Source organism: Kordiimonas sp. SCSIO 12603 (assembly GCF_024398035.1).
In the GTDB taxonomy this organism is placed as follows: domain Bacteria; phylum Pseudomonadota; class Alphaproteobacteria; order Sphingomonadales; family Kordiimonadaceae; genus Kordiimonas.
Genome location: NZ_CP073748.1, coordinates 910,001 through 967,671 on the forward strand (window position 1 = coordinate 910,001; position 57,671 = coordinate 967,671).

General features: G+C 43.0%; 31 protein-coding genes, 1 tRNA gene, 2 rRNA genes and 1 pseudogene (2 of these 35 running past the window's edge). 22 read left to right on the forward strand and 13 right to left on the reverse strand.

Features of this window, described 5'->3' with window-relative positions; genetic code table 11:
- From KFE96_RS04140 to KFE96_RS04170, 7 genes are all read left to right on the forward strand, one after another.
- Positions 1 to 2,352 (forward strand): 23S ribosomal RNA (locus tag KFE96_RS04140) (it extends 395 nt beyond the left edge of the window).
- An 88-nt stretch (positions 2,353 to 2,440) separates the two neighbouring features.
- Positions 2,441 to 2,555 (forward strand): 5S ribosomal RNA (rrf, locus tag KFE96_RS04145).
- A gap of 173 nt (positions 2,556 to 2,728) precedes the next feature.
- Positions 2,729 to 2,805, forward strand: a tRNA-Met gene (locus tag KFE96_RS04150).
- 148 nt (positions 2,806 to 2,953) lie between these two features.
- Entirely contained in the window at positions 2,954 to 4,147 is a 1,194-nt protein-coding gene (locus KFE96_RS04155; protein WP_255834739.1) for a hypothetical protein, read from the forward strand.
- A 124-nt stretch (positions 4,148 to 4,271) separates the two neighbouring features.
- The gene (locus KFE96_RS04160) at positions 4,272 to 5,372 is read left to right on the forward strand and encodes an ABC-three component system protein (RefSeq protein WP_255834740.1); all 1,101 of its coding nucleotides are present in this window, start codon (positions 4,272 to 4,274) and stop codon (positions 5,370 to 5,372) included.
- On the forward strand, positions 5,365 to 5,856 hold the full coding sequence (locus KFE96_RS04165; RefSeq protein ID WP_255834741.1) for an ABC-three component system middle component 2: 492 nt from the start codon (positions 5,365 to 5,367) through the stop codon (positions 5,854 to 5,856). Before KFE96_RS04160 ends, KFE96_RS04165 begins: the two co-directional genes overlap by 8 nt.
- Positions 5,857 to 5,860: 4 nt before the next feature.
- Positions 5,861 to 7,723, forward strand: coding sequence for an AAA family ATPase (locus KFE96_RS04170; protein WP_255834742.1), 1,863 nt, complete (start codon positions 5,861 to 5,863; stop codon positions 7,721 to 7,723).
- 64 nt (positions 7,724 to 7,787) lie between these two features.
- Here KFE96_RS04170 and KFE96_RS04175 read toward each other — a convergent pair whose 3' ends face one another.
- Positions 7,788 to 8,366 carry a tyrosine-type recombinase/integrase gene (locus tag KFE96_RS04175; RefSeq protein WP_255834743.1) on the reverse strand — a complete coding sequence of 193 codons (579 nt, stop codon included), beginning with the start codon at positions 8,364 to 8,366 and terminating at the stop codon, positions 7,788 to 7,790.
- Between the two features lie 370 nt (positions 8,367 to 8,736).
- Between KFE96_RS04175 and KFE96_RS04180 the strand changes: the two genes are divergently transcribed.
- From KFE96_RS04180 to KFE96_RS04205, 6 genes are all read left to right on the forward strand, one after another.
- Positions 8,737 to 9,021: a hypothetical protein gene (locus tag KFE96_RS04180; RefSeq protein WP_255834744.1), complete on the forward strand. Its 285-nt coding sequence runs from the start codon at positions 8,737 to 8,739 to the stop codon at positions 9,019 to 9,021.
- Between the two features lie 187 nt (positions 9,022 to 9,208).
- A complete protein-coding gene (locus KFE96_RS04185; RefSeq protein ID WP_255834745.1) occupies positions 9,209 to 10,555 on the forward strand; it encodes a sugar ABC transporter substrate-binding protein in 1,347 nt (448 codons plus the stop codon).
- A 9-nt stretch (positions 10,556 to 10,564) separates the two neighbouring features.
- Positions 10,565 to 11,458, forward strand: coding sequence for a carbohydrate ABC transporter permease (locus tag KFE96_RS04190; RefSeq protein WP_255834746.1), 894 nt, complete (start codon positions 10,565 to 10,567; stop codon positions 11,456 to 11,458).
- Entirely contained in the window at positions 11,455 to 12,267 is an 813-nt protein-coding gene (locus KFE96_RS04195) for a carbohydrate ABC transporter permease (protein ID WP_255834747.1), read from the forward strand. The genes KFE96_RS04190 and KFE96_RS04195 overlap by 4 nt, the downstream gene beginning before the upstream one ends.
- 11 nt (positions 12,268 to 12,278) lie before the next feature.
- Positions 12,279 to 13,328: an ABC transporter ATP-binding protein gene (locus KFE96_RS04200; RefSeq protein ID WP_255834748.1), complete on the forward strand. Its 1,050-nt coding sequence runs from the start codon at positions 12,279 to 12,281 to the stop codon at positions 13,326 to 13,328.
- Positions 13,328 to 14,404 carry a methyltransferase domain-containing protein gene (locus KFE96_RS04205; RefSeq protein ID WP_255834749.1) on the forward strand — a complete coding sequence of 359 codons (1,077 nt, stop codon included), beginning with the start codon at positions 13,328 to 13,330 and terminating at the stop codon, positions 14,402 to 14,404. Before KFE96_RS04200 ends, KFE96_RS04205 begins: the two co-directional genes overlap by 1 nt.
- Here KFE96_RS04205 and KFE96_RS04210 read toward each other — a convergent pair.
- The 6 genes from KFE96_RS04210 to KFE96_RS04235 all read right to left on the reverse strand — a co-directional run bounded on the left by KFE96_RS04210 (position 14,391) and on the right by KFE96_RS04235 (position 23,071).
- Positions 14,391 to 17,678, reverse strand: a complete 3,288-nt coding sequence (locus KFE96_RS04210) for a hypothetical protein (RefSeq protein WP_255834750.1) — start codon at positions 17,676 to 17,678, stop codon at positions 14,391 to 14,393. The two genes, KFE96_RS04205 and KFE96_RS04210, sit on opposite strands and share 14 nt — an antisense overlap.
- Entirely contained in the window at positions 17,679 to 18,317 is a 639-nt protein-coding gene (locus tag KFE96_RS04215) for a hypothetical protein (protein ID WP_255834752.1), read from the reverse strand.
- Positions 18,318 to 18,403: 86 nt separating this feature from the next.
- Positions 18,404 to 19,438 (reverse strand): ComEC/Rec2 family competence protein, encoded by a 1,035-nt coding sequence (locus KFE96_RS04220; RefSeq protein WP_255834753.1) that lies wholly within the window; start codon positions 19,436 to 19,438, stop codon positions 18,404 to 18,406.
- Positions 19,439 to 19,500: 62 nt separating this feature from the next.
- Positions 19,501 to 21,135 carry a relaxase/mobilization nuclease domain-containing protein gene (locus KFE96_RS04225; protein WP_255834754.1) on the reverse strand — a complete coding sequence of 545 codons (1,635 nt, stop codon included), beginning with the start codon at positions 21,133 to 21,135 and terminating at the stop codon, positions 19,501 to 19,503.
- A 51-nt stretch (positions 21,136 to 21,186) separates the two neighbouring features.
- Positions 21,187 to 21,552 carry a plasmid mobilization relaxosome protein MobC gene (gene mobC / locus KFE96_RS04230; RefSeq protein WP_255834755.1) on the reverse strand — a complete coding sequence of 122 codons (366 nt, stop codon included), beginning with the start codon at positions 21,550 to 21,552 and terminating at the stop codon, positions 21,187 to 21,189.
- Complete coding sequence (locus tag KFE96_RS04235; RefSeq protein WP_255834756.1) at positions 21,536 to 23,071, reverse strand: type IV secretory system conjugative DNA transfer family protein; 1,536 nt, start codon at positions 23,069 to 23,071, stop codon at positions 21,536 to 21,538. The genes mobC and KFE96_RS04235 overlap by 17 nt, the downstream gene beginning before the upstream one ends.
- Before the next feature lie 552 nt (positions 23,072 to 23,623).
- On the opposite strand from KFE96_RS04235, the gene KFE96_RS04240 reads away from it, so the two are divergent.
- Positions 23,624 to 24,907 (forward strand): site-specific integrase, encoded by a 1,284-nt coding sequence (locus tag KFE96_RS04240; protein WP_255834757.1) that lies wholly within the window; start codon positions 23,624 to 23,626, stop codon positions 24,905 to 24,907.
- 77 nt (positions 24,908 to 24,984) lie between these two features.
- Positions 24,985 to 25,395, forward strand: a complete 411-nt coding sequence (locus KFE96_RS04245; RefSeq protein ID WP_255834758.1) for a hypothetical protein — start codon at positions 24,985 to 24,987, stop codon at positions 25,393 to 25,395.
- A gap of 10 nt (positions 25,396 to 25,405) precedes the next feature.
- Here the strand turns inward: KFE96_RS04245 and KFE96_RS04250 are convergent, their stop codons facing one another.
- From KFE96_RS04250 to KFE96_RS04265, 4 genes are all read right to left on the reverse strand, one after another.
- Entirely contained in the window at positions 25,406 to 26,599 is a 1,194-nt protein-coding gene (locus KFE96_RS04250) for a competence protein CoiA family protein (protein WP_255834759.1), read from the reverse strand.
- A gap of 66 nt (positions 26,600 to 26,665) precedes the next feature.
- Positions 26,666 to 27,619 (reverse strand): hypothetical protein, encoded by a 954-nt coding sequence (locus tag KFE96_RS04255; protein WP_255834760.1) that lies wholly within the window; start codon positions 27,617 to 27,619, stop codon positions 26,666 to 26,668.
- A gap of 11 nt (positions 27,620 to 27,630) precedes the next feature.
- Positions 27,631 to 28,917 carry a type IV secretory system conjugative DNA transfer family protein gene (locus KFE96_RS04260; RefSeq protein ID WP_255834761.1) on the reverse strand — a complete coding sequence of 429 codons (1,287 nt, stop codon included), beginning with the start codon at positions 28,915 to 28,917 and terminating at the stop codon, positions 27,631 to 27,633.
- 315 nt (positions 28,918 to 29,232) lie between these two features.
- Complete coding sequence (locus KFE96_RS04265) at positions 29,233 to 30,501, reverse strand: hypothetical protein (protein WP_255834762.1); 1,269 nt, start codon at positions 30,499 to 30,501, stop codon at positions 29,233 to 29,235.
- 270 nt (positions 30,502 to 30,771) lie between these two features.
- Between KFE96_RS04265 and KFE96_RS04270 the strand changes: the two are divergent.
- The 3 genes and pseudogenes from KFE96_RS04270 to KFE96_RS04280 all read left to right on the forward strand — a co-directional run.
- Positions 30,772 to 32,529, forward strand: a pseudogene (locus KFE96_RS04270) (ATP-dependent endonuclease); the annotation flags it as partial.
- A 363-nt stretch (positions 32,530 to 32,892) separates the two neighbouring features.
- A complete protein-coding gene (locus KFE96_RS04275) occupies positions 32,893 to 34,707 on the forward strand; it encodes a UvrD-helicase domain-containing protein (protein ID WP_255834764.1) in 1,815 nt (604 codons plus the stop codon).
- 104 nt (positions 34,708 to 34,811) lie between these two features.
- Positions 34,812 to 36,134 (forward strand): DUF6035 family protein, encoded by a 1,323-nt coding sequence (locus KFE96_RS04280; RefSeq protein WP_255834765.1) that lies wholly within the window; start codon positions 34,812 to 34,814, stop codon positions 36,132 to 36,134.
- 729 nt (positions 36,135 to 36,863) lie between these two features.
- Here KFE96_RS04280 and KFE96_RS04285 read toward each other — a convergent pair.
- Positions 36,864 to 38,453, reverse strand: a complete 1,590-nt coding sequence (locus KFE96_RS04285; protein WP_255834766.1) for a serine hydrolase — start codon at positions 38,451 to 38,453, stop codon at positions 36,864 to 36,866.
- Between the two features lie 114 nt (positions 38,454 to 38,567).
- Positions 38,568 to 39,554 carry a helix-turn-helix domain-containing protein gene (locus KFE96_RS04290; protein ID WP_255834767.1) on the reverse strand — a complete coding sequence of 329 codons (987 nt, stop codon included), beginning with the start codon at positions 39,552 to 39,554 and terminating at the stop codon, positions 38,568 to 38,570.
- Between the two features lie 681 nt (positions 39,555 to 40,235).
- On the opposite strand from KFE96_RS04290, the gene KFE96_RS04295 reads away from it, so the two are divergent.
- From KFE96_RS04295 to KFE96_RS04310, 4 genes are all read left to right on the forward strand, one after another.
- Entirely contained in the window at positions 40,236 to 42,317 is a 2,082-nt protein-coding gene (locus tag KFE96_RS04295; RefSeq protein ID WP_255834768.1) for a TonB-dependent siderophore receptor, read from the forward strand.
- 485 nt (positions 42,318 to 42,802) lie between these two features.
- The gene (locus tag KFE96_RS04300; RefSeq protein ID WP_255834769.1) at positions 42,803 to 43,855 is read left to right on the forward strand and encodes an MBL fold metallo-hydrolase; all 1,053 of its coding nucleotides are present in this window, start codon (positions 42,803 to 42,805) and stop codon (positions 43,853 to 43,855) included.
- Positions 43,856 to 44,335: 480 nt separating this feature from the next.
- Positions 44,336 to 56,869, forward strand: a complete 12,534-nt coding sequence (locus KFE96_RS04305) for a cadherin-like domain-containing protein (protein ID WP_255834770.1) — start codon at positions 44,336 to 44,338, stop codon at positions 56,867 to 56,869.
- Between the two features lie 386 nt (positions 56,870 to 57,255).
- Positions 57,256 to 57,671 carry the 5' portion of a winged helix-turn-helix domain-containing protein gene (locus KFE96_RS04310; RefSeq protein ID WP_255834771.1) on the forward strand. It continues 1,111 nt past the right edge of the window, so only the first 416 of its 1,527 coding nucleotides appear in the window; it begins with the start codon at positions 57,256 to 57,258; its stop codon lies beyond the right edge, outside the window.

A 57,671-nucleotide genomic window follows, 5' to 3' on the forward strand; every position in this document is an offset into this window, starting at 1 on the left:
GACCACCTTCCAAGCCTAAATACTACTATACGACCGATAGTGAACCAGTACCGTGAGGGAAAGGTGAAAAGTACCCCGATAAGGGGAGTGAAATAGTACCTGAAACCGAATGCCTACAAGCAGTCGGAGCACCCATGTGGTGTGACGGCGTACCTTTTGTATAATGGGTCAGTGAGTTAGTGTATTTAGCAAGCTTAAGCCGTTAGGTGTAGGCGTAGCGAAAGCGAGTCTGAATAGGGCGACCGAGTTAAATGCATTAGACCCGAAACCCGGCGATCTAGTTATGAGCAGGTTGAAGGTGCAGTAACATGCACTGGAGGACCGAACCCACGTCTGTTGAAAAAGACGGGGATGACTTGTGACTAGGGGTGAAAGGCCAATCAAGCCGGGAGATAGCTGGTTCTCCGCGAAAACTATTTAGGTAGTGCCTCGGATGAATACCAACGGGGGTAGAGCACTGGATGGATGCGGGGGGCGCGAGCCTTACCAATTCTAACCAAACTCCGAATACCGTTGAGTACTATCCGGGAGACAGACTGCGGGTGCTAAGGTCCGTAGTCGAGAGGGAAACAGCCCTGACCACCAGCTAAGGTCCCTAAATTATGTCTAAGTGGGAAAGCATGTGAGACGGCCAAAACAACCAGGATGTTGGCTTAGAAGCAGCCATCATTTAAAGAAAGCGTAACAGCTCACTGGTCTAAATAAGCTGTCTTGCGGCGAAGATGTACCGGGGCTAAAGACATATACCGAAGCTGTGGATTTGATCTTATGATCAAGTGGTAGCGGAGCGTTCTGTAAGTCTGCGAAGGTGTGGCGTGAGCCATGCTGGAGATATCAGAAGTGAGAATGCTGACATGAGTAGCGATAAAGAGTGTGAGAGACACTCTCGCCGAAATCCCAAGGGTTCCTGCGCAAGGCTAATCCGCGCAGGGTGAGTCGGCCCCTAAGGCGAGGCTGAAAAGCGTAGTCGATGGGAAACAGGTTAATATTCCTGTACCTGATGGAATGTGACGGATGACGTAAGTTGTAGATCCTTATTGGATTGGATCTGCCGCGAAGTTGTCCCAGGAAATAGCACCATCATATAGACCGTACCCGAAACCGACACAGGTGGGATGGTAGAGCATACCAAGGCGCTTGAGAGAACTGTGCTGAAGGAACTCGGCAAATTGCCTCCGTAACTTCGGGAGAAGGAGGCCCACCATTAAGGCAACTTTTTGGTGGGGGCACAAAAGAGGGGGTGGCGACTGTTTACTAAAAACACAGGGCTCTGCGAAGTCGCAAGACGACGTATAGGGTCTGACGCCTGCCCGGTGCCGGAAGGTTAAGAGGAGTAGTGAGAGCTGCGAATTGAAGCCCCGGTAAACGGCGGCCGTAACTATAACGGTCCTAAGGTAGCGAAATTCCTTGTCGGGTAAGTTCCGACCTGCACGAATGGCGTAACGACTTCCCCACTGTCTCCAGCACAGACTCAGCGAAATTGAATTCTCCGTGAAGATGCGGAGTACCCGCGGTTAGACGGAAAGACCCCGTGCACCTTTACTACAGCTTCAGTGTGGTATTAGGGATAACATGTGTAGCATAGGTGGGAGGCTTTGAAGCAGGGACGCCAGTTCTTGTGGAGCCACCCTTGAAATACCACCCTTGTTGTCTCTGATATCTAACTACGATCCATGAACCTGGATCTAGGACCCACTGTGGCGGGTAGTTTGACTGGGGCGGTCGCCTCCCAAATGGTAACGGAGGCGCGCGAAGGTAGGCTCAGATCGGTTGGAAATCGATCGTTGAGTGCAATGGCATAAGCCTGCCTGACTGTGAGACTGACAGGTCGAACAGATACGAAAGTAGGTCATAGTGATCCGGTGGTTCTGTGTGGAAGGGCCATCGCTCAACGGATAAAAGGTACGCCGGGGATAACAGGCTGATACTGCCCAAGAGCTCATATCGACGGCAGTGTTTGGCACCTCGATGTCGGCTCATCTCATCCTGGGGCTGGAGCAGGTCCCAAGGGTTTGGCTGTTCGCCAATTAAAGAGGTACGTGAGCTGGGTTTAGAACGTCGTGAGACAGTTCGGTCCCTATCTGCCGTGGGCGCAAGAGACTTGAGAAGAGCTGCCCCTAGTACGAGAGGACCGGGGTGGACGAACCTCTGGTGGACCTGTTGTAGCGCCAGCTGCATTGCAGGGTAGCTATGTTCGGACGGGATAACCGCTGAAAGCATCTAAGCGGGAAGCCCCCTTCAAGATAAGGTCTCTCTGAGAGCCGTGGAAGACCACCACGTTGATAGGTCAGGTGTGGAAGCGCAGTAATGTGTGAAGCTAACTGATACTAATTGCTCGATAGGCTTCAGAGCCTCTCCATAGACAGAGAACAAAACTTTTAAATACAATTGATCATTCTCAAGCATGCATAAAACGCAAAAATCTTTACTCTTTCGTTGATCTGGTGGTTATAGCAAGCCTGTCCCACCCGATCCCATCTCGAACTCGGAAGTGAAAGGGCTTCGCGCCGATGGTACTTCGGCTTAAGCCGCGGAAGAGTAGGTCGCCGCCAGATCTACTAAAGAGTAAAGACATAAACATCTTCATCAATATCAAAAAACAGCAAACCGGCCATGTGCCGGTTTTGTTGTATTAAGTGGTTCAGCTGAAAATAACAGCCTTGAGCCGCGTCACATCGGAGAATGACATCGCTAAGCGATACTTCGGACGGGTGACAAACATAATTGACGCGGGATGGAGCAGCCCGGTAGCTCGTCAGGCTCATAACCTGAAGGTCGTAGGTTCAAATCCTACTCCCGCAACCATTAAAACCCTTATAGAACTCTGTTCTGTAAGGGTTTTTTATTATCTTCAGCCTGAAATTTGACAGTAAGAATCTCCTGCTGTTAGGCTCGCACAAGTATCACACAAAAGCACACACTCGTCTTTCATAAGCATTTTGGGGAATGCATCATGGAAATACACCGGATTCTAGGTGACAAAGTCAGATTATACCGCCGTATTGAAGGCGGTGCCTGGCACGCGTCTACATATCTTGCAGGAAAAGAGCGCCGTAAGTCTACTAAACAGAAAAGTCTATCTGCTGCTAAAGAGGTTGCAGAAGACTGGTATCTGGAACTTCGTAATAAGAAACGTCATGGAGAGCTTGCTTCAGGTAAGACCTTCCGTGACGCATCCAAGAAGTTCGAGGTAGAATATGAGGTCATTACTAATGGCCGTAGAAGCCCTAAGTGGGTTCAAGGACATAAAGACAGGCTTCGCCTGCATCTGCTGCCTTTCTTAGGCCGTAAACCTCTCAAGGAGATTACATCGGGTGTCGGACAAGAGTATCGTGTTCACCGTATGACCAAACCCAAGAATTGGGATGACGATCACTTTGATTATGACAAGCTTGAGCCCAAGCCTTGGAAGCCACCAGCCCGTAATACCATTCATAATGAGATGGTAACCATGAGCATGGTGCTGAAGACCGCACAGCGTCATGGTTGGATAGACTTTATTCCAGACTTGTCTGACCCTTACAGACGCCAGAGCAAGGTGGAACACCGTCCCTGGTTCACACAAAAAGAATATAAGCAGTTTTATGAAGCCACACGGCGTAATGCTGCTAATCCTAAGAACCCTCGTTACAAATGGTATGCGGAGCAATTGCATGATTATGTGCTGATCATGGCTAATACTGGCCTTCGCCCTGATGAGGCTAAACGTCTTGAATATAGAGACATAGAGATTGTAGACGACGAAGCCACAGGCGAGACCATTCTTGAGATTGAAGTACGCGGGAAGCGCGGTATTGGGTTTTGTAAAAGCATGCCGGGGGCGGTGCGCCCATATGAGCGTATGCTGGACCGTAATGATCCTGAACAGACGGATCGTTTGTTCCCCTCAGACTTTAAGAAGATGCTGAACGGCATCCTACACGCAGAAAAGCTGAAGTTTGACCGTAGCGGGAAAGCCCGGACGGCCTACAGCTTGCGTCATAGTTATATATGCTTCCGGCTACTCGAGGGAGCCGACATTTACCAAGTGGCTAAGAACTGCCGCACCAGCGTTGAGATGATCGAAAAACACTATGCTGCGCACCTCAAAGATATGATCGATGCAAGTCTGGTGAATGTGCGTAAGAAAAAGGTAAAAACCATTTAATAAAACAACTATTAAGTGTTAGTATTTAATTCATACTATTATTAGGTGTGAAAACAAGTGGTTTTGTATTGAATTAAATCATATCTCGACCTTACAGTAAAAAGACGGATACAGAAATAATAATATGAATGAAGACAGTTTCAAGGAACTTACACCAAATCCTCAAAAGGGATTGTATAATTCAGAGCATGTTATTTCTGGTATTCCTATCCCAAAAACAAAAAGAATTCAGCTTTTTAATTCGGACGAATGGGAAGAGTTTACAGAAGAGTGGGCCTCATCTCTTCAAGGTTCATATCATCGTTTACGTCGTTATGCTGGTGCTGGTGATCAGGGGCTTGATGTCGTTGGTTTTATTGAGTCTACCCAGTTCAGCGATGGGTGGGATAACTATCAATGCAAATTCTATGATCACCCATTAACACCTTCTGATGTTTGGGTGGAATTCGGAAAAATTATTTATTTTTCCTATCAAGGGAGCTATCCACCTCCTAGAAAGTATTATTTTGTAGCACCAAAACAAGTTGGTACAAAACTGGGTAGGCTGCTAGCAAACTCTCAAAAATTAAAGGATAGTTTGCAAGAAAACTGGAAAAAGTATTGCGAAAGTGACATCACATCTACAATGAAAGTAAAACTTGAAGGTGATCTTTTAGCTTATTTTGATAATTTTGATTTCACAATATTTGATACGGTTTCACTCGTTGAAATGATTGAGCAACATGTTTCAACTCCGTTTCATGTCACAAGGTTTGGAGGTGGACTCGGTCCTCGTCCAGCACCTGAAATTCCTCCTAAAGATACAATATCTCTTGATCACCGTTATGTACGTCAGCTTCTTAGTGTATATGCACAATCTATAGGAGAGCCTCAGAGGTCAGTTGATTTGTCTTTGTTGGATAAAGACCCTGGCATAAAAAAGAAATTCCAAAGACAACGTGAACGTTTTTATCACGCAGAATCTTTACGAAATTTTTCACGTGATACCGTTCCTCCTGGAGTTTTTGAAGAACTCCAAAATGATATTTTTGATGGAGTTGTTGATGTATGCGAATCTCAGTATGAGACTGACATAGATCGATTAGCTACCACATTAACTCAGGCCGCAAAAGTCTCGGTTGAGGCTAGTCCGCTTGCTAGCGTAACACGTGTTCGCGACAAACAGGGCATGTGCCATCAGTTAGTAAATGATGAGAAATTAGACTGGAGTAACGAAGATGACTGAACTTAAAAAATTAGACGTTACTCTTTTCAATAGCGCTTTGGAGACCGGCGTTCGCTCATTGGCCATACTTACTGCTAACTATCCTAATACTTTAGATTTACAACGGTTAGTGGACTTCGATTATATGGTTGTTCACTCAGGTGATGTCGATGGCCCGGAAAGCCTTCACCCTCCATTGCCTATGAGAGAGGGCGAACTCCTTGTGAGGCGTAAAATTATTGAATCTGGACTCTCATTAATGATGAGTCGAGGTTTGGTTACGAGAGTAACCTCTTCAAAAGGAATTTTGTATCAAGCCAGCGATTACGCTAAGCCATTTGTTGATTCATTTTGCACATCTTATATGCGTTCGTTATTGGAAAGGGCCAATTGGGTGGCTGAGACATTTGGTAATGCAGATACAATAGAACTCCACACATTAATAAACAGCTTTTTTGATAAGTGGACTACTCAATTTCACTCACCTCAAAAGGTAGGCAGTTAATTAGATGCAAGAAACTATTAAAATAAGACAGATTTGTTTCTTAGGTCCCCATGTTGAACCTGCTTCGCTTTCCTTCGCTCAAGGTTTGAGTGTTATATGTGGTGCTTCTGATACTGGTAAATCATTTCTCATTGAGGCTATTGATTTCCTTTTGGGTGGAAAAGATTTGCGAAAGATTCCTGAACTTGATGGATATGAGCGCGCACGTATTTCTATCGAGTCTTCCAAAAAAGAAATATGGACTTTTGAACGAAGTATTGAAGGTGGTAACTATCTAGAATTCAAAGGCATTATTGGTTCGGCAACGGATGTACAACATACGAGTACAATTAATGTAAAACATGCGGCTGGCAAAGAAAATAACATTTCGGGCTGGATGCTAGGTGCAATAGATTTGCTTGATAAGTCATTACGCAAAAATGCACGTGGAGAATGTCGTTCGTTAAGTTTCCGTGATATAGCTAGGTTAATCATTGTTAATGAGCAAGAAATTATTCGTCAAGAATCTCCATTCTTAACCGGACAGTTTATAACTAAGACCGCTGAAAAATCCGTCCTAAAATTACTACTTACAGGCATAGATGATAGCGCAATAGTTCTTGCAGATGCCCGTAAAAAATCTGAAATGAGCGACTTTGCAAAAGCTGAACTTCTTGAACAATGGATAAGCGACCTAGAGGATGAAATTACTCAGCAAGGGTTTAGTCGTGAAGAACTTAAAGGTAAACTTAGCAGGTTGGAAGAGTCAATTGCAATAAGCAAAGAACAACTACAATTAACTCAGTCACAGCTTAAAGAAATGACTACCTACAGGCGGATCATTATAAAAGATCGTGAAAAGGTTGCAGACCGAATAGATGATATTGCGAATATGCTTGAAAGGTTTTTGCTTTTAAAGGCTCAATACATGACCGACCTAGATCGCCTCATGGCAATCGAGGAAACGGGCTCGCTTTTTATTCATCATGAACGGGTATCTTGCCCACTTTGCGGGGCTTTACCTGATGCGCAACATAGCAGTACAGAGTGCGATGGTGATGTGGAAGCTATTGTCACTGCCGCATCTGCGGAAATGGAAAAAATAAAAAAACTTGCTAGTGATCTTGAGGCAACAATATCTGCCTTGCATATAGAGTCATCGCGACTTTCGGAGGAGCTTGTTAGTATAGAGGATCACTTTAATGGAATTGATGGTAAAATTAAGCGCGCGATCGCCCCAGAACTAACAGATGCTCAATCAAATTATTCTAGGTATGTAGACGAAAGAAGTACAGTTATCTCAAATCTTTCTCTATTTAATAGGTTAGACAAAATCCACAAACAAAGAGAAGAGCTTTTTGGTGATGAAGATGGGCAGGATAACGGGGATCAAAAAATTCCAGCAAAGTTATCCTCACAAAGTTTGTATGACTTTTCTCAAACTGTTCAAAAAATATTAGAGGCTTGGGATTTCCCTGATATAGGCAGTGTTCATTTTGATGAAAAAACGATGGATTTTGTTATTGATGGTAAGCTTCGCGGAAACAGGGGTAAAGGCTTGAGGGCCATTACACATGCAGCTGCTACGTTAGGTTTATTAGAATTTTGCAAAGAGCACTCATTGCCACACCCTGGATTTGTCGTACTCGATTCTCCGTTGCTCGCGTATTATAAACCAGAAGGTGAAGATGATAGCCTGCAAGGGTCAACTCTTAAGAAAAAGTTTTATAAGTACTTGATTGAAGAGCACTCAGACAGTCAAGTTATCATTGTTGAAAACGAACACCCTCCAGAAAGCTTTGAAAAACAGCTTGATTTAACTGTATTTACAAAAAACCCTAACCATGGGCGTTTTGGTCTTTTACCTCCACTTCAAAACAAGGTCTAAAGCTTATTATAAGATAAAGCGTTTTCATAAGGCTGACGTCTGCTTTTGACCGCGGGTAAACACATTACACCCACATCCGACTAACCAACTCGCGCCTTTCATCCCCTACAGCATCAACATAGATGGCCGTAGTGGACATGTTCGCATGGCCTAACATTGATTGTACGATGTTGAGCGGTACGTTGTGGGTAACAGCATGTATTCCAAATGAGTGCCTTAATCCTTTGCAGGTTCCATATGGCATTTGGGTATTGATGTTAGCTTGATCCATCGTAGCTTTTATTAGTCGCCAGGTGTGAGAGCGCGACCAAGCCCATAGTATGTCTTGAGTATGGTTTTTTAAGCTGTGAACAGCGGCCAACTCTTCTAAAAACGCCATAGGTACAGGGATAGGTCTGTAATGCGGTGTGGCGCGGCGTTTCTTGAGGGAGCGGATAACAATCTCACCTCCAGCCATATCTACTCGGTCAGCAGTTAAATTCAGCGCCTCGCTAACACGGCATCCGGTATAATATAAAAGTTGGCAGAGGGTTCTAACCTTTTCAGGTTGCTTTTGAGCTGCTTCAAAGAAGGCTTGACGCTCATCTTGCGTTAAATAAAGCCGTTTTCCTTGTGCGTTATAAAGTGAGTAAGTCAGCGCCATAATTCATTCTCGCGTGTACCCCCTTTATTTGTACAGAAACGCGCGGTTTTACCCTACGCGTTCCCCCTTCTTTTCCCTCTATGCCGCGGCAGTCATGCAACAGAATTGTACATAGTGTTGCATGGACGGTGTTCTGTTTCCGTCTAAATCTCTGTTTTTCTAGAGGTATGTCTAGGTTGGGTAGGTGCACATTAGTTCATGATCTTGAAGCAGGGAAAATACAGTTCAGATGGTTCACTTGATTGGAAGAAATATGAAAGCTCAGTTCTTGGTTCTCATAAGCTCATTGGCGTTATTAACGGCATGTTCTGAGCAACGAGATGATCAGCATTTATTAGTGGGAGAATGGAAAAAAGCTCACAGTCCCAAAATGGATATTTTTGACGATGGTGTTGGTGTTCACTTGCTTGAGGAGTACGTAATTTATGAACGTGTTGAGAGCGGCGACCAACTTGTTTTCAAAATGCTTGAGGTAAACTTCGGGGGCGAACTTAGCTATGAGATAGAGATTTCTTGCGACTATGAAGTTTCATCTGATCGGTTGGTTACTAAAGACTGTGAAGTAGATACAAGCCCGGCTATTACAAATGGCCAAGATTTCTTTGATCAAATTGTGGAAGATGCACTGCAAGGCGTTTGGGCGAGGAAATATTAATAAAATCAATGTCTTGCAGCTATGCAACACTATGTACAATAGTGTTGCACATTGGGTCAATCTTCAATTTAGGTAATGTCATTTAATCTTAATAAGAGTGATTGAATAAGGATTTTGCCTTTAAAGCTGTAATGAGTATAATTATTCTGAACATATAAAATATAATTTTATAAGGAAATTTTTGATCGTGAAGAAAATAGCTATAGGTGGTTTTTTAGTGATTTTAGTTGCGGTCGCAGCTTTCTATTATTTGTCTCCTCAAAATATTTCGAATACAAAAAAGATACGTATTATTGGAGAAGCATACGCTCCGCTTACTGCCTTGGCTGGTATGAAGAGTCAATTTGAGCAAGAAACTGGTATTGAAGTAGAGATCGTAGAAAAAGATCATATGGCGGTCGTTACTGAGTTATCTCAGGAGCTAAGCTCTAGAAATGTCACGTACGATTTAATTCTCATGCCCCACCGTTTATTAGGGCGATTAGTTGAAAACCAACAGGTACAGCCGTTGACGCCCTTTTTAAAAAAGGATGCTCAAGCCTCATTTAAACCTGAGCAGGACCTTTTTGAAAATTGGTGGAAAGAAACTGGGTGGTACAAAGGGGAACTGTATGGTTTTCCGTTCACTAATTTAACCATGTATGTTGCCTATCAGAAAGATTTAATAAACGATCCAGAGGAACAAAAAAGATTTCAGACAAGGTTTGGTCGTGACTTAACAGTTCCAAAAAATTGGTCCGAATATATAGAAGTAGCAGAGTTTTTTAATCGACCAGAGGAGGGCCTTTTTGGCACATATATTCAAGGACAACAACATGTAGCTTTATGGTATGAGTGGCTTAATTTTGCCTATTCATTTGGTGGAAGAATTTTAGAAACGGAAGCGGGAAGCTCCTATGGCGATATCGTGGTGAACTCGCCACAAAACCTTGAAGCAACCAGAGTGTACATGGATTTAGTAAAGTATAGCCCGCCGGAAACACTAAATTACAACTGGGATGATGCTTTAGCATCATTGCAGCAAGGCAGAGTCTTCATGGGAATCATTTGGCATGATCAAACCCCTTTTCTTGAAGATATAGAGCAATCGAAAATGGCAGGCAAGATTGGCTACACGACAATCCCTACCAATAGTGGGGCTCCTAAAAGCCAGTTGGAGGGATGGTCATATTTGATTCCTAAAGAGTCTAAAAACCCATCAGAGGCATTTGAATTTATTCGATGGGCAATGTCTCAATCTGTTCAAGTAGCACAAACCTTGGCCGGAGGAGCGTCTGCGTTAAAATCGACCTACCAAGACGAAAACGTCAAATCTATTCCATACGTACCTGTTTTTCTAGAGAGTGTACCGGTTGCTATACCTAAACCAACGGTCCCTGAATCTGCACAAATTACAGAGGTTATGCAAAAAGGACTTTCTGAGATATTAGTTGGTAAAGTTACGCCAAAAGATGGATTAGATAATATCGCTATTCAATTAAAAGAAATCTTAGGTGATAAAGCTCAAATGAGATATTTACCGAATAAAAATTAGGGTATTTACTTGAGTAAGTTGTCATCTTTGTTCGAAAGGAATTTCTTGGGCCTTACCTTAGGCCCAATAATGCTTCTATTGATATGTTTGGTTGTCGTCCCCTTCTTAGTTCTTATTGGGATTAGCCTTACCGATTTAAATTTCAATATTCCAGACAGGGATGGGAGTTTTGTCGGATTACAACATTTCCACACTGCTTTATTCAAAGACGATCGCTTCTTAAATAGCTTATATGTTCAAGCAATATTTTTAATAACAACTATACCTTTTGAGCTCCTTTTTGGCTTGTTGGGAGCATTTGTATTAATACACTGCGGTAAATATAGTAAGGCTCTCTTACCTGTTGTCGCCATCCCTATTGTGCTTGCGCCCGTTACTGTTGGAATGTTGTGGCGCCTACTTTTACATGGGGATTATGGGCCGATCGGTTTCTATTTGAGAGAGTTAGGTATCGTAAATGGAACTATATTAGGGGACCCTTCATTTGCTTTTGTTGGGATTGTGCTTGCTGATATTTGGCAATGGACACCTCTTTTTATTATTATTTTGTTTACTGCGTTAAAGAGTATTCCTGAACGGCCTATTAGAGCAGCAAAGCTAGATGGCGCGAACGGAATTCAGCTATTTTGGTCTATTCAAATGCCATTAATTAAGCCAGCCGTACTATTAGCTGTTTTAATAAGGGTAATGGACTCATTTAAGGAATTTGATAAGGCTTTTCAGATGACGCACGGTGGCCCTGCATCATCAACAGAGCTAATTAATATCTATACATGGATTGTTAGTTTCCAGCATGGGGATATTGGCTATGGTTCAGCCATTACTGTAATTATTTATATTCTAATTTATTGTATTTGCTTGGCGTTATTTAAGACCTTCAGAAAAGATTGGCGTACACAATGAAAAAAATTAGCGCTTTATCTTTTGGCCTCTTATTCGCCTTGCTGTCATTTCTGCCATATGCATGGCTAATATATAATTCCTTTAGAGATAGGAAAGCGCTTACAGCTAGCCCACCTGAATGGGGATTGAACTTTACCCTTGATAACTTTTCCTGGGTATATAATGGTCAAAATATTGTAGGATTGCTTGGAAATAGCTTCCTTATTAGCACTGTAACGGCCCTTGTTTGCCTATGTGTGGCATTGCCTGCAGCATATTATTTTGCTCGACATAGAAACAATTGGTCAAAACATCTATTTTTATTGGTTTTATCTACTCGAATGGCTCCACCAGTAGCTATCAGTTTGCCGTTATTCGTAATATTTTCAGAAGTGGGAATTAGAGGAACCTATGGAGCTATAATTTTGGCTGAGGTGGTTTTTAATTTGGCGTTTGTAGTTTGGTTTTTAGAAGCAGCTATATCCGCTTTTCCTCAGTCGATTGAAAAGGCTTCTTTAATTGATGGTAATGGTCGTTTACAGACATTATTAGCTGTGGTTGTTCCCAATATATGGCCTTCCGTTTTGGTATGTTTTGGATTTGTATTTTTATTTACTTGGAATGAGTATTTAATCGCATCATTGATTTCCTCATCAACAACTAGCCCAGTTACACCGGCCCTGCCTAGTTTTGTAGCTCAGGCTACGTCCCAATGGGGTAGGTTTTCAGCTGTGGCATTTATGGCTAGTTTGCCAGCGCTAGCGTTAGCTGTAGGTGCTAGGAAATACTTGGCGAATGTATTTACCAGTGGTTTGATAACAAAAACTTAGAGAAAGTATTGATGGGTTTAACCGTAAAAAATATTGTCAAAAATTACCCTAAAGTAGTCGCTTTGCAGCCAACTAGCTTTGAGGTGAAAACTGGTGAATTAATAACCATAGTCGGACCATCTGGGTGTGGAAAAACGACATTGTTAGACATTATAGCTGGTTTTACACAACAGGATTCGGGGACAGTCCAGTTGAATAGTAGAGACATAACTAATCTTCCTATAAATAAACGTAAAATTGCTTACGTAATGGATGGATTGGGGTTGTATCCACATCTCAGTGTACAAGAAAACATCGCATACCCTTTAAAATTACAAAAATTAGATACTGAGCAGATTATCGAAAAGTGTCAGGAAGTTACTCAGTTGTTGCAAATTGATGATCTCAATGAACGTATGCCTGAACAACTAAGTGCAGGGCAAAAACAGCGTGTTGCTCTAGCTAGGGCATTGGTCAGAGATGATATTGAATTGTTACTAGCTGATGAGTGTTTCTCTGACCTAGATGCCAGGCTGAAACTGCAGGTGCGTAAAGTGTTTAAGCATTGGCAAAGAAAGCACAACATTACATGCCTTTTTGTAACGCATGACCAGCAGGAAGCACTATCTCTTGGAGACCGGACTGCAATTCTTAACGCCGGAAAAGTGGAACAGTTAACAAGGCCACAGGAAGTTTATAGCGATCCTCAAAGGCTATTCTTAGCCCAGTTTATTGGAAATCCCGCAGCTAATATTATAAGCGTTGTTGATGGATCAGGTAAGTTGAAAGATATACCCAGAGATATTTTAGGGCATCGTGAAAGTGAATTTAGAGAGTGTTATATTGCGGTGCGGCCTGAGAATTTAACCATTTCATTTGATAATACAAAGTTAGCCGGAGTAGTGGAGCATATTGAATACTCTGGTTCACTTACACTTTATCATATTAGCATTGATGGCGATTTACTTGTAATTAAAGATAAATTTTATGATTCAATTTCCGTTAAGGATGAAATTGGTATCGTGATCAGCTCAAATGACTTTTTTTGCTATAATAAGAAAACAGAAAATAGGGTGTACTAGTGTTTAAACGGCAAGAAATATCGAGCTTGGACGAGATAAAATTACCTACTTTACAAAAGCATGGTTATGCAGGCTGGTATCGTAAAGTATCTAGTGAGTCCTACGCGGTGGATCCATGGGAAGCATATAAACTAGTGCTAGCTACTAGTAGCTCTGGTTGTTTAGGCACTTTGCAAAACCTGTTTATTAAACACTGCTCTATATCAGAAAGCGAATTTTTTGATGTTTTTTCTGAACAGGAGCGAGAGTGGCTAATTCAGAATGAAATTGTACAGGAAACCGAAAAAAGGTGGTCTTCAAAATATTGTCTATTGGTATGCTTCGGATTTTATTTGTTTGTTGATTGGCCTGAAAAAAGTAGCAATGAGAAGTTGGTTTCTAGCCAGACATATTTAAGCAGCAGTTCATTTGACTGTATTCATTCGATTAAAAAGTATAGTGCATCAAATGATTTATTTAATACTTTAGATGTTGGCTGTGGCTCGGGCTTAATTTTACTACAGTTATCAAAAATCTCGGAAAAAGTGTTTGGGATTGACATAGATACTGAAGCAGTGAAATTGAGCCGAATTAATTTAGAATTAAACGGAGCAAAAGCGTCGTTGGTTAATAGCGATGTCGCAGATTATCTCTTTAAAAAAGCTGGTTTTGATCTAATCAATGTAAATCCAACTTGGCGTATTGTTCCTGAAGGAGTTAATTACCCTAATCCAATAGCGAGAGTGGGAGTTGGGAATGATGGATTGGACTACGTAAGGTATCTGTTAAAGGCATTACCTTCTTTATTATCAAACGCAGGTAAAATGTTATTACGCGTTGATATTCCGTTGTCTGAGGGAGCAAAAGAAGAACGATACTTTGATTTAAAACGGTATCTACCTCCTCAATATAGATTTAAGATGTACCCTCTTAAAAAGGTATCTGCTTCACAACAATGTCGAGTAAGCGCAGATACGTGTTCTTACCTAAATCCTGAAATTGATCTGAGTGATTTGGTGCGTGTTTTTGAAACGAAATATCGACAGTTAAATATTTCAGGCCTTCAAGAAATAGAGTGTGTGATTACCTTAAAGTAAGTGATTTATTTTCTAAAACAACGGTACTGATAAACTTGTTTAACATAATCATCTCTTCCTGAATTTTACATTCAGGTGTACTGATTATTTTATGAAGAACGATTGTAATTGCTTTCCAAATTATATCTGATTCAATTATTTGATTTCGAGGTTGGCGTACCCACATAGCTTGATACGAAACCTTATGTGCCTCTTTGGCGAATGATGGGTTGACGCTACCTTTTATAGGGGTTGTGCAGCCACGTTCTAGGAAATACTTTTGAAAGTCACTAGTTAAGGTTTGTAGTGCGATTGCATAGGCGCTATCGAAGTGTGCAGAACCATTGGGGAAAACAAAAGACCAAACATCTGCTTGAGCTGTTTTCCTTCCTGACACAGTAGGTATAAAATGTAAGCCGAATTCCTGTGTCTCAAGCGTTTTGTTAACATTGATATCGTCCCACATAAAGCAACTGAATACCCTATGATTGTCCATTACCTCAGTCTTTAATTCATCCCAATCCCAGTTAAGCCCATTATATTTATCTGTTCCAAAACTTTGATAAAAACTTCTAAATGATTTTGTTGCCTTCAATATGGTAGGGGTGGTGAGTTCTAGAGCGCCATATTCGTAGCCGTGGTCTTTTCCAATTATTCTACCATTATATGCATACAAGAAATTTAGCCACTCATGATATAAACATGGGTGAATGTTAAGACTTTCTAGTTCATTTTTTGAAAGCTTGTTTTCTTTGATTTGCATGTACAATACATCAGGGTTTGGAGCGGATTTGTGTGCAAATGCCCCTCCCTGGTGACCGAAACCTAAGACGTTTTCCCGTTCTTCGGTTACTTGCAGCGCTTTTTGATACATTTCTTGAATCGTTTGTGGAAGTTTACGAGGTTTTTCCATCATATCCAGAGAATATAGCGCTCTCATAGTTAGAGATGTAAATGGAATACCGTATGGAATACCTGTAAACCATGAGCTTTCTTTCCACCAATCCTGATAGAAACATTCAGCGGGTGTTGCAAAGCTTTGAATAGGCCTATTTTCAAATAAGCACGTTAAAGGTCTTAAGATTCCAGATGCTGCAAATTTTGGTATCAATCTTTGAGGCATCAAAACAATGTCGTAGTCATTGATGTTGTTTAATTTTTCTTCATATTGAAGTATTGAACAACCATCATACGCTAGAGAGAGACCTTTGCCTTCCAGGTACTCTTGCAACATTAAAAATGGAAGTTGTTCCTCGCCAAGAATGTTTAGTGCCCGTCTTTGGTTGTGATTGTATGCAGCTTCTGTTGAGTTTGGAGCTTTAGTGTTTTTGATCAAACACAAATATTCATATTCTATCAGGTTCAAAATATGGGCTTTAGTTTTATATCGATTTTTTAAGTCTTTAAAAATGAGATCTGTTTGTGAAGTAGTAGATTGAAGTAGCCCCGATATGATCTTATTTGCGATGTTGGGCGCCATTTCTTTGTCAATTAAATCAAAGACGATACCTCGTATTAAATCGTTCGAGTAATCTAGTGAGGATCCATTAGAAATAGCATTCGCAAATAAGCGTAATATATCAGTTTTCAGTGTGTCTTTTGACCACAAAAAATGTAGAATTTTGTATAGTTTATTACTGTTATATTCTTCTAGTGAATGTTCCAGTAGTAGTGTAAATGTGCCAATATATGAAGGCTTCGCAAGTAAAAGCGGGATTATTTCATTGCGTTCCCAATCCCCTCCCATAAAATTGTTGATTTCTTCGGTGAGTTGGTGATGCAAAATTGAAAGCGCACTACGTCTGTACTTGCCAACGTTTTTCCTCTCTTGCATGGCTTTTGGCACGAAGCTTTGTAGATATGTAGCAGCAAAGAAGTCTCGTATATTGATATCAAGGAACGAAACGTTTTCTCGTGAATATTGAAAAATTCTAGATCTAGATAAGACGGTATCTAGAAGGTCTTTTGGGTTTTTACCTAGACTACTGGAGTTTCTGCTTGCTTCTTTTTGAAGATAGTCGGATGCAATATTTTTTGCTTCAACGTATGAAACAGTTTCTACTTCTCGAAATAGTAGTGTTAAACTAAAGTGTTGAATAAATTTATAATAATCTTCGACGTATATGTTAGCCTGATCGATACCTCCTTTCGTATTTTTTTCTAGTAATCTAGTGATGAGTGCTTCGAAAAAATTCAAAGAAGTGAGGGCTTCTGGAATGGGATTTTGGTCAAATATTTCTAACGCTACTTCCAAGAATAATGGAATTTTGAATAGTTGTTCAATTCTTGTACTATTTTCTAAATGCTTTTTCAGGAATACGGCTGGACTAGCTGTAGTACTTTCAGAATCTAACTGTTTTACTGAGTGATTTGTATTTTGCTGTAATTGCAAGATAAATTCTTGAATGTCATCACTGGTAAAAGGGATTATTTCGGCTCTGGAAAAATTATGCAATCTATTCAATGATACAATAGGTCTTGAAAAACATATTACCCGTATATTTTTAAATTCTGATGATATTATATTTAAACTGTTACAAAATTTATTTTGGAAATCGGGTGCAACCTCATCCAGTCCATCTACAATTAAGAGTACCTCTTTACTCGGGTCTTGCGAGGATGCATTCGGCTCTTGTGAAGATGCATTTGGCTCTTGTGAGGATGCATTCGGCTCACAAAATTGGATAATATCAGCAATACTGATGTTCGAATTTCTAAGGTCGTTATTACTTGAGAGTAAATCGAACCAGGTTGGTACTCCATTTCTTAGCGTATCAAACCAGTCGTTACCTGTGTCTTTGGCGTGAACAAAAATTGGAATGACTTCCGGGTTTACGCGTATTGCTTCTAAACAAAGTATTTGGGCAAAAAGAGATTTCCCATGGCCTGCGTTAGCTGTGACGATTACATTTTTGGGGACGTTTTTCTTATTGGGGATGTTGTTCTCAGTAGTGAGCTCAGTAATGGATTTAACATCAACTGTTTCTGGGGGAAGCCCATTCTCCATCTCAGTCTTGTGATATGGTAGACAAACTAAACTAGTTTCCCCTTCGACATCCAATAGTTTCGAAATATAGAATTGTTTCCAATTAATTTTGGATAAACCTACGTTAAGGTCGGTTGATTTTTGTAGTTTATTTGCCAGTCTGGCACGATATAAGCTCAGATTTTCTTCTAGGCTGTCTGTTTTGTTTTTTTTCTTTTTAGATAATTCACGTTTTTCCAGCCATTGGAAAAGATAGGCTATTCCCATCACAATAATTAGTAGGGATATAATATAAATCTCGAGACCCATTTAAACTTCAATCCATAAGACAAAATAGCGTGCACTAATATAGTGTAAGATGAGTAGCATCATGATAGCAGAAAACATTTTCAAAGAAATTTCGGGTAAAATAATCTTGGTTTCTATACTCTTGTCACCGCTATAATTAGTGGTGAATGAATAATCCGGTAGGCCATAGGTATAGAAATCTCTCCGATTAACTTCTTTGTTAAAGTTATTAATAGTTTCATTTCCATAGAACTGTTCACTTCTGTACAGTGTTACTAGTTTTTTAAACCATCTAATCGAATGTCTTGCAGCGATCATTGAAGTCAAATGAATAGATTTACCTACACCCTCCCGGCTAGGGATTTTTATGTCTTGTTCATAAGAAAATGCAATCGATACACTGAACATAAACATAACGCCGTGGCATATTGTAAAAAAGATTATTTGGTCAGAAACGTATTCATTATTAAAAGTTGAGAACAAGCCTAACATAATCGCAACTGGTGTTAGTATGTTGAATTCAATCATAGCTAAGAAGCAAGCCTTAAAAGGACGAACTTGGTAACGGTATGTGGCAAGCACGCAGGTAATAAAGCTTCCAATAAAAGCTATTATAACCGCATCCCTTACCACGGATGTTAAAGATGTAGCGTCAGACATTGGGGTGCACTTAATAATTGCAGTTATTACATAATCGCACGCTAAAGTAACGATCTGATGAGATCAATAGGTCAATGACCAATACTTTAATTGTACTTTACCGTTAGCTGTCCTGATGACGTAATTCTGATTAATACATTGTCATCACCACGTTTCGTGCTGGGTGATTTTCTTGTAGTGGGGCCCGCCCATTCTTTATCTGGTTTACTATCTTTTTCCCCGAGGTCGGTTAGGAAAATATTAGCTTCCTTCACACCATTTTTCAGATACCGAGCGACTGCTTTCTTCTTTGGGTGGCCATGGCCAGACCCGGCAGGGAAGACGACGTATGTAGGATTTACAGCTTTTACAAAGCACGTAGCACTACCATTGTTTCCTCCATGATGAGGCGCAATCATTACATCTGATTTAATTTCTACTGCTGAGGAGTTATCAACCATATATTTTTCGGCGGCTTCACATGTCGCATCATTATCGTTGTTGCTTTTGCCTACAGTATCTCCAGTAAACAATACCGACTTACCAGCGTAATCTAGTCTTACAACGATACTCGGAGCATTCCGTTTTTCCGAGCTCGATAGCTTATCACTAGGGGTAGTCCAATCACTGTCATCTTCCCAATTCTTCCATCCAGCAATGAAAGTTACCTTTGCGTCATTTCCAAGAGCAAATTGCGCGCCGTGCATGAGCGAAGACGATTGCAAGTTAATGACTGATACTCCTGGATTTTGGATCTCTCTAGATACAGCTCTATCAAATTTGTACCAGGTGGTCAGATTGCCGCTTTTATTAGTTCTCTTTCTTTCCATACCTGTATGCATAATCTGTCTAACATCGAAGGTATTCAAGATGGCCTCTGCCTCGCCAAGGTGATCAGCGTCAGAGTGGCTTATAATCATTAGATCTATCGGATTATTGCCTATGATTTGTTTGGCGGCACTTAGGCATTGTTTACTCTTCCAATGGCCAGCATCATAAATCATAAAGTGATCATCTGGAGTTTTGGTGATAGTACATAGAGCTTGGCCAACATCAACAATTTGTACTTCTAATTGTTGGGCCCGAACTCCTTGAGTTGTTACTGAAAAAACAGCGAATACAAAAAACAAGAAAATGCGCATCGTATTTCTCCCCATTTCACGACTACAACTTCCTATAGCATAATTATCTTAAAAATTCTGTGTTACCGATCACGCTCGTTCTGTCTTTCCTTAACTCTCACCTTTTCAATATCCCTAGCATTGTTCCATTTAGTCATCATCTTGATCTTCTCAGCCCGTGGAATATTGGCGTTTAAGATCATCTCCTTGGGGATACTACGCAAGAGCTGAATAGAACGCTTTTGGAGCAGGTCTTTTGTTTGGGTATTGCGTGTACGCGCAAGCTTCTTTGCTGCGAGATGCTTTTCCGTTTGAGAGAGCGAGTTCTTCTTTTCCTTCACGCGCATTCGAGCTTCATTCAGCTTTTGCATGCGGTAATAGAGTTGTTTCTCAATCTTCTGAGTACGCTTGTTCGTCTTCTCTCGTTTGCGTTTGTTAGATATAAGTTTCTTGCGACGAGAACGGAGAAGCTTCAGAAGGTTTTTGGTTTTAGGAGTTTTCTGCTGGTATTTAAGTTTCTGGATAGACTTATCCAGCTTATCAATAGATTTTACAGCCTTATCTTCAGGACTGCGATCATCAACAGCTAAGAGTAGTTCCCAACTCTTTTGCTTGTGGTGACTGAGATACCCTTCTGCTCTTTGCAGAGCCTTGTTTTGTTTTTCAACGCGCTTTTGCAGTTTCTTGATTTGCTCGTTTGTATTTTGCCGATGGAAGCGGTCTTCAAACTTGTCTAACCCGTTCATAATGGCTGCAAGTTCAGATGTTTTTACATCTGGGGCAGGGCCGCGGCCACCAGCCCTGGCGTATTCATGTTCTACCCTTCTGATTTCACGGTGAATGTGCTTTTCAATACGTTCATCAACTGAGTGATAGGCTTCCTTAGGTGTTTTTTCACTTACAGGCTCAAGAGGGTCTTTAGACAGATAATCAGCGCACTTTTCTCCAAACTTCTGTTCCAACAGGTTTAAGCGTAGCTGCTTCCCCATCATTGAAAGTTGAGTGTAACTTTTCCCATCAGTGATGATCAAACCTTGGCCTTTAGACCTCAGCTCATACCCGCTTTTACCAATACGGTCTGAGAGCTCCTCCCAACCTAACGCCTCATAAAAGTCTCGGCCTATTTCGTTTTTAACCTCAGCAATCTTCTCTTTGCCCCAAGGTTTAAGAGGATCTAGTCGTTGTTCTCTGGTTTGGGATGCATTGCGTTCTTTATCCGGTGCATAGTCCAGTTCATTGTGCTTGCCCGGTATCTGCATGAACCCCATTTCTTTTGCAGTTTCATGAGCAGCACGCTCTAGGCGTTCTTTGGACTTCCACATGTCCCAGGCTTTGCCAGTGCGTTCATGCACTCGGTTAACTACCACATGCATGTGAGGGTGATCAGCGTCTACATGCCAGAAGTATAAAGCTTGATGTTCCTGTAGGCCGATTTTCTCTAGCACTTGGTCAGCGGTTTTTATGCATTTCTCTTTATCTAGGAGACGTTCTTCTGATCGATCCCAATCGATGGAGAAATGATAAACCGGCTTACTGGCTTTGCTGGCGGAAGCAGTTGCTTCCATAATGGTTTCAGCAACATCGAGTTCTTTGGTAAAGATATTCTTGGCGGCATACCAACCACACTTATGTGGATTGGGATCATTTCTATGCCCCTGAATATTGTACATGATGTTGTCAGCAAAGCTTCTGCCAAAGGCGATCTCATTCGCAATCATCGGGGAGCCCCCTAAGACATTATGAGAGGTGGTTGCTTATACATCGCTAGCTTACACCTCTCGGATTGCCTCTATGATTTCGCCAACTGCGGTTTTTACTTCCGTGAGCGTATGTTCATAGTGAATACGCTTATCGTCATAACCGGCAGCATTGGCTTGGTGAGCGAGTTGGTTCAGATTGTTTCCCACGCGGTTCAGGTCTGCGCCTAGTTTGCTAAACACTGTCACTAGTTCTTTGACCTGGCGGCTACGGGCAGGGCGTATTTGCTGTGCTAGCGCTATGTGACGCAGGAAGACAGATACCTTCAGATCTGCGAGGTCAGCAGCTTCTTTAATACGTTCCTCTTCTTCGGCAGTAACATAGGTATATAGTCTGATAGGACGCGGCTGTGCCTTTATCTTACTCGGTTTTGCCATAACGGTTCCCCCATTTACCGTACAAACCTCTGAAGAAACTATCCTTATAGTAAATAACGCGATTTACAAGGAATGGTCGTAAACCAGATACAAAAAGCAGTGTCTTGCCTTCAGGGAGGCAGAGTATCTCATCAGGTGTAAGAAGCCTGCGGGTACGTGTGCTTCGGTTATCAGTGTAGTTATGAGCCAAACTCAATCTACGGCGCTGTGAGCGTGTTTCGCTGTATGTAGTGACCATCTTCTCTCCCAACGTGCGAGAGACATGCTCAGCGGTCTTAAAATCGGCTGGAGCCAGTGACCAGACTTGAGTGATGGCACAGTTAGACAGGATTGCATCTGCTTGCTTCCCGTATATGGCTTCTAGCTGGCCGATGCTCTGTGTAAACACCCATAGGCTCACACCGTAACCAGCTAGATATGCAAACCCATTCACAGGCATTTTGCCAAGCGCAGGAAACTCATCCAGCAGGAACAACACCGGACGTTCAGGAATATGTTGGTTCCTTGTCATGGCTGCTTGCGTCAATCCCACAATCAAGCGCAAGTAAGGACGATATACAGCGATTTGATGAGGCGGGATGTTCAGATACAAGCTGATGACATGTTGCTTCAGGTCTTCCAGCTTGAAGTCACTGGATGATGTGATACTGGTCAACCTCGGACTATCAAACACCTTGGTATGACTTTGAGCTGTTGAGATCACCCCACTACGTTCTTTCTCGGCCTTTTGGCCAAATGCTGAAGCAGCGCGTTTAATCCATGGATGCGGAGATTGCTTCATAGCTTCAAGCAGATCGTCAAAGTCCTCTTCACCTAGAGTGATCAGACGACGAACCTCAGCAAGGTTTTGCAGTTCTTTGGGCTTATGGCGCACCACGTACAAGATTAGGCCTGTAAGAAGTGCTCTGGCTTCTTTATCCCAGAAGCTGTCCATTGATACTTCACCTGGCACAACAATGAGAGAAGCAATCAGGGAAGCATCATCAATCTCATCCGGTCCATAGCGAATGAAGTCTAGTGGGTTATAGCAGTTTGAGTTCTCCTCAAACGGAGCCAGACAAAAGACAGTACTAAGCTCTTTGCGGCGTTCTGCTGTGATAGCGTAGTTCTCACCTTTGATATCGACACAGAACACAGAGCCTTGGTGATCTAGTAGATTGGGAATAACAGAACTTACGCCTTTACCGCCTCGTGTTTTAGAAACAGTGATCAAATGCCCAGCTTTGTTAAAGCGCAATGGCTTGTTGCCATCCTTCGCGACGATGAGCCCTTCCTTGAAGTTTAGACCTCCTTGGGCAAGTTCACTGCGTTTACCGAAACGCGCGGTCGCCAAGTTACCGTTGCGAACTTTTTCGAAGAAACGCATTCCTTCATAAGCGGTGGCACTAAGCAACACACCAAAGATAAAGGTCACGCTGTACCAGAATATCATTTCCCAGGTTTGAAGATTAAATGCTGGAAGGCTCTCCACTGCCGCTATCAACATTCCAATAGGTAATAACACCATAAACCACTTCATAAGCTTTCTCCTTTTTTGCAGTTCAAGGAGTTATGGAGGCTTAAAAGAGCAGGGCATTTTTGAGCGTCATTTTGGGCGGAAAATGCGGAATTTACCGAAATTGGCAATTACGCATGGCACTAGATTCAAAAAGCCTTAGTGACGGTGACTTTCAGAAGATTTTGAAGTGATTATTTTGTAGGCAAAAAAGCGACGAAAAAATACGTCACTCCGCATATACTCCGCATCGTGCTAAAAAACAAAAACAGCCTCTGTATAAGAGGCTGTTTTTTAATGGAAAATTTCCCAAAATATTGGCTGGGGTGGTAGGATTCGAAGGGCGATTTTAAAATTTTCTCATTCTCATTTTTTATAAAAAGTAAGAATAATTTCAAAAGTTTATTTCCTGACTACCTATTTTATTTTTGTATGCAATATCGAGTTTTTGTATCAATTTTCGAGTATCGCTCCGCTTTATTTCCGCTTAAGATTCCAAACAGCATTTGGGAAGCAAATTCATTAATATTCGAAGACATAACCCATTAATAAATAACTGACAGGAGGATACCATGGATGGCACATTACAGGAAGTATTATACATCTAGAGGTGATTTAAGGTATCGCGCAGAAGTTAGGGTTAAAGGTGCTAAGCCAATTTCTAAGGCTTTCCGTAGACTAAGCGATGCGAAAGAATGGGCGAAAGAGCAAGAGGATGCTTCGAAGAGATTATCCGCAGGTCTTCATGATAATAAGCATTACACACTAGCAGAGGCGATTGATCGTTATTGTGTTGAACGCCTTCCTTTGTTGAGAAATAAGACGACTAACCCCGCTTTAAACTGGTGGCGTAAAGAATTAGGTAGTCGATACATCCATACAATTAGACGCTCTGAAGTAATCGACAAGCGTTCGAAGCTTCAGCTTCAGCCTATCTATCGTGTATGTCGAAAAACGGGGGCGCATATAACGTTATATAAACCGGATGGTTCTATAAGGTTGCGCTTACCTAAAACGGTACAGGCGTATGTCGATGAGCTCAACACGCTTTTCAATATCGCGATGGATGAATGGGAGTGGATTGAGAACAATCCATTACGGCGTATCAAAAAGCTTAAGGCGAATAATGAGCGCGTACGCTTCTTATCGGATCACTATCACATGTGGCCAGGGCATTCTGAATCTATTCATTGGGATGAATTAACTGACCTAGAAAAACAGGATGCGAAGATTAAGTTCCCAAGAGCCTATGAGCTACCGAGGTTATTGGATGCGGCGAAGAGCCAAAAAGATAGAAAACTTATTCGTAGATATCATCCAGAGTGGACATACCAACTTCTTACTATCCAACTCGGAACAGGCCTTAGATTAGGCGAAGCAACTCACTTGGTGTGGGAGGAAAACGATCTGATCGAACATCCAATTGTTGTGGTGGATATGAAGGAGCAAAGGCTTATTTTAAAGAGTACGAAGTCAGATACTTCTCCCAGAGTAAAGCCGCTAGCAGGAAAGGCCTTAGAAGAGCTTATTGATCTATATGAGAATAGAAGATTTGATACTCCCCTTGTCTTCCCCAACTCTTCGGGCAAGAAACCTCTTCGGTTCGATAGTCGTATTCGAATTGCAATTGATGAAGCTGGTCTAGAAGATTTCCGATGGCACGACCTTAGGCATACCACAGCGAGCTATTTAGGGCTTCTTGGAGCTAACCAGAGAGAAATCCAGGAAGCACTACACCATCGGTCTATCAAATCGTCAGAAAGATATCAGCATGTATCTAATGATCATCTGCGAGGATTGTTCGATAAGTTCTCCCGTATAGTGCAGGAGGAAAAACGTGCAGTTTCTCGCTTCTCTTAAGCATGTCAGTTAAATATTTGAAAGATAAAACATAAGCCCATTGGGACTGGTCATAATAATAGGGAGGTTATGACCTTATGGAGGTTGATTACAGTAGGCTTATAACGGTCGAACAAATTGTCGAGCAGGCACCAGCTATCACACATGGGACCATGAGGCATTGGCTGTTTTATCGAAACAAAAACTTGCTTGCGACAGCAATTTTAAAACTAGATCAAAGCATCTTCATAGATATTGATCGCTTCAATACATGGCTTTCTTTAGACAAAGATGAAGTATCTGATTTCCGTGATTTAAGAACGAAGCAACAGATACTAGAGAACTCTCTTCTCAAACCTGGAACATTCGATAACTGGCTTCGTAACCGTCATTGGAACGGGCTCGAAGAAGCTGTCATCAAGAAAGGTGAACGCCGCCTATTCATTGATATTTTCAAGTTCAATAACTGGATCCGAAACAACAATTCGAATCCCGAATTTGGATCGTGATTGATGTTGGCTACGGTTTTGATGGGTAGCGAGATGCATACTTGTTTAGAGCGTGATGAAATTTGCTCAAGCGGTAGTTCCCTTTGTTATCTTCCCATATTAATTTTTGGCGCTCTAAGTGTATTAGGAAGTTTTGTGTATCTGCATAGGGGCCATCACCAAAATGTCCGAAGCTATTTGCGTAATCCAATATATGATCAGCATCATAATATACCGAAAATAGGCTAGGTAAGAGTTTACGATCCAGTAGCCAATGAAAAATGATGTCCGCATTAAAATGGCGGGTTGAGTGTTTATATTGCCCTTCTCTTATACGTTTTAAAATAAAAGCATCTACAATTGCAGCCTGCCATACGCGTGGCTCTACTTCAAATAAGAATGGAGATGAAGGCTGGTAAGTCCCAATGTAAATTCTATTGTTTTTTAATGTTTGAATGGGATTCCACCATTTGGGGAAGACCTCTTCTGGCGGTTTGTATGGAGTTTTCCAAATTTTTTGAAATGCCAAAAATTGCGTTGCCATTTCCTCAGCGTGTTTGTCTTTTGCCTTTTGAGCTCTGATAGTTTCTTCAATTGCGGCTTTCTCGGCGTCCTCTTTCTCCTTGGCTCTAATTCTCTCCAGCTCTATTCCTAATTTAACAGAATGTAGCCATTCTCTGGGAGCATCATGCAAAATATACTGATCTAATTCTGACTGGGATAATTCAAAAGGCGTTTTGGACAGATCAACCTCTATTGTACTCACGCCGTAGTCTTTTAGTTTTACAATTTTTTCGGGTTCTGAGAAGTGAGTAACAGCAAACTCAACGAACAGCTGATGAGGCTCTGTGATGGATGCATCTGGTTGAAAATGAGTATAGCTTTTTTCTAAAATCAATCCCTCAAACTTATAAACTTGAGCGTCTTGTATTAAAACGTCAGCCCTACGAGTTCGTTTAATTAAGATTTGAGGAATGGTAACTTCTTGTGCATTCATAAGAAGTTGCTTTGCATACAAGTGAAGCGCGGTTTCCCAAGAACCTTCACATTCTTCTGTACTATGGTGAGCAAAATGGTGTGTAGTTTTAGCGCCCTTTTTGGCTACCAATTGTGAATTACATTTTGGGCAGATACAATTGCAGGCTAGCCCCCGCGCTGCATTTTGAATATGGATCAACTGTTTAGTGTCTGAATGTAATCCGACAGTCAATTTAGCTTGGCTCATTTAGTGAACAGGCACCTTATATTTTTATGCAATAAAATTATATGTATTTATTCTAAAAAATCACGTTTAAGTTGTTTTTATGGTCTCTGCTTTTAACCAGCCTTGAGCGTTATTCAGTTCTTTCTCAATGATGGAAGTCAATTCAGGGTCATTTACTACATGGCGAACTTGGCCGATTGTGGAGATGGCTCGATTGACGGCCATGGCTGGCTTAGTTGTTCGCTTTTTAAGGAAGTATAATAAGATACATTCTATGCAGGTTATGAAGTTCTTGGGATAATCGTAAGCCTTACTATGATCAGCGTCTAAGAAACTGTTTTCGTTGTTGTAAACGATGCTCAGTTCAATGCTTGCGTAAAAATCATCTGGAATAACCTCCAATGTATTGAGCAAGCTAAGTAGTCTTAGTACACCGATTTCTTTATCATTGAAGTCAGCAACAGTACGCCCAACTTTGTGAAAGCAATCTTCCGTTAAACATTGCACTAGTTTTTTGTCTTTGACCGCTATCCATTCGCCAACATGGTCTTTGGTAGCAACTAGTGTACTGAGCACTACATTTGCGGTGAAATGATGTTTACCTTTAAAGTAAGGTGCCAAGTCCACTTCAAGGACATTCAATGGATCAGCAAGAGTTTCCTCTAGCATTTGATGACGATGTTCGCGTAACTTTCTGAGATGTTCAATGGCACGCTGTTGCGCTTTTTTCTCTTCTTCGGCTTTTTTAGCCTCTCTCTCGGCGTTGACCCGAGGACGAATGAGATCACGTTGTAACTCAACTTCTTTGAGCCAATTTTCGGTTTCTTGTTTTTCTTTTTCTCTTTTTGCCCGTAACTGAGCCGCTAATTCGGCTTGGCGCTGTTGGTTTTGTTTATGTTCTTCATGCCACTCACTGGCTTTTTCAACGCCCTTCATTCCTTGTTTCAAAGACCAGGACAGAGCTTTACCAAATAAACGTCCACCAGTTCCTATTGCTGCATCTGCTTTCTCAAGAAGCTCTTTGTTTCTGTTGTTAGACATGAGCGTTATTCCTATATCTGTGCCATTCGTTCACGAATGCCAGCAGCTTCGTAGGCAAAAACTTTGTCGAGTTTCATAGGGTCTTTACCACGCACAAAACTGAGAATGGTATTTGCGTATTCCGAGCCCATGAGCTCTTGCGGTTCCACAACGCGCTCTCTCTTTCCTGCTATGAGGCTTTTCTTGTTGCCAACACGATCAGAAAGCCGTCTTGCAGTATCAAACTCCGGGTTCATAAAGCACTGGGCGTAACACATCTCCATAAGGCCATCTGCATCAGGATAGGCTTTGCGGATTTGTCCCATACTCTGTGCAAACATCCAGGTGCTTAATCCATAACTACGCCCCACTTCGATAGATTCAGCTATGGGTTCCATATAACCAAGTTGAGGCATTTCATCGATCAACAAAAGTGCGTTTGGAATGTTACCCAGTTCTCGTTCTCTGCGTGATGGTGCTGAAGCAATAAGACCTCTAATATGTTGCCCGATAAGAACCCGCAGAACGGATGCAAATGTTCGAACACGACCCACTGGTATGCAGATGTATAACGTCTTCCAAGGTGGCTTCCAAAAGTCTTCAGGTAACCATTCAGTTTTGTCGGTGATGTTTCTTACAAACTCACTTTGCCAAATTTCAGCATATCGCCGTGCACTATCAAAAATTGACTCCCGCTGCTTCTCAGGCATCGTTGGTAAAATGTTCCCGGTACGCCTCAATGCATCTATTGGGGAGCTTTGCATTTCGCTTGCTAAAACTTCCAAGCCTTCCTTTGTCGGCCATAGAAGATCTAACACCTCATTCATGTTTTGGTCTTTGGCTGGCGAATGGGTTTTAACATGCGCGATAATGGCCGCGATCATATCTTCTGCGCGAGACTCCCAAAAATCTGGGTTGGCTTGTTGTACTACAATCATGCTTGCCATGAGCTTCGCGTCATCCCAAATTTTAGCATGATCTTTATGGGCTATGAAATCGAGCGGATTATAGTGGTGAGTGTCTTTATCGAAGGGCGCAAATTTATAGATAGGTCCAACATTTTCACGCCGCCATTCGTGGGTTAGGTCGTAATTTTCTCGCTTAATATCGAGAACAATTGCGGACCCATTGTAGGTCAGTAAGTTTGGAATAATTTGAGCCTGACCTTTGCCCGCTCCTGGCGGGGCAATTGTCACGAGTGACCCTTCTCCTCCAAACCAGAGAGCTTCAAAGTTCCCACTCTTTTCTGGGTGCTCAATTGCACCGAGTAGCACTTTTTCATCTTTGGAATTTGCGTACTTGTCGCCACGAGTGAGCATGTATATTCCCCCAATATGCCCAAATGATAACGTGTATAAATACAATTAAAAGCAGCTAACACCAGTTGAATAAAAAAGGCAACAGGCGGTGGGAAATAACTCAAAGTAAGCCGGAGTGTTCCCTTCGGGGATGTGGATGTTTTTAGGTAGGTTTAATTTTGAATTATATAAGGAGGCAAGCAGGTGGTTAGGGTGTTTAAACTGACTTTTGCAAAGCCATCTTATTTACTCCTAACCAAACTTGATCATTCGCCCGCAGGGGGCTCAAGTTTTTTGAAAACATGATAATAGGATTTAACGTAAGATCTCTCATCCCTATTCTTTTTTGGGGTTTTGCTTGAGTTGATCTTCCTGCGTTTCAAGTGCCGAATAAGGTGTTGGGCTACAGGTTTTAACAGGTCTATTGGTGCTTTTGAGTGGGACGTCTCGCTTGCCAATAAAAGCAATGCTCTTCACTCGCTCTCGTGCAAATTCGATTTGAGAGTTTTTGTAACATGTACTTTGTGGGGCGTTTTCAGGGAGTTTCACAAATACCTTGCTATCAGTAAGTAGTGTTAGACTTAAAACTTGAGTGCGCCGTTTTATTTTTTTATCAGTTTTTGTTTCTGGTATAGGGAACAACTCTGGCCATTCTTCGATTAGTTGATCATCTGTCGACATAACAACCAGAACACCGCCTCCTTGAGACATCATTTTCAGATGATTTGTTACCAACTGAGATGCACCCGGATAAATGAACAGGAGTATTATAATCACTACTGCTGGAGTAATTATAATGCTCTTAGTATTCTTGTGTGCAGCCCATACAGTGAACAAAAATGCGATGAAAAGTGAAGCAGCTAAAATTAGAAATACAACAATACCAATTAGTATCGGTTCTTCAATTTTTTGAAGAAAGCTAGCATGGGTTTGAAGGACGCCTTGGAGGATGAGGTAGATCCATAAGCTTATAAAAGCAACGTCAATAAGTGTTGTTGTGGAGGGGATGTATGGGCGAGCGTATTCACGATTTAACTTTTTACAAAGTCGACTATATTTTAAATTCATATAACAAGCCCCAAATGCAGCGAGGCCAAAGCTCGCAAAAAAGCCTATTATTTCTGGATTCTTATACGTAACATCTGAAGTTTGTATGGTGAGGTAAAAAAGGAACCCAGTAATGACTACACTAGGGAGTAGGCTCGCACCTATTCGAAATACATTGTGACTATGTAGATCCTTAAAGTTTTTTTTATCCTCTTCTTTTTCCTTATCATCCACAAGGTATGGATCATTGAAGCGCATGAGACCGGGTGCGATAGGATAGAATGCTAGAACGAGTGTTATCAGGAAAGAAATAAGAATGATGGTAAAACCATGCTTCTCAAGTGCATCAATCACCTCTAAAACAGGTAGTCCGTGTTTGAAAGCATAAATGCTGCCGAGTACAAAAGGGCTTATAACGGAGAAAAAACCAGCTAAGATCAAAGGAATTTTAAAACTTCCTAGCGGTAGTTTGTTCCATACGTTTGAAGAGGTTTTCACTAAGCTTTCAAGGAAATTCGTTTTTGGGGCGTTGGGTTGGATTTCATCATTTTGGGTCATAAGGCCCTCCGCTAAAATTATATTCAGAATTCATTTACAATCGTCAAAATCGAATGGCTTAGTAGTCTGCCTATCTTTAAAATAATTTTGGAGCAGAAGTAAATTAATAGGCTTTTCACGTCCATTTATTGAGGTGAAATGGCTGTAGTCTCACGATCAATAGTGTTGTAGTTCCATCACAGCTATGAAAGCAATATCAAATACCTATGGTTGTAATTTGGTGAGTAACTGTTATATCTTTTGATTTCAAGAATATCGATTGGGGGATGTATGAAAGTAGCAAAAATAGAGGTCGAGAATTTTCGAGGAATCAGATCGGCCACGTTGCATCTGCCTACGCATGCAGTGCTCATAGGTGATAATAATACTGGGAAAACTACAGTTCTAGAAGCGCTTGACCTAGTGTTGGGGCCTGATCGATTAAACCGTAGACCACCTATCAACGAGCATGATTTCTTTGAAGGTAGGTATATCCAGCAAGCCAAAAGAGAAGAAGTTGATGGTGAAGCTGTCGAAGCTGAAGATGGTGAGGCTTTTGAGTATCCCGAAGTCAAAATTGAAGCTGTAGTTGTTGATCTGTCAAGCGAACAGCTTTCAAGGTTTGGCAGTTATATTGAATTTTGGGACCAAGCTCAGAATGAATTGTACGATGAGGCATCGCCTGAAGGAGTTGATGAAGAGCATATCTTAAATGCGCTGCGCGTTACATTTGTTGGGAAATACAATGCCGATGAAGATGACTTTGAAGGTACAACCTATTATTCTCGTAGTCTGAAGGAAGATGAGAAACCCGTCCCATTCAGTAAAAAAGATAAGCAACTGTGTGGGTTCCTTTATTTGCGGTCTGTAAGAACTGGTTCACGTGCCCTCAGTCTAGAGCACGGTAGTTTGTTAGACATCATTCTTCGGCTAAAAGAGGTCCGGCCAAGAATGTGGGAGGAGACTATTTCTTCTTTGGATGGCCTTGCCGTTGCGAGTAATCCAGAAGTTGGCATATCCGGCATCCTCGAAAGTATTAATGCGTCTCTAAAGAAGTATGTTCCAAGAGAATGGGGCGTTGGCCCGCATTTGAAAGTATCCAATCTCACTAGAGATCACCTCAGGAAAGTTATCACGGCATTTATTGCAACAGGCAACGGAGAGCATGCCGCTCCTTTTTATCGACAGGGTACAGGAACTATTAACCTTCTGGTCTTGGCCATGCTGAGCCAGATTGCTGCGGATAAGCAGAATGTTATCTTTGCGATGGAAGAACCTGAGACAGCTGTTCCTCCATATGCTCAAAAACAGATAATTCATGAAGTCAAGAAACTGGCCTCACAAACGATCTTCACCTCTCATTCTCCCTATGTACTTGAAGAGTATGACATAGAACAAACTGTAGTTTTACAGCGCTCCGATTTAAGTGTTCTCGAACAAAAGCAAATAGAGCTTCCTGACAGCATAAAACTCAAGATGTTCCGTCAAGACTTTCGGAAGAGGTTTTGTGAGGGGTTGCTCTCTCGCAGAGTACTTGTTGCTGAGGGGTATACAGAGACTGATGCATTTCCCACGGTTTGTCGCAGGTTAGCGGATTTGGACCCATCAAAGTACTCCAGTTTAGAAGCGCTCGGTATTTGTACCGTCAATGCAATTGGAGAAACCAATATTCCTGCGGTGGCAAAACTATATGGAGACATTGGGAAAAGGGTTTTTGCTCTTTGCGATCTTCAAAAAGACGAAAACAAGAACAGGATTGTCGCAAACGTAGAGCAAATGTTTATGCACGCGGAGAAAGGCTTCGAAGAGTTGGTGTTGTCAGGTACTACAGAAGCCGCACTCAAGAGATTTAGGGGGTGCATAGATTGGCCTCAACATTTGCAAGCTAAGTTTCCTGATCCAGAGATAGATATTATTCCTGCGATGAAAGAGTACTTTAGCTGGTCTAAAGCTAGTTGGGGTATCGCTGATTTCCTGGCTCAATGTAGTGAGAATGAAGTGCCTGAGTGGCTACGTGAAACCGCTGTAACGATCAAAAAATTATTCGATGAGGTAGAAACGTTTGATGAGGGTGAGGAAGGTGATCCTGAGGCTCATTTTGTTCCCTATGTAGCAGGAACTGCACGTATTCAAAGTTTCGGGGATAAGCAAATTTATACAGTGGAAGCTGATGAATTGGACTGGGCTGTCGTATCATCAGAAGAGCGTGGTATGGGGCCTGAAAATCACTATCAAGCTATCGTTCATCATGATGACCTCGGTGAGCTTTCCTGGAATCTTTGGGAATACCCAGTAGGTGGAGAAAATCGGCGCGAAACTAACGTTGGCGTTCACGAGATACTCGATGATCTCGATTATGGATTTGAGTGGGAGAAGCCAGGAAACAAAAAGGCAGAGGCTGAATAATCACCCATGGAACTTACTGAAAAACAGAAGGAAGTGCTAACTTCGGAGGGGTGTCAGCTAGTAACCGGAGGGCCCGGCTCTGGGAAGACAACTATATCCATCTTGAAAGCCGCCAAACTTACTGAGGAACTGCAAAATACCCAGCAAAAAGTGCTGTTTCTTAGCTTTGCTAGAGCGACCGTTTCTAGGGTTATAGAGGCGATTGATGAGCAAGAAGCTATTACTAACGTTCATAGGCAAGCCATTGAAGTCGACACTTATCATTCTTTCTTTTGGCAAATTTTGAAGACGCATGGGTACCTTAAGGGCTTACCACGAAAGCTAAGTATTTTAACGCCACCTGATGAAGCCATTGAGCTATCCACAATGAGATTGGAGTATCCACCTAGCTCCAAAATCACCAAAGAACAGCGGGAAGAACGTGACAGTAGAGAAACTGAACTGAGAACGGCGTTGGCCCACGAACATGGGAAAGTTTGTTTTGACTTATTTGCTCCAATTGTAGGCGATATTCTTTGTGAGAGTAGTCGCATTCGGGAACTCGTTGCCAATAGATATCCTTTTATTATTTTGGATGAGTTTCAAGACACTAATCAAGAGCAGTGGAGAGTTGTGAAGGCCTTAGGCGAGAAATCAACTTTAATTGCATTAGCGGACCCAGAACAACGCATATATGATTTTATGGGGGCCGACCCAGAACGCCTTAACCACTTTGAAGACGAGTTCATGCCCGTCAAAATTGACTTACAGGGTGATAACCACAGGAGTTCTGGTACTGAGATAGCCCTGTTTGGCAACGAAATTTTAAGAGGACGATATGGCCAAAGGAAATATGTGGGCATATCTCGCTTGAAATATCCAATCGGCGCTGATCCTGCAATGACAAAGCTTGTAACTGAAATATACAAGGCCCGCAAAAGGCTAGTAGACGCAGGTGTAAAGGACTGGTCTCTGGCTATCTTAGTTCCTACCAAGAAGTTGACACGGGTAACTTCTGACAAACTCAACAATCCACCTGCTGGCATGACACCCATCTTTCATCATGCGGTTGTCGAACTAGAAGCAGCAATTTTAGGCTCCGAAGTTGTTGCGTTTTTGATGCAGCCTCAAAATGAAGAATCCTTCTTCGGTTTTGTAGAGCTAGTAATTTCTTATTTTAAAGGCAAAGGTGGCGCAAAGCCAACAAAGGGAAGCATCGAAGAGGCCAACGGCCTAGCTAAAAACCTTGTTGAATGGAAAGAGAAAATTGCTCAAGGGAAACCTCAAAGAAAGACAAGCAAACTTACTCCAATGTTTGAGGTGTTTGAACAAGTAACGAAGACATCCTTCATGGGTGATCCTGATGAAGATTGGAAAGCTATTCGAGCTTTGCTTATTGCTGGAAATTGTAAGCGACTTCAAGAAATTGCGGATGAGCTTCGAAACCTACGGATACTTAATCGGGGGTCACAGCTTCGCGCCGAGTTGTTTGAAGATTGGAAAGCCAATGGTGCTTACAACAATGCACTTAACATTGTACGTCAGGCTTTTGTTCAAGAACATTTCTCCATGAAATCTAAGCCGGAGACAGGGGTCATTGTAATGAATATGCACAAATCAAAAGGCAAGCAGTTTGACGAGGTGATCATATTTGAAGGATGGCCGAACGTATCGAGAGGTCAGATCGTTGCCAATTCAGACAGAATAGTGCGAAGCAATGAACAGGGCGCAATCGATGATCAAGCGCGTCAGAACTTCAGAGTGAGTGTGACCAGGGGCAAGAGACAGGTCACCATTTTAACTCCTGAAGTTGATCCATGTGTATTGCTGCTGAACCAATAATATAGAGGCATCTATTTTTATATTCACTCCTAGAAGGAGCTAGATGGCGGCTACTGTATCGTTCATGGTGGTTAGAGTGCTAGAAAAGCTAGAGGCAATAGATATTGAAATTAAGACGCACCATTCTATCAGCAATGCTTTCCGGTGAGATTGGACCACTCACCTCTGATCAACTCTTGGCTTTGCCTAAAACGGAATGGCAGCACTTACGCGATGCAATAACTGATAATCGTCGGGGTCAGGCAAAAGGCGTTGAAGCGAAGTGTATGGCCTGTGGTGCCCCTGTTTATATCTCTTGCAGTGATGTCAAAGGGGAAAAGCGGCCCTATTATGCGCACTATAACGAAGCCAATCAATCTTGCCCTTGGTATCGAGGTAAAAACCTAAGTCCACATGATGCTCGCGCTATTCAATATGCTGGACAACAGGAATCTGAAGTTCATAGAATGCTCTGTGAAAAAGTTGACGAGCTGGTACGATTGGATGCTCGATACATGTCCTCTACTGTCGATCAGTATTTACCACCTAAAGATAATAGCCACGGCAGGTATCCTGACGTTTACTTCGAATTGGAAGGGTTGGGGCAATTTGTAATTGAAATACAGAAGTCGAATACGTTTCAAACAGAAATCTCTGATCGCATAGGCCATTATCAACGTGAAAACATCCCGATCATATGGGTGCTGTTCGGGTTGGAAGCAGGAAAAGATGTTAATCAGAGTTTTAGCGATGTGATTCAGCGACATAGAGGAAACGCTTTTGTGTTGGATCAAGCTGCTATTAAAAAGTCTATTAGTCGTCAATCACTACACCTTTCTTGCTACTTACTAGACAAAAATGGAGAGCTAGAGCCTCCGGTTCAGGTTTCGCTAGATCAACTGACGGTTCCTCAAAATATGGTTCCTTTTTATCAGGATCGCATTGCGGAACCAATGTGTGCCGAATTTCGTAACCGAAGAATTGGTCTTTATAAGGCAATAAGATCTTGGGATATCGAAGATCAGTATGTCGTGATAGTTGATATCGAAATCGCTTTTTCTGAGCTGCCTGTTCAAGCTTCTCTTGATCTGGCGTTCGTTAAATGTATAGCGACAATATACTCAATAATCCTTGACGGGTTACAACGACCTGAAATACTGGTGACCCGCTGTCACAACATAAAAGCAATGATTAACTCGTTGTGCCAAGGGCATGAATACGCACGTTATTCGGCACTGCTGATTGAGGTGCTTAAACACTCACACCTTAATTATTTGCTGCAGGAAAAGGTTGGTGAGCACCTTTCTAGGAATGCAAAAGCCTTGGTTTTGGAGGATAGTAGTCAGTGGGCTGTGGCTTCTTACCTTTTCCCTGAATTATTAAATCCGCTTAAAAGGAAGCTATTGTCGGATTTAGGCGCTTTGCCGGTCTGGGCGGTGCCTCGCTAAAAAATAGCCGTTCAACTAATGCTTTCTAAAGGTGGGGGAATGGATGGGTAAGTGAGTTGTAACGATTTTGATGAAGGTCAGTTCCTTATCAAATTTGATGATACTCGATTGGCAAGCGCCCTAAACGAGTTCCGGGAATCTCGTAACTCACACAATATTGCACACAAAAATTTTATACCGTATAAAATATATTTATAAATCAATGGATTATGTGTGTATTAATCAGGCTCATAACCTGAAGGTCGTAGGTTCAAATCCTACTCCCGCAACCAAATTAAAGGGTCGTCCACCATCTAGTGGGCGGCCCTTTAACTTTGTTGACCGGATTTAGGCTGCGATACCTTGCAAGATACGCCCAAAGCGTAGATTGCAGGTTCATATGGAGCAAGTCGAAGACGCAGCGGAATGACGAGGAAGGACATAGTCCTGACGAGACTAATCCTAATCCCAAAACCATTAAAAGAGGTCAGTACCCAGAGGGTGCTGGCCTTTTTTAATTGGTACGTGGAGTATGGTGTTTTAACTCTACTGGTTCGGGCGGAAACCTGCTGTATTACAACAGGTTGGAGACAACGCGAGGAGCGAAGCCCGCAAGCGGTAAATCCTACTACCAAAACCATCTTAACTTGCTCAGAAAAGCCTCGGTACCCGATTGGGGGCCGGGGCTCTTCTAATTGTACCAGAGACGATGAAGATCTTTGATCAGCTAAATAAGAACATTGATCCAGGCTATGATAGCAGAGGTTGGTTTTTTTCAAACCAACTCCATCCATCAGCTGTCATGATTTTGATACCACTTATGTTTTTATTTGCATCTAAGGTAAATACTGCAACGGTTCCATCTCCGGGTTTGGGCTCGATACGCATTGTATTGAGCTCTGGAAATGGTTCTGCAATGTTCCATACATTGCCAATGCGGTAAGCGAGCTTCCCATCTTTCAGAAATATTTCGAACATACCCCAAGTTTCATTCTCGTATGTTCCAACATAGTCTTCAAAGGGCTTCGATAAAGTCCATTGGCGTTTGGAGCGGTTGACTTTCAAGTTTTTGGTGCTTTCAAGCCAAAGCTTACCTTGCTTTACAACTTTGCGGATTTTCTGCTCCGCATCTTTTCGAGCATTCTCGCGACCCATAAGACGATCATATATGTAGTTATTGATAATAATAGGTAGCTCTCGACCAATTGTACTTTCATTGGCGAATGATGTGATCCCGATTTTCAGCTCCGGCATGTACGAAATTTGGGCTGAGTATCCAGGAAAGTCACCGCCGTGACTTACAATGCTGTTCTCACGATATTGGCCAATATTCCATCCAAGGCCATAATGATCACGTGTATAACCAGCATACCTATCTCCTCTCTTTACATGGCGTTTACGTGTTTCCTCAATGATATTAGCAGGTAAGATTTGCTTACCCTCTAATTTACCATCCTCGACAAGTATTTCTAGCCAGCGGGCAGCATCATTAGCGCTCATAATCACACCACCAGCGGATTGCATATTTTTATCAGTTTTTTCAATGGTAAGGTGTTTGACTGATTGAACAAAACCTCCGTCCTTTGGCCATGCCCCAGCTTCATGTGGAGCAGCGATGGACCAACCATGTGCAATAGCATTAGACATACGTGCTGTTGTGCGGGTCATCCCTGCTGGTGCAAAAATATTTTGCTGAAGCAAATCCTGCCAAGGCGTTTTGAGTTTTCTGTTTGTTAGAGTCGTTAAAATATTATAGCCAATGTTTGAATACTGAAACTTACCTATTGGTTTCTCCGCGTTTCGGATGGTCTTGGTTTCTAAAAGCTTCCAATTAATGTCAGGCGTATGTTGACCTGAAAAGGCACTCCGAAACGTGAGTGGTTCATTCAGAAGGCCATGCGTATGCGTTAGCAAATTGCGTAATGTGATACGATCGGATGCTAGCGTTTCTGCAAATCTGATTTCAGGGGCATATTCCTCTATTGTTGTATCCAGGTTAAGGTCCCCGCGATGATGCAGGATATTCATCGTGAGGGCGGTGAAGGCCTTTGTTGTTGACCCGATATAAAAAGCTGTATCTGCGGAGACGGCTGCATTCGTTTCGACATCAGTTACGCCAAAACCGCGCTTGTAGGTGCCATCAGGCGTATAAACAGCAATTGCAAACCCTGGAACAAATTTAAGATCTTCCATGGCTGTGTTGATAACGTCATCCAATTCTGACGTTATAGTTTCGAGTGATACAACTGTCTTTGCTTTTTGTACCCTAGTATCTTCATTAGTGAAAAACAAAATGGAGGCAAAGCAGGAGATGGACATAAATATGTTTTTAACTGTCATGATCGGTTTCTTTCGCTGATGTATTTGATAAATGCACCAGTAAACAAACAGGTTGATCAGTGTCTGCCCAGATTCGAAAAATCGAAACCGAATTTGAAATTGGTCTAATTAATTTCAGTAATGGTTCAGTGCTTTTAGAGCTTCTTTGCGATAAGCCCCCGCTGACTTACCAACCTCTGTGCGAAAAGTACGATTGAATGTTGTGAGGGACGAAAAGCCACCATTCAATGCGATTGTAAGTATAGGCAGGTGGGCTTGCTCAGGGTCAGCAAGTGCCGTTCTTATGTTAGCAATACGGTACTTAGCTAGGAACTGCGAGAAGTTGCGATACCCCATCTTTTGATTTATCAGGTTCCGTAATTGATGTGGCGGTATACCCACTCGCTCCGCTAGCATCGGAATTGTGAGGCCATCTTCTAAATAAATTTTCTCGTTTTCCACTAGAACCATTAGACGATTATAAGCAATTCTGTCTTGTGCTGGTATCTCTATGTCTGCGCTGGTTGAAGAGCCCTCGATTTTAGCTGAAGCAAAATAGAATTGGGATGTTTGAAAACGAGTAAGCCAAAGTAGAATTAAAATAGACAATGGAAGTATGAATATTAACCGTATTAATACATGCTGCTCCGATGCCAATAGATAATCTGAGATTACCAATATCATCACAGTTATTGCAGGTAAAATTGCTATCCAAAGCCTTAGATTTCTCCGTGCATTGATTAGATCATCCCCAAAGCCGGACATAGACACCCACATTATGTGAAGTGACATTAATATCTGTATAAGAGAAAGTGTGTGTTTGATGATTTGAGGGCCTCCGCTCAACAAGCCAACATCACCCAAAAATATGAAAAGTAAAAGAGCAGCTGGAACCAATAGTCCTGTCCATGCGAGTGGCCCAAGACGAAACTTGTCATCTATCAGGGACAGGCAGAACCACCAGATGAGACCGTAATTAGGTACCGAGAGAAATTTGCCCACGACTTCCCAAAATCGAGAAGGAGGCAGTTCTGGTGGCATAACATCAATAAGAAAACCGGAGATACTAATACATAGAAGAATAAGTATGTATTTTGTGCGATTGTGTGTCCGTTCATACAACGCAAGACCTGCGATTAAAAGCAAAACTGTGATGGTTGAGGTTGTTAGTGTATATATGTACGTGTTTAGCATGATGGATATATAGTTCAGCTTTTATGAATTGACTAACAAACAAGTGTTCTGGTTGCTAATAGTCAAGTCAAAATGCCGGGTCATGACCGCAATAGGTCAAATGATTTAGCTAGGTATTCCGATTTGCGAAAGGGTCAATGTTCGAAAATCATAGAAAACAGGCATTTCTAAAACATTCGATAACGAACAAATTCAGCTTCGGCAACTAATTAAAGGGTCGTTCACCATTCGGTGGCCGGCCCTTTAACTTTGTTGACTGGGTATAAGATGTGATGCCTCGCTAGACGGACCGTAAGGGTCCGGATTGCTGGTTCATACGCAGCAAAGCGGAGTGACGAGGAGCCCATAAGGGGGACGAGGCTATATTAGATAGCTGTATAAGCTGATATCGCTCGCTAATCGTCAAAACTATGTTTCATTTCATAGTCGAGAGGTTCGCAACGCTGGATGCGATATAAATTTTATTCATCCATGCCTAAAAAGGGGTTCATCAAGGTTATGCCTCTGTTTGTCCAATAACCACTTGTTGTTTCGATGGCTACTGTCAATGAAGGTTATCAAAAAGTTACTTTGTAACAGATACGTGATTTTAACGTGAGGATAGCTAATATGTTGAATGGAAGTCGTAGTCGTGAGCTGAGATATAAATCTCTCGCCTCTGTTATCTGTCTGATAATAAGTGGAAGTGCTTTAGCTCAAGACAGTAACGTAAACGTTCAAATAAATCAAAATGCGACTGTTAAGTATGAGCCAGAGTTTTTCCAACAATATAATCCCATTACTGCACTTGATCTTGTGAACCGCGTTCCTGGTTTTACAATTGATAGAGGCGATAATGTTCGTGGTTTTGGTGGATCAGCGGGTAATATTCTGATTAACGGCAAAAGACCCAGCACTAAATCCGATAGTATTGACAATATTCTGAGCAGAATTTCTCAGGATAATGTTCTACACATTGAGCTAATTCGAGGTGCGACAGGTGGTTTGGATTTAGGGGCAGGACAAAGTGTTGTTGTTAACGTTATCCTGAAAAAACAAAGCAGCGGCAGTGGTACTTTTGAAGTGACCCTTGTTGAGCGTGAAGGAAAAATAGAGTCGCGTTTTAACGTTTCCTACAATGATAAAATAGCAAATACGTTATATACAGTTGGGATTGAAAGGTTTGGCTTTGATATCGCTCGGAGAGGTGTCGAAACACTAACCAACTTCCAAGGACCAGATGAACTTAGGGAAGAGGAAGAAGATGGTGGTTTAGGTGAATGGTTATTAAACCTCAAAACTGAAACCAACTTTAATAGTGGTGACGTTTTCCGCTTAAACTTTCAGGGTCGAACAGGCCCGTTTGACGTTTTAGAGAATTCAATCCGAACACCTGTAGGACAATCAGAACCAAATTTATTTGTCCGTACATTTCGTGATGAAGAAGACCAATTTGAAATTAGTAGTGACTATGAACATAAATTCAATGAAGCATTCCGAGTAAAGCTAATCGGCCTATTAAACCGGGAATACAGTGATACATTCTCTTCGCTGAATATTCTAAGGGCAGATGATACAGGTAGTTTTTCTCGTTCTGTTAGGGGAAGTAATGAGGGAGAAACTATCGGTCGGATAGAGTTTGATTGGACAAGTTTTAAAAACCATACGGTCCAATTTGGTATTGAAGGCGCGCGTAACTTTGTTGAGAGCGAATTTGCACTTTTCAGGGATAATGGTGAAGGTGAGGAAGAGATTAATGTTCCTGGCGCCAATACACGCGTTAGTGAGAAACGCGGGGAAATCTTTACTTCGGATTCGTGGCGTCTAAATTCAAAACTAACACTTGATCTAGGTTTTAACGTAGAGTTCTCAGAAATTAGCCAATCGGGTGATGTGCAAAACGCTAGAACATTTACGTTTGCAAAACCTTCAGCAGCCTTAACGTATGTTTCAAGTGAGAAAAGCCAATGGCGATTAAGATTTGAGCGCGAAGTTGGTCAGCTTAATTTCAATGATTTTGTATCAAGAGCAAACTTTCAAGATGAAGATTTAGATTTAGGTAATCCTGAACTGCAACCTGATAGTACGTGGGTAGCTGAGGCGACCTATGAGCGTAGATTTGGCGATATTGGCGTAGTCGAACTAACGCTTTTCTATAATTACATTGAAGATGTGATTGATTTGCTCCCACTTGGGCCCACTACAGAAAGCCCTGGTAATATTGGTAATGGGGAACGCTGGGGTGCTGAAATTAATTTCAGCACTGATTTTGATTTCCTCGGAATTCCAAACGCTAGGATTGATGTAAACTATCGTGTTCAAGATTCCAGCGTTACAGATCTCGTAACAGGACAAAACCGCCGACTTTCTAATGAACGACCTGAAAACTTTGAACTTACATTCAGGAAGGAATTTCCGACATTAAACTCAAATTTCGGCATTGAGTATATGAAGGAAGACCCTCAAGACAGATTTGGTGTTGATGAAATCGAAAGTAATGATGGACGTAATCGGGTGAATTTTTTCTGGGAAACTATTTTCCCAATTGGGCTTAAAGGGCGATTTGAAGTTAGAGATGCTTTTAACCAAGCACGCGGTAGAGATAGAACAGTGTTCAGTGGTTTCCGTTCTCTTAGCGATATAGCATTTATTGAAAGCAGGAGGCGGCGTGACGGAACGGAACTATTCTTCACGATTAGTGGCGTATTCTAATGCACGTATACCTTTGAACACGAAGTAATCAGAGTGATGTTCGCCCAAGCTCACTCTGGTTACTTTTACACAAACGGTTTCCAATATGCTCCTCTCATCAAGATAACATTATGGAATGCTATGCATCTGTTCCCTTTGATGCATAGACAACAAAGAGGGTTAAAGTTCCCTCTATTTTCCTCGCATGTGTACCCTTACCTTTACGCATGCATCCTCCTAGGGGAGGCGCATCGCCTCTCCTTTTTTTACAAAGGTAATGGTCACCTACAGCTAGCTTAAAATACATAGCCAAACACGGTCTCCATCCCCAATCTGCACTAATAGACACCAATAAAAAGCGGCGTGCTTTTAGCACTCTGGAAAATCACGAAACCGTGTAATGGCACCCATTGGTCAAGTAGAGCCCGTTGTTCATCCAACAGGTAGTTTATGGGATTTTATCAGAAGCTATGAGTTCTTGTATGTTAATCATTAAGGAACCCATTATGAAACAACTCCTCTTATCAGCCTGTTTGATCGCAGGCTCTGCGGCAACGCTTCATGCGGATGACCGAGATTTTAATTATATGCCGAAAGGCGGTTATGCCTCCCCAACAGGGGCAGAATATGTTGTTGCATCATCAGAGCGCAAACTTAAGCCGGGGCAGAAAACGGCCAACCTCACTAAATTAAATTTTGCAGGGGAAGCAATTGTCCAAAGATTGACTGACCGTGCATATTGGGCGCAGGCAGGTTTTTACAGCACGATCTTTTATGTTGGTGATGAGGGTGTGTTGATAATGGACCCACTGGCTTTTGGTTCTGGTGAGAAAATTCTAAAGGCTATTGGTACAGTAACTGATAAGCCTGTAACCGCGATTATCTACTCCCATTATCACGGTGACCATATTGGCGATGTTGGTGTTTATGTGAAAGCTGCTGAGGGACGCGGGCATGATCTCAGAATTATTGCCAGTGATGCTACTGAGAAAATGTTAAAGCAGGTAAAGACAAAGCTTCCGCTTCCTACAGAGACTATAAAATTTAAAGGTGGTAGCACCAAGTTTGAAAATCTGACAGTTCGCGTTCATGGGCTTGAGAATCCCTCCCATGATAAGGATAGTGGTGTCTGGGAACTGGTAGGTGAAAAGGTTGTTCACTTCCCTGATCTCGTTAACCCTGATCAGATGCCATTCATGGGATTTGCAGGTGCAGAAAGCTATAAAAAGTATATTCTTAATCTGGAAACGCTTAACGGGATGGATTGGGATTATTTATCCGGTGGTCATGGTGATGTAGGTAGTCATAAGGATGTGACTTTCGTACAGAATTACATTGTAGATCTGGAACAGGCTATTTTAACTGCTCGTAAGGAAGCTGGCAAACAACGCTTCTTTGAGAAAATCTATAATAATCATCAGGCTCAGGGATATGCGGGTAATGAGTTTATAAATAAAAAAGCCGCTGAAATTCTTCGAGAGAAATATGGTAATTATTACGGATTTGAAGCAGGTGTTGGTGCACAAATCCATATGTCACGCGATACTGCACACCACTAAGTGTGGTGATAAATAAAAATTAGGACTGAGGAATATTCCTTAGTCCATTTCCAGCCTACATTTACCTTATAATGCTTCTCAAAAAGGTCTCATGTATATATGTGATTATGCCCTATTTTTACTTGCTAATGCCCTGTGGTACTAGGGAGCTTGCTATCTGATGATAAAGACAGGGTACTAGTCCTCTAAATCTATATGAAATCCATCTTATGTAGGGGGGAGAGTTACCTTGTTCAGGAGTGACCTTGTCACTTCTAACGCTTCTCAATTAGCTGGGGCAGCCTTTAATGCTTCGGAGAGCGTGGATATAGTCCATGATTTCCAAGCGGTATAAAAAAATAATCTAGCAATTCAGCACTTTGCAGATTTCATTTCCTTATGGTTGTGTTCATTTAAATTAAATTAAACCTTATGATTGTGTTAACAATTTTAAGTTCATATATTTCCTCAATATATTTTAGGCATTGTTGGGGATAATCTATGTCAGATCAGTTTGTTACATCTGAAGAAAATCAAGTTAATACTACAGTTGCAGGAAATCAGGCAGATGCCTATGTTGCAACCTTTGAGGTAGGCCATCCAACACTTGCAGGCGGTCATATCATTGTGTGGCACTCAGCGGGGCAGGATGGAGATGGTTCTTCAGGCATCTATGGTCAGCTTTATGGAGCAAATGGTCAGCCGGTTGGTTTTGAATTCCGTGTGAATGAAAACGTAGCTGGGGATCAGCAGCATGCAGTGGCCGAAGTGCTGGCGAACGGTGATATCATTGTCGCATATAGTAATGGTTCTACTTATTTTTTCCAACGTCTGAGGGTGGATAATGATGAACTGGTTCGTGTTGGCTCGGAAGTATCAATTGATTCTGTCGTAAGTGATGGTTTTGAAATTACAGCATTGTCGTCAGGCGGCTTTGTTGTGACGTATCAATCCACTCAAAATGGGCAGTTTGAAGTATTTAGTCGTATTTATACTGCAGATGGAACTCTTGAAGGAAATACCTTTCAGCCTACTACGGCTTCCTTCTTTGCCCGGCCTGATGTCGTTGAGCTATTAGATGGCCGTTTACTGTATACCTATAGCGGAAATACAGGCACGGCTGGTGAAGGGGTCCATGGGCGGATTTTCAATTCTGATGGTACGCCAGCGGGAGCACAGTTTACGATTGATCAGGGCACCGGATCACAAACTTTCCCTCAAAGCGTTGCACTTGAGAACGGTGGTTTTGTTACAGTTTGGCATTTCCGTAATGGTTTTGTAGTGGGCCGTGCCTATGATGCAGATGGCAATGCTACCACAGATCAATTTAATATTTCTACGACAGCAGTGAGTGGTGATGGTGGAAGAGATACAGAACCTACTATAACTCTTCTTTCAGATGGTACGCTGTTTGTTGCCTATGAAGGTAATGGCAATATTCTTGGGCAGAGACTAACGGTTGAAGGTACACCGATTGGTGATGAAATTATTCTCAATGAGGTAACTGGTGGCCAGCAGTTTAATGTTGAGGCTGCACTTAATGCGGCTGGTGATGTTGTTGTCAGCTTCCAGTCAGATACTGGTGACGGTAACGGCTTTGATATCATATCAAGGGTGCTGTCGTTTGATGAGTTTGTACCAACGGGTGGTGATGGTAGCACAGCTGTAACGAACCCGGATGCACCACCTGTGGTGACAGACCCTGCTGATGAACATCAGAATAATACTTATGAAACAGGTAATCAGGAAAATCCAAGTATAGCTACTTTTTCGTCTGATCATCCAACACTTGCAGGCGGTCATATCATTGTGTGGCACTCAGCGGGGCAGGATGGAGATGGTTCTTCAGGCATCTATGGCCAGCTTTATGGAGCAAATGGTCAGCCGGTTGGTTTTGAATTCCGTGTGAATGAAAATGTAGCTGGAGATCAGCAGCATGCAGTGGCCGAAGTACTGGCGAATGGTGATATCATTGTCGCATATAGCAATGGTTCTAACTATTTTTTCCAACGTCTGAGGGTGGATAATGATGAACTGGTTCGTGTTGGCTCGGAAGTATCAATTGATTCTGTCGTAAGTGATGGTTTTGAAATTACATCGTTGTCGTCAGGCGGCTTTGTTGTGACGTATCAATCCACTCAAAATGGGCAGTTTGAAGTATTTAGCCGTATCTATACTGCAGACGGAACTCTTGAAGGAAATACCTTTCAGCCTACTACGGCTTCCTTCTTTGCCCGGCCTGATGTCGTTGAGCTATTAGATGGCCGTTTACTGTATACCTATAGCGGAAATACAGGCACGGCTGGTGAAGGGGTCCATGGGCGGATTTTCAATTCTGATGGTACGCCAGCGGGAGCACAGTTTACGATTGATCAGGGCACCGGATCACAAACTTTCCCTCAAAGCGTTGCACTTGAGAACGGTGGTTTTGTTACAGTTTGGCATTTCCGTAATGGTTTTGTAGTGGGCCGTGCCTATGATGCAGATGGCAATGCTACCACAGATCAATTTAATATTTCTACGACAGCAGTGAGTGGTGATGGTGGAAGAGATACAGAACCTACTATAACTCTTCTTTCAGATGGTACGCTGTTTGTTGCCTATGAAGGTAATGGCAATATTCTTGGGCAGAGACTAACGGTTGAAGGTACACCGATTGGTGATGAAATTATTCTCAATGAGGTAACTGGTGGCCAGCAGTTTAATGTTGAGGCTGCACTTAATGCGGCTGGTGATGTTGTTGTCAGCTTCCAGTCAGATACTGGTGACGGTAACGGCTTTGATATCATATCAAGGGTGCTGTCGTTTGATGAGTTTGTACCAACGGGTGGTGATGGTAGCACAGCTGTAACGAACCCGGATGCACCACCTGTGGTGACAGACCCTGCTGATGAGAACCAGGTGAACACTGAAGTTGCTGGTGATCAGCGTGAGCCAGATGTTGCGACCTTTGGAGCTGATCATCCGACACTTGCAGGTGGTCATGTGATTGTTTGGCAATCGAGTGGCCAAGATGGTGATGGTCAGGGTGTTTATGGTCAGCTGTATGGTGCCGACGGTCAGCCTTTAGGCTTTGAGTTCCAGATAGATGACAGCACAGCCGGTGATCAAACTCTTCCAAGCGTTGATGTTCTCGCAAATGGTAATATCATCATTGTTTGGTCTACAGAGGGTGTCGGGAGTAACAAGCAGCTTGTTGCTCAGGAATTCAGTCTTGACGGAACCACGTTGGTACGTGTTGGTGAAGAGCGGATCATTGATGATAATGTAGAGCTTGAAACAACAAATCAGAATTATACAGATTATTTTAATGCCCCGTCTATTGAAGCTCTTGATGGAGGTGGTTATGCGGTTACCTGGTTTGATCTGACAGATAACAGTGTGCATGTGAATGTATATGATGGCGTGGGTAATCTTCTGAATGCAGATACTATCAGCAACATTGGGTCGGTTGATTTTACCACTGTCTCTATCACCGAGCTATCTGATGGTCGCATTGCTGTAGGCTATAACCAGTATACCGCCAATGCATCTATCCGCAATGAAGCATATGTACAGATTTATAGTGCAGATGGTACGAGGTCTGGTGTTCGTTTAACCTTGAATGATACGACCCCGAACTATCAAAGTGCAGTGCAGCTTGATGCACTTGCAGATGGTGGTTTTGTAGCTATTTGGACAACGGAAACAATCCCTTCCATTACGAGTGATGCTGCAGATCAGGGAGTGTTTGTTCGTGTGTTTGATGCAAATGGAAACCCGACAACACCGGATATTCCAGTTGCGCCTGCTGGTGGTTTAGGGGTTCTTAGTCGTAATGCTGTGATTAATCTGGAGGACGGTACTTTCGTTGTGCTCTGGGAGCAGGAAGATACCGGTTCTGGTGCGAACGTTCATGGACAGCGTTTTACTGTTGAAGGTGAGAAGGTTGGTGATGAACTTATTATCAATCAGGCTCTTCCTGGCACCCAGGAGCAGATTAGCGCAGAACTTAATGCGGCTGGTGATGTTGTTATCAGCTTCCAGTCAGATACTGGTGATGGTAACGGCTTTGATATCCAGTCAAGAGTGCTTGATATTGATGCACTTGCACCAGTGCCTGAACCACAGCCTATCGAGAACCCGAACCCTGCACCAGTTGTAACAGACCCGGGCAGTGATACAGATATCAACACCACAGTTGCAGGAGATCAGACAGAGACCTCTGTTGCAACCTTTGGGTCAGATCATCCAACACTTGCAGGCGGTCATATTATTATATGGCAATCTGAAGGGCAGGATATTGACGGCTCCACAGGTATCTACGGACAGCTTTATGATGCAAACGGCCAGCCAGTAGGTGGAGAGCTTTCCCTTGCAGTTGCAGGTGGTGCTCAGGAACATGCAGAAGTGGCTGTTCTGGCCAATGGTGATTTTATTGTCACCTATTATGGTGAAGATGTGAGCGGAACAGTAGGTGTTAGAGCACAGCGCTTCTCTTATGATGGTGATACTATTGTACAGGTTGGTGATGAGCTGACCATTGATGCCAATGCGGTTTATGATCATGCAACAGTGGTTGATGAAGGTATTTCCAACCCGCCACAGGTAGAAGCGTTAAGCGATGGTGGCTATGTTATCAGCTGGTATGATGCTTCGATTAATTCAGTGTCAGTCAGCTTCTTTGGAGCTGATGACAGTTTAGTTCATACATCAAGCTTTGGTGGACATTCTTCGCAATCTTATGTGCCGTCAGTGCTGGAGCTTTCTGATGGTCGGGTGCTGTTTACCTGGTCTAACTATATTGCCAATGCCAGTGTGCGTGAAGAAGCATATGGCCGTATTTATAACGCAGATGGTACGCTGTCTGTTGATACATTTGTGCTTAATTCCAATGTACCGGATTATCAGAATAATGTTTCTACCGCTGCACTAGATAATGGTGGCTTTGTAGCAACCTGGCATGTTGAGACCACGACCTCTTTCACAGGTCAGGACCGTGGTGTGTTTGTACGTATTTTTGATGCGAACGGTCAGGGTGTTACAGCTGATATTGAAGTTGTTCCCGTTGGTTCTGATCAGTGGTACGGCACCAGTAATGTAACAGTTCTTGATGATGGTACGTTTGTTGTATTCTGGGAACAGAGCGATGCAGGCTCGGGTGTTAACATTTATGGGCAGCGTTTTGATGCGGATGGTGCCCGTATAGCTGATAGCTTTGTTGTGCATGAAGATAGCACAGGCAATCAGGAACTGCTTGATGCAGAACTTAATGCGGCTGGTGATGTTGTTGTCAGCTTCCAATCAGATACTGGTGATGGTAACGGCTTTGATATCGTATCAAGAGTGCTGTCGTTTGGTGAGTTTGTACCAACGGGTGGTGATGGTAGCACACCAGACACGAACCCGGACGCACCACCTGTGGTGACCGACCCTGCAGATGAGAACCAGGTGAACACTGAAGGTGCAGATGACCAGCGTGGTCCTGATGTAGGTGTGTTTGGAGCTGATCATCCAACGCTTCCAGGTGGGCATATTATTATATGGCAGTCTGAAGGGCAGGATGGTGATGGTTCCGGTGTATATGGTCAGCTTTATGATGCTAATGGCCAGCCAGTAGGTAATGAATTCCGTGTTCATGAGAACTTCCAGGGTGAGCAGCGAGCTGCGTCAGTTGATGTGCTTGAGAACGGTAATGTGCTTGTTGTCTGGTTTGGTGAAAGCGTTGATGGTACCAGCCAGGTTAAAGCACAGGAGTTCAGCTATGATGGGACAACACTGAACCGTGTTGGTGAGGAACGTGTTCTGGATGATGCGGCGAGCTCTGAAGATTCACCATTCCCGGATTATATCAACCCAGTTCAGGTTGAAGCGCTGGATGACGGTGGCTATGCCGTTGCTTGGTTTGAGCGTAATACCAATGCGGTTCGTATCAATATTTATGATGAGAATGATACGCTGCTGAGCAGCGACAGTATTGGTGGTATCGGTTCAGTAAACCCATCTACTGTCAGCCTGACAGAGTTATCTGATGGCCGGATTGCTCTTGGATGGAACCAGTATGTTGCTAACACCTCTGTTAGAGATCAGGCGCATGCCCGTATCTATAATGCTGACGGTACGCTTTCGGTTAACACACTGACCTTGAACTCTACGACAGCTGAATATCAGAATGCAGTTCAGCTTGAAGGGCTTGCTAATGGTGGCTTTGTAGCGACCTGGAATGTTGAGACAGTCTCTTCCTATAGTGGAGCTAATGATCTTGGCGTTGTTGTGCGTATTTTTGATGCGAACGGTGTGCCGACCAGTCAGGAAATACAGGTTACCCCTGTTGGAGCGACGAGTTGGTTTAAGACCAGCAGTCTTGTAAGCCTTGATGACGGTTCGTTTGTTATCTTCTGGGAGCAGGAAGCTTCAGGGGTTGGAGCTGAGATTTATGGGCAGCGTTATTCAGATGTTGGTGAGGCCATTGGTGAGAGCTTTGTTGTTAATCTGGAGAGTACAGGTGAGCAGAGCCTTGTGAATGCCGAGGTTAATGCGGCTGGCGATGTTGTTATCAGCTTCCAGTCAGATACTGGTGATGGTAACGGCTTTGATATCGTATCAAGGGTGCTGTCGTTTGGTGAGTTTGTACCAACGGGTGGTGATGGTAGCACACCAGACACGAACCCGGATGCACCACCTGTGGTGACCGACCCTGCAGATGAGAACCAGGTGAACACTGAAGGTGCAGATGACCAGCGTGGTCCTGATGTAGGTGTGTTTGGAGCTGATCACCCAACGCTTCCAGGTGGGCATATTATTATATGGCAGTCTGAAGGGCAGGATGGTGATGGTTCCGGTGTATATGGTCAGCTTTATGATGCTAATGGCCAGCCAGTAGGTAATGAATTCCGTGTTCATGAGAACTTCCAGGGTGAGCAGCGAGCTGCGTCAGTTGATGTGCTTGAGAACGGTAATGTGCTTGTTGTCTGGTTTGGTGAAAGCGTTGATGGTACCAGCCAGGTTAAAGCACAGGAGTTCAGCTATGATGGGACAACACTGAACCGTGTTGGTGAGGAACGTGTTCTGGATGATGCGGCGAGCTCTGAAGATTCACCATTCCCGGATTATATCAACCCAGTTCAGGTTGAAGCGCTGGATGACGGTGGCTATGCCGTTGCTTGGTTTGAGCGTAATACCAATGCGGTTCGTATCAATATTTATGATGAGAATGATACGCTGCTGAGCAGCGACAGTATTGGTGGTATCGGTTCAGTAAACCCATCTACTGTCAGCCTGACAGAGTTATCTGATGGCCGGATTGCTCTTGGATGGAACCAGTATGTTGCTAACACCTCTGTTAGAGATCAGGCGCATGCCCGTATCTATAATGCTGACGGTACGCTTTCGGTTAACACACTGACCTTGAACTCTACGACAGCTGAATATCAGAATGCAGTTCAGCTTGAAGGGCTTGCTAATGGTGGCTTTGTAGCGACCTGGAATGTTGAGACAGTCTCTTCCTATAGTGGAGCTAATGATCTTGGCGTTGTTGTGCGTATTTTTGATGCGAACGGTGTGCCGACCAGTCAGGAAATACAGGTTACCCCTGTTGGAGCGACGAGTTGGTTTAAGACCAGCAGTCTTGTAAGCCTTGATGACGGTTCGTTTGTTATCTTCTGGGAGCAGGAAGCTTCAGGGGTTGGAGCTGAGATTTATGGGCAGCGTTATTCAGATATTGGTGAGGCCATTGGTGAGAGCTTTGTTGTTAATCTGGAGAGTACAGGTGAGCAGAGCCTTGTGAATGCCGAGGTTAATGCGGCTGGCGATGTTGTTATCAGCTTCCAGTCAGATACTGGTGATGGTAACGGCTTTGATATCGTATCAAGGGTGCTGTCGTTTGGTGAGTTTGTACCAACGGGTGGTGATGGTAGCACACCAGACACGAACCCGGATGCACCACCTGTGGTGACCGACCCTGCAGATGAGAACCAGGTGAACACTGAAGGTGCAGATGACCAGCGTGGTCCTGATGTAGGTGTGTTTGGAGCTGATCACCCAACGCTTCCAGGTGGGCATATTATTATATGGCAGTCTGAAGGGCAGGATGGTGATGGTTCCGGTGTATATGGTCAGCTTTATGATGCTAATGGCCAGCCAGTAGGTAATGAATTCCGTGTTCATGAGAACTTCCAGGGTGAGCAGCGAGCTGCGTCAGTTGATGTGCTTGAGAACGGTAATGTGCTTGTTGTCTGGTTTGGTGAAAGCGTTGATGGTACCAGCCAGGTTAAAGCACAGGAGTTCAGCTATGATGGGACAACACTGAACCGTGTTGGTGAGGAACGTGTTCTGGATGATGCGGCGAGCTCTGAAGATTCACCATTCCCGGATTATATCAACCCAGTTCAGGTTGAAGCGCTGGATGACGGTGGCTATGCCGTTGCTTGGTTTGAGCGTAATACCAATGCGGTTCGTATCAATATTTATGATGAGAATGATACGCTGCTGAGCAGCGACAGTATTGGTGGTATCGGTTCAGTAAACCCATCTACTGTCAGCCTGACAGAGTTATCTGATGGCCGGATTGCTCTTGGATGGAACCAGTATGTTGCTAACACCTCTGTTAGAGATCAGGCGCATGCCCGTATCTATAATGCTGACGGTACGCTTTCGGTTAACACACTGACCTTGAACTCTACGACAGCTGAATATCAGAATGCAGTTCAGCTTGAAGGGCTTGCTAATGGTGGCTTTGTAGCGACCTGGAATGTTGAGACAGTCTCTTCCTATAGTGGAGCTAATGATCTTGGCGTTGTTGTGCGTATTTTTGATGCGAACGGTGTGCCGACCAGTCAGGAAATACAGGTTACCCCTGTTGGAGCGACGAGTTGGTTTAAGACCAGCAGTCTTGTAAGCCTTGATGACGGTTCGTTTGTTATCTTCTGGGAGCAGGAAGCTTCAGGGGTTGGAGCTGAGATTTATGGGCAGCGTTATTCAGATATTGGTGAGGCCATTGGTGAGAGCTTTGTTGTTAATCTGGAGAGTACAGGTGAGCAGAGCCTTGTGAATGCCGAGGTTAATGCGGCTGGCGATGTTGTTATCAGCTTCCAGTCAGATACTGGTGACGGTAACGGCTTTGATATCGTATCAAGAGTGCTTAATTTTAATCTTGACCCTGAAATCATTAATACTGACGTCCCGCTTGACCTAGCTTCTACGGAAGAAGATACGGCCATAGTCCTGACTTCAGATATATTCACGGCTGCGGTAACCGATCCTGATGGTGATGTTCTATCAGTTACAACTGTTTCTGTTGATCCAGCTTTTGGCACAGTTACGGACAATGGTGATGGCACATTTACTTATACGCCAGCAGCTGATTTCCACGGAGAGGATGTTACGCTTACCTTCACAGTGGATGATGGGTTTGGTGGCTCTGTTGAAGGTGAAGCAACGATAGATGTCACATCAGTGGTTGATGCTGTTGAGGATAGCGTGACGACAGATGAAAACACGGCTGTGAGTGTGAATGTTCTGAACAATGATACATTCTCAGGCACAGCAACGCTTTCTTCAGCTACCCTTCAGGACCCATCACAGGGAACACTTAGCTTTGACGATGATGGTACTGTGAGTTTCACGCCTGCAGTAGATGTAGCAAATGGTGAGACTGTAACTGTTGTGGTTGATACGGTCATTGCCAATGGTGGAGCTGATGAAACAGCGACACTTACGATTACTCTCACAGCAGTGAATGGTGAACCGTTGGTGACAGATGTTGTTCTAGATGCAACTGCTGAAGATACAGCTGTTATCATTACGTCAGATGCTCTGCTTGCAGGTGCAAGCGATGTTGATGGTGATGTTCTATCAGTTACAACTGTTTCTGTTGATCCAGCTTTTGGCACAGTTACGGACAATGGTGATGGCACATTTACTTATACGCCAGCAGCTGATTTCCACGGAGAGGATGTTACGCTTACCTTCACAGTGGATGATGGGTTTGGTGGCTCTGTTGAAGGTGAAGCAACGATAGATGTCACATCAGTGGTTGATGCTGTTGAGGATAGCGTGACGACAGATGAAAACACGGCTGTGAGTGTGAATGTTCTGAACAATGATACATTCTCAGGCACAGCAACGCTTTCTTCAGCTACCCTTCAGGACCCATCACAGGGAACACTTAGCTTTGACGATGATGGTACTGTGAGTTTCACGCCTGCAGTAGATGTAGCAAATGGTGAGACTGTAACTGTTGTGGTTGATACGGTCATTGCCAATGGTGGAGCTGATGAAACAGCGACACTTACGATTACTCTCACAGCAGTGAATGGTGAACCGTTGGTGACAGATGTTGTTCTAGATGCAACTGCTGAAGATACAGCTGTTATCATTACGTCAGATGCTCTGCTTGCAGGTGCAAGCGATGTTGATGGTGATGTTCTATCAGTTACAACTGTTTCTGTTGATCCAGCTTTTGGCACAATTACAGACAATGGTGATGGCACATTTACTTATACGCCGGCAGCTGATTTCCACGGAGAGGATGTTACGCTTACCTTCACAGTGGATGATGGGTTTGGTGGCTCTGTTGAAGGTGAAGCAACGATAGATGTTACATCAGTGGCTGATGCTGTTGAGGATAGCGTGACGACAGATGAAAACACGGCCGTGAGTGTGAATGTTCTGAACAATGATACATTCTCAGGCACAGCAACGCTTTCTTCAGCTACCCTTCAGGATCCATCACAGGGAACACTCAGCTTTGACGCTGATGGTACTGTGAGTTTCACGCCTGCAGATGGCTTTGCTGCCGGTGAAAGCGCCACAGTTTTAATAGATACGGTAATTTCCAATGGCGGAGCTGACGAAACATCAACGATAACCATCACGGTGAACGGTATCAATGATGCTGCTGTTATTGGTGGAGACCGTACGGGAGCCGTGACGGAGGACGAAGATCCTGATGGTGATGGCCTTCTTGAGACGAGTGGTCAGCTTACTGTTTCTGATGTAGATGGAGCGGCTGAAGAAAGCTTTGTACCGGGTACATTCTCAGGAACATTCGGTAGCTTAAGCCTTGATGCTGCTGGTAATTGGAGTTATGCGGTCAGCAATAACCTATCTGCTGTACAAAATCTGGATAATGGTAACAGTCTGACGGATACCATTACTGTAAGTTCAACAGATGGAACAACGCAGGATGTTACTGTTACTATTTCAGGCGTCAATGAACCTGCTAGTCCCCCTCCCGCTCCGGGCAGGCCAAACCTTGTTTCCTCTTCGGATCGTGGTTCGAGTTCCATTGATAACGTTACCAACGATACAACGCCAACTTTCAGCATAAATGTATCGGGGCAAGAGGTTGGCACAGTGATTCAATTGATGGAAGGTATCAATATACTTGCCAGTAGGGTCTTGACATCAAGTGATGTTTCTAGTGGCTCCATTACCCTGACCAGTACTGGTTTGAGTGGTGGTGCTACGAACGGGATTACCCATGTGGTTACGGCTTTAGCTACTAACAATGGCTTTTCGACAAGTTCGGCTTCTTTAACTCTGGTCATCGATACAGTAGCGCCGGTAACTTCGCCTTCATCTGTGAGTGTCAATATTGATAGTATCAGTAATGATACTGGGGTTAGTGGCTCAGATTTTGTGACAAGCGCAACCAGTTTTACAGTGAACGGTTCGGCAACGCCTGGATCGATTGTTACTGTTAGTCTCGGCGGTAATAGTCAAGCGGTTACTGCGAGTTCAAGTGGTACGTTCTCAGCCAGTTTCTCAGGTCTTGGGGATGGCAATCACACGATCACTGCTACAGCAAGACTTGTAACACCTGGTCAAACAGATACTGCCGGTAATACAGGTTCTTCCGTAACCAGTATCGCTAGCGATACGCAGGGTATCACTATTGATACAGTAGCGCCGACTTTAAGTATATCTGATAATACTTCAGGTGTTGCTGATGATGCTGTTAGATTTAATTTTGGTTTCAGTGAAGATGTATTTGGTTTTGGTACTAGTGACGTTGCAGTCTCAGGTGGGGCAGCAAGTAGTATCAGCAGCAGCGGTGTTACAGTAACGCCTCCTTCAGACGCTTCTGGTACCATCAACGTATCTGTAGCCAACGGTAGTTTTACTGACAGAGCTGGTAATGCTGGTGTTGGTGATAGTCATAATCAGGGCTTTGATACAGAACTCCCTAATAATGCACCAACTATAGTGAATCTCGACGTTGCTAATGATCCACTTCGTAGTGGGTCAACGGTAAGCAATGTTCTCATTGCTAGAGTAGATGCTAACGACCTTGATGGAGATAGGCTGAACTTTACGGTCACAGGCTTTATTGGCACTACACCACAGGCTTTGAATACGACGTTTAATTTTGTTCGAATTGATGATAATTCTGCCGAGATAAGAGCGACAGGAGGGCCAGTGCAATCAGGTTTCTATAGTATTGATTTTATCATAACTGATGGCAACGGCGGTTCGGTTGAAGGAGGCTTCACGTTTCAGGCAAGTGGCGAAATATTCGATGGTAGCGGTTTCCTACCAATCGTTCTGGATCTGGATGGTGATGGGCTTGAGCTCATCGATAACCATTCGTTTGATGTTGATGGTGATGGCGTTCAGGAGCTTACGGGTTTTGTTGGCCCAGATGATGGTTTGCTCGCCCTTGATCGGGATGGTAATGGGATCATTGATAGAGGTGAGGAAATTTCCTTCGTGGATGATCTGCCGGGCGCTGAAACAGACCTAGAAGGACTTCGCGCCTTTGATACTAATGGTGATGGTGTTCTCGACAGCGGTGATGACCAGTTTGATGAGTTCCTTGTGTTCCAGGATCTGAATGGTGACGGTATTGGTGATGGCGATGAACTCTCCAGCCTCGTTGAGCTAGGTATTGCATCAATTGATCTTACCGGTACACCAACTGGCGAAGTACTGGATACAACAATAGCAACTGGCGCGATCTTGAATACCACGACTTTCACGCGAGTTGATGGAACCACCGGAGAAGTGGGTGATGCTGTGTTTACGACTTTCGAGTTTTCTATTGAAATTCTTTAAGAATAGAGAGTCTAAGTGCCATCAGTGTAGTTAATACCTGGCGGTTCTGTTTCGAAATAGTTGTACATCTGTATTAATGATGCAGGTTAAGATGAATTCGAACTCCCGTAACCAATTAAAACCCCGGCACCTGATAAGGGGCCGGGGTTTTAATTATCTGCTGAGGAACTGATTAAGCTGAAGAGAGATATGATTCGCATAAAAAGGAGTAGTAGTCCTAGAATGCCTTAACGGAATAACTACTACATAAAATACCGTCATGGAGAGCGAGATGGAAAATTTAAATATAGTGAGAGAAATATATAATTTCGCCGTGAATCTGAGAAAGTAATCATTATATTGGGCAGATGACTACCAATCTCGGCACGCTCTTATAGGCTCCATTTGTGACACATTATATCCAAACCGGCGATTATCAGATCCACCCTGTTGCTGGCCATATTTGGCACCAAGGCGAGACTGTGAAAGTGCGGCCAAAGACATTTGAGCTTTTACTGTTACTGACGGAGGCTCGTGGTGAGCTGGTCAGTAAGCAGGAAATCCTTCGCAGAGTGTGGGACGATGTAAGCGTAGATGAGCAAGTGGTCTTTCAGTCTATCAAAGAATTACGCAAGATCTTCCATGATGCTGATGCTATCAAAACCGTGCCGCGGAAAGGGTATGCCTGGACGTTACCTGTGGAGGAAATCGACCTGACCAAGCAGCGTGCTCAGGAAAAAACAGATGATACACCTACTGATACTCTGCGCTGGAGGTTTCCTGCCATATTAGGCTTTGGGCTGCTGCTGGTTCTTGTTATCTG

Excerpts from the sequence above, each read along its gene's own strand:
- KFE96_RS04155 (WP_255834739.1), top strand. The coding sequence starts at position 2,954 with ATGGAAATACACCGGATTCTAGGTGACAAAGTCAGATTATACCGCCGT.
- KFE96_RS04160 (WP_255834740.1), top strand. The coding sequence starts at position 4,272 with ATGAATGAAGACAGTTTCAAGGAACTTACACCAAATCCTCAAAAGGGA.
- KFE96_RS04165 (WP_255834741.1), top strand. The coding sequence starts at position 5,365 with ATGACTGAACTTAAAAAATTAGACGTTACTCTTTTCAATAGCGCTTTG.
- KFE96_RS04170 (WP_255834742.1), top strand. The coding sequence starts at position 5,861 with ATGCAAGAAACTATTAAAATAAGACAGATTTGTTTCTTAGGTCCCCAT.
- KFE96_RS04175 (WP_255834743.1), bottom strand. The coding sequence starts at position 8,366 with ATGGCGCTGACTTACTCACTTTATAACGCACAAGGAAAACGGCTTTAT.
- KFE96_RS04180 (WP_255834744.1), top strand. The coding sequence starts at position 8,737 with ATGGATATTTTTGACGATGGTGTTGGTGTTCACTTGCTTGAGGAGTAC.
- KFE96_RS04195 (WP_255834747.1), top strand. The coding sequence starts at position 11,455 with ATGAAAAAAATTAGCGCTTTATCTTTTGGCCTCTTATTCGCCTTGCTG.
- KFE96_RS04200 (WP_255834748.1), top strand. The coding sequence starts at position 12,279 with ATGGGTTTAACCGTAAAAAATATTGTCAAAAATTACCCTAAAGTAGTC.
- KFE96_RS04210 (WP_255834750.1), bottom strand. The coding sequence starts at position 17,678 with ATGGGTCTCGAGATTTATATTATATCCCTACTAATTATTGTGATGGGA.
- KFE96_RS04215 (WP_255834752.1), bottom strand. The coding sequence starts at position 18,317 with ATGTCTGACGCTACATCTTTAACATCCGTGGTAAGGGATGCGGTTATA.
- KFE96_RS04220 (WP_255834753.1), bottom strand. The coding sequence starts at position 19,438 with ATGCGCATTTTCTTGTTTTTTGTATTCGCTGTTTTTTCAGTAACAACT.
- KFE96_RS04225 (WP_255834754.1), bottom strand. The coding sequence starts at position 21,135 with ATGATTGCGAATGAGATCGCCTTTGGCAGAAGCTTTGCTGACAACATC.
- mobC (WP_255834755.1), bottom strand. The coding sequence starts at position 21,552 with ATGGCAAAACCGAGTAAGATAAAGGCACAGCCGCGTCCTATCAGACTA.
- KFE96_RS04235 (WP_255834756.1), bottom strand. The coding sequence starts at position 23,071 with ATGAAGTGGTTTATGGTGTTATTACCTATTGGAATGTTGATAGCGGCA.
- KFE96_RS04240 (WP_255834757.1), top strand. The coding sequence starts at position 23,624 with ATGGCACATTACAGGAAGTATTATACATCTAGAGGTGATTTAAGGTAT.
- KFE96_RS04245 (WP_255834758.1), top strand. The coding sequence starts at position 24,985 with ATGGAGGTTGATTACAGTAGGCTTATAACGGTCGAACAAATTGTCGAG.
- KFE96_RS04250 (WP_255834759.1), bottom strand. The coding sequence starts at position 26,599 with ATGAGCCAAGCTAAATTGACTGTCGGATTACATTCAGACACTAAACAG.
- KFE96_RS04255 (WP_255834760.1), bottom strand. The coding sequence starts at position 27,619 with ATGTCTAACAACAGAAACAAAGAGCTTCTTGAGAAAGCAGATGCAGCA.
- KFE96_RS04260 (WP_255834761.1), bottom strand. The coding sequence starts at position 28,917 with ATGCTCACTCGTGGCGACAAGTACGCAAATTCCAAAGATGAAAAAGTG.
- KFE96_RS04265 (WP_255834762.1), bottom strand. The coding sequence starts at position 30,501 with ATGACCCAAAATGATGAAATCCAACCCAACGCCCCAAAAACGAATTTC.
- KFE96_RS04275 (WP_255834764.1), top strand. The coding sequence starts at position 32,893 with ATGGAACTTACTGAAAAACAGAAGGAAGTGCTAACTTCGGAGGGGTGT.
- KFE96_RS04285 (WP_255834766.1), bottom strand. The coding sequence starts at position 38,453 with ATGACAGTTAAAAACATATTTATGTCCATCTCCTGCTTTGCCTCCATT.
- KFE96_RS04295 (WP_255834768.1), top strand. The coding sequence starts at position 40,236 with ATGTTGAATGGAAGTCGTAGTCGTGAGCTGAGATATAAATCTCTCGCC.
- KFE96_RS04300 (WP_255834769.1), top strand. The coding sequence starts at position 42,803 with ATGAAACAACTCCTCTTATCAGCCTGTTTGATCGCAGGCTCTGCGGCA.
- KFE96_RS04305 (WP_255834770.1), top strand. The coding sequence starts at position 44,336 with ATGTCAGATCAGTTTGTTACATCTGAAGAAAATCAAGTTAATACTACA.